The sequence below is a fragment of the Bacillus sp. ISL-77 genome, from assembly GCF_018613105.1.
In genome coordinates, this window is record NZ_JAGGQY010000073.1 from 23,503 (window position 1) to 81,173 (window position 57,671).

Annotated in this window: 56 protein-coding genes, 2 pseudogenes and 1 riboswitch (1 of these 59 running past the window's edge); of the genes and pseudogenes, 45 read left to right on the plus strand and 13 right to left on the minus strand. The window is 39.4% G+C overall.

Annotated features, from left to right (window positions below; all coding sequences use genetic code 11):
* Positions 1–720: 720 nt before the first annotated feature.
* Both J7E77_RS31520 and J7E77_RS25575 read right to left on the minus strand, forming a co-directional pair.
* Complete coding sequence (locus J7E77_RS31520; protein WP_214717762.1) at positions 721–1,644, minus strand: reverse transcriptase-like protein; 924 nt, start codon at positions 1,642–1,644, stop codon at positions 721–723.
* A 130-nt stretch (positions 1,645–1,774) separates the two neighbouring features.
* A complete protein-coding gene (locus tag J7E77_RS25575; RefSeq protein ID WP_214717763.1) occupies positions 1,775–2,065 on the minus strand; it encodes a c-type cytochrome in 291 nt (96 codons plus the stop codon).
* Positions 2,066–2,185: 120 nt separating this feature from the next.
* Between J7E77_RS25575 and J7E77_RS25580 the strand changes: the two are divergent.
* The 11 genes and pseudogenes from J7E77_RS25580 to J7E77_RS25630 all read left to right on the plus strand — a co-directional run.
* A pseudogene (locus J7E77_RS25580) lies at positions 2,186–2,353 on the plus strand (GNAT family N-acetyltransferase); the annotation flags it as partial.
* 123 nt (positions 2,354–2,476) lie between these two features.
* Positions 2,477–3,424 carry a magnesium/cobalt transporter CorA gene (corA, locus tag J7E77_RS25585; protein ID WP_214717765.1) on the plus strand — a complete coding sequence of 316 codons (948 nt, stop codon included), beginning with the start codon at positions 2,477–2,479 and terminating at the stop codon, positions 3,422–3,424.
* Positions 3,425–3,489: 65 nt separating this feature from the next.
* A riboswitch (purine riboswitch) is annotated at positions 3,490–3,589 on the plus strand.
* Positions 3,581–4,240 (plus strand): annotated as a pseudogene (locus tag J7E77_RS25590) (5'-methylthioadenosine/S-adenosylhomocysteine nucleosidase); the annotation flags it as partial. It overlaps the preceding riboswitch by 9 nt.
* A 272-nt stretch (positions 4,241–4,512) precedes the next feature.
* On the plus strand, positions 4,513–5,388 hold the full coding sequence (locus J7E77_RS25595) for a transketolase (RefSeq protein ID WP_214717766.1): 876 nt from the start codon (positions 4,513–4,515) through the stop codon (positions 5,386–5,388).
* On the plus strand, positions 5,388–6,335 hold the full coding sequence (locus J7E77_RS25600) for a transketolase family protein (RefSeq protein ID WP_214717767.1): 948 nt from the start codon (positions 5,388–5,390) through the stop codon (positions 6,333–6,335). Before J7E77_RS25595 ends, J7E77_RS25600 begins: the two co-directional genes overlap by 1 nt.
* A gap of 33 nt (positions 6,336–6,368) precedes the next feature.
* Positions 6,369–7,127, plus strand: coding sequence for an SDR family NAD(P)-dependent oxidoreductase (locus tag J7E77_RS25605; RefSeq protein WP_214717768.1), 759 nt, complete (start codon positions 6,369–6,371; stop codon positions 7,125–7,127).
* A 280-nt stretch (positions 7,128–7,407) separates the two neighbouring features.
* Positions 7,408–8,073, plus strand: coding sequence for a FadR/GntR family transcriptional regulator (locus J7E77_RS25610; protein ID WP_214717771.1), 666 nt, complete (start codon positions 7,408–7,410; stop codon positions 8,071–8,073).
* A 274-nt stretch (positions 8,074–8,347) separates the two neighbouring features.
* Positions 8,348–9,373, plus strand: coding sequence for a zinc-dependent alcohol dehydrogenase (locus tag J7E77_RS25615; RefSeq protein ID WP_214717773.1), 1,026 nt, complete (start codon positions 8,348–8,350; stop codon positions 9,371–9,373).
* Positions 9,374–9,679: 306 nt separating this feature from the next.
* Positions 9,680–11,008, plus strand: coding sequence for an MFS transporter (locus J7E77_RS25620; protein WP_214717775.1), 1,329 nt, complete (start codon positions 9,680–9,682; stop codon positions 11,006–11,008).
* A 157-nt stretch (positions 11,009–11,165) separates the two neighbouring features.
* A complete protein-coding gene (locus tag J7E77_RS25625; RefSeq protein ID WP_214730706.1) occupies positions 11,166–11,447 on the plus strand; it encodes a 6-phosphofructokinase in 282 nt (93 codons plus the stop codon).
* An 80-nt stretch (positions 11,448–11,527) separates the two neighbouring features.
* A complete protein-coding gene (locus J7E77_RS25630; RefSeq protein ID WP_214717777.1) occupies positions 11,528–11,671 on the plus strand; it encodes a GapA-binding peptide SR1P in 144 nt (47 codons plus the stop codon).
* Between the two features lie 219 nt (positions 11,672–11,890).
* Here the strand turns inward: J7E77_RS25630 and J7E77_RS25635 are convergent, their stop codons facing one another.
* On the minus strand, positions 11,891–12,148 hold the full coding sequence (locus tag J7E77_RS25635; protein ID WP_214717785.1) for an aspartyl-phosphate phosphatase Spo0E family protein: 258 nt from the start codon (positions 12,146–12,148) through the stop codon (positions 11,891–11,893).
* A gap of 376 nt (positions 12,149–12,524) precedes the next feature.
* Here J7E77_RS25635 and solA point away from each other — a divergent pair, with 376 nt between their 5' ends.
* From solA to J7E77_RS25655, 4 genes are all read left to right on the plus strand, one after another.
* Positions 12,525–13,673 (plus strand): N-methyl-L-tryptophan oxidase, encoded by a 1,149-nt coding sequence (solA, locus tag J7E77_RS25640; protein ID WP_214717924.1) that lies wholly within the window; start codon positions 12,525–12,527, stop codon positions 13,671–13,673.
* A 232-nt stretch (positions 13,674–13,905) separates the two neighbouring features.
* Positions 13,906–15,285, plus strand: a complete 1,380-nt coding sequence (locus J7E77_RS25645; protein ID WP_214717786.1) for an MFS transporter — start codon at positions 13,906–13,908, stop codon at positions 15,283–15,285.
* 30 nt (positions 15,286–15,315) lie between these two features.
* On the plus strand, positions 15,316–16,872 hold the full coding sequence (hutH, locus tag J7E77_RS25650; RefSeq protein ID WP_214717787.1) for a histidine ammonia-lyase: 1,557 nt from the start codon (positions 15,316–15,318) through the stop codon (positions 16,870–16,872).
* 80 nt (positions 16,873–16,952) lie between these two features.
* Positions 16,953–18,143 carry an AraC family transcriptional regulator gene (locus tag J7E77_RS25655; protein ID WP_214717789.1) on the plus strand — a complete coding sequence of 397 codons (1,191 nt, stop codon included), beginning with the start codon at positions 16,953–16,955 and terminating at the stop codon, positions 18,141–18,143.
* Positions 18,144–18,284: 141 nt separating this feature from the next.
* On the opposite strand, the gene J7E77_RS25660 is transcribed toward J7E77_RS25655, so the two are convergent.
* The gene (locus J7E77_RS25660) at positions 18,285–19,607 is read right to left on the minus strand and encodes a (Fe-S)-binding protein (RefSeq protein ID WP_214717790.1); all 1,323 of its coding nucleotides are present in this window, start codon (positions 19,605–19,607) and stop codon (positions 18,285–18,287) included.
* Positions 19,604–21,016, minus strand: a complete 1,413-nt coding sequence (gene glcD, locus J7E77_RS25665) for a glycolate oxidase subunit GlcD (RefSeq protein WP_214717791.1) — start codon at positions 21,014–21,016, stop codon at positions 19,604–19,606. Before glcD ends, J7E77_RS25660 begins: the two co-directional genes overlap by 4 nt.
* Before the next feature lie 190 nt (positions 21,017–21,206).
* Between glcD and J7E77_RS25670 the strand changes: the two genes are divergently transcribed.
* The 5 genes from J7E77_RS25670 to J7E77_RS25690 all read left to right on the plus strand — a co-directional run bounded on the left by J7E77_RS25670 (position 21,207) and on the right by J7E77_RS25690 (position 26,482).
* A complete protein-coding gene (locus tag J7E77_RS25670) occupies positions 21,207–22,070 on the plus strand; it encodes a Cof-type HAD-IIB family hydrolase (protein WP_214717793.1) in 864 nt (287 codons plus the stop codon).
* 150 nt (positions 22,071–22,220) lie between these two features.
* Complete coding sequence (murQ, locus tag J7E77_RS25675) at positions 22,221–23,129, plus strand: N-acetylmuramic acid 6-phosphate etherase (RefSeq protein ID WP_214717794.1); 909 nt, start codon at positions 22,221–22,223, stop codon at positions 23,127–23,129.
* A 23-nt stretch (positions 23,130–23,152) separates the two neighbouring features.
* Entirely contained in the window at positions 23,153–24,007 is an 855-nt protein-coding gene (locus J7E77_RS25680) for a MurR/RpiR family transcriptional regulator (RefSeq protein WP_088089843.1), read from the plus strand.
* 109 nt (positions 24,008–24,116) lie between these two features.
* Positions 24,117–25,478, plus strand: coding sequence for a PTS transporter subunit EIIC (locus J7E77_RS25685; protein ID WP_214717796.1), 1,362 nt, complete (start codon positions 24,117–24,119; stop codon positions 25,476–25,478).
* On the plus strand, positions 25,475–26,482 hold the full coding sequence (locus J7E77_RS25690) for a MupG family TIM beta-alpha barrel fold protein (protein ID WP_214717798.1): 1,008 nt from the start codon (positions 25,475–25,477) through the stop codon (positions 26,480–26,482). The genes J7E77_RS25685 and J7E77_RS25690 overlap by 4 nt, the downstream gene beginning before the upstream one ends.
* A 374-nt stretch (positions 26,483–26,856) precedes the next feature.
* Here J7E77_RS25690 and J7E77_RS25695 read toward each other — a convergent pair whose 3' ends face one another.
* The 3 genes from J7E77_RS25695 to pxpB all read right to left on the minus strand — a co-directional run bounded on the left by J7E77_RS25695 (position 26,857) and on the right by pxpB (position 29,978).
* Positions 26,857–27,825 carry an SMP-30/gluconolactonase/LRE family protein gene (locus tag J7E77_RS25695; protein WP_214717799.1) on the minus strand — a complete coding sequence of 323 codons (969 nt, stop codon included), beginning with the start codon at positions 27,823–27,825 and terminating at the stop codon, positions 26,857–26,859.
* Between the two features lie 426 nt (positions 27,826–28,251).
* Positions 28,252–29,247, minus strand: coding sequence for a 5-oxoprolinase subunit C family protein (locus tag J7E77_RS25700; RefSeq protein ID WP_214717800.1), 996 nt, complete (start codon positions 29,245–29,247; stop codon positions 28,252–28,254).
* The gene (gene pxpB, locus J7E77_RS25705) at positions 29,244–29,978 is read right to left on the minus strand and encodes a 5-oxoprolinase subunit PxpB (protein ID WP_214717801.1); all 735 of its coding nucleotides are present in this window, start codon (positions 29,976–29,978) and stop codon (positions 29,244–29,246) included. The genes J7E77_RS25700 and pxpB overlap by 4 nt, the downstream gene beginning before the upstream one ends.
* 272 nt (positions 29,979–30,250) lie before the next feature.
* Here pxpB and J7E77_RS25710 point away from each other — a divergent pair, with 272 nt between their 5' ends.
* Together J7E77_RS25710 and J7E77_RS25715 are read left to right on the plus strand one after the other, a co-directional pair.
* A complete protein-coding gene (locus tag J7E77_RS25710) occupies positions 30,251–31,033 on the plus strand; it encodes a LamB/YcsF family protein (protein WP_214717802.1) in 783 nt (260 codons plus the stop codon).
* A gap of 185 nt (positions 31,034–31,218) precedes the next feature.
* Entirely contained in the window at positions 31,219–32,115 is an 897-nt protein-coding gene (locus tag J7E77_RS25715) for a DMT family transporter (RefSeq protein WP_214717805.1), read from the plus strand.
* A 66-nt stretch (positions 32,116–32,181) separates the two neighbouring features.
* Here the strand turns inward: J7E77_RS25715 and J7E77_RS25720 are convergent, their stop codons facing one another.
* Positions 32,182–33,105: an AraC family transcriptional regulator gene (locus J7E77_RS25720; RefSeq protein ID WP_214717808.1), complete on the minus strand. Its 924-nt coding sequence runs from the start codon at positions 33,103–33,105 to the stop codon at positions 32,182–32,184.
* A gap of 89 nt (positions 33,106–33,194) precedes the next feature.
* Here J7E77_RS25720 and J7E77_RS25725 point away from each other — a divergent pair, with 89 nt between their 5' ends.
* The 7 genes from J7E77_RS25725 to J7E77_RS31530 all read left to right on the plus strand — a co-directional run bounded on the left by J7E77_RS25725 (position 33,195) and on the right by J7E77_RS31530 (position 38,955).
* A complete protein-coding gene (locus J7E77_RS25725) occupies positions 33,195–33,968 on the plus strand; it encodes a phytanoyl-CoA dioxygenase family protein (protein ID WP_214717811.1) in 774 nt (257 codons plus the stop codon).
* Between the two features lie 686 nt (positions 33,969–34,654).
* Positions 34,655–36,715: a sensor domain-containing protein gene (locus J7E77_RS25730; protein ID WP_214717813.1), complete on the plus strand. Its 2,061-nt coding sequence runs from the start codon at positions 34,655–34,657 to the stop codon at positions 36,713–36,715.
* A 292-nt stretch (positions 36,716–37,007) separates the two neighbouring features.
* Positions 37,008–37,355: an ArsR/SmtB family transcription factor gene (locus tag J7E77_RS25735; protein WP_214717927.1), complete on the plus strand. Its 348-nt coding sequence runs from the start codon at positions 37,008–37,010 to the stop codon at positions 37,353–37,355.
* Positions 37,356–37,385: 30 nt separating this feature from the next.
* Positions 37,386–38,027 (plus strand): aquaporin, encoded by a 642-nt coding sequence (locus tag J7E77_RS25740; RefSeq protein ID WP_214717814.1) that lies wholly within the window; start codon positions 37,386–37,388, stop codon positions 38,025–38,027.
* Between the two features lie 11 nt (positions 38,028–38,038).
* Complete coding sequence (gene arsC / locus J7E77_RS25745) at positions 38,039–38,458, plus strand: arsenate reductase (thioredoxin) (RefSeq protein WP_214717816.1); 420 nt, start codon at positions 38,039–38,041, stop codon at positions 38,456–38,458.
* Between the two features lie 75 nt (positions 38,459–38,533).
* Positions 38,534–38,749, plus strand: a complete 216-nt coding sequence (locus J7E77_RS31525) for a hypothetical protein (RefSeq protein WP_308160766.1) — start codon at positions 38,534–38,536, stop codon at positions 38,747–38,749.
* Positions 38,689–38,955, plus strand: coding sequence for a protein-tyrosine phosphatase family protein (locus J7E77_RS31530; RefSeq protein ID WP_308160774.1), 267 nt, complete (start codon positions 38,689–38,691; stop codon positions 38,953–38,955). The genes J7E77_RS31525 and J7E77_RS31530 overlap by 61 nt, the downstream gene beginning before the upstream one ends.
* Before the next feature lie 176 nt (positions 38,956–39,131).
* Here the strand turns inward: J7E77_RS31530 and J7E77_RS25755 are convergent, their stop codons facing one another.
* Positions 39,132–40,001, minus strand: coding sequence for a cation diffusion facilitator family transporter (locus J7E77_RS25755; RefSeq protein WP_214717817.1), 870 nt, complete (start codon positions 39,999–40,001; stop codon positions 39,132–39,134).
* A 233-nt stretch (positions 40,002–40,234) separates the two neighbouring features.
* Between J7E77_RS25755 and J7E77_RS25760 the strand changes: the two genes are divergently transcribed.
* From J7E77_RS25760 to J7E77_RS25775, 4 genes are all read left to right on the plus strand, one after another.
* Positions 40,235–40,651 (plus strand): BlaI/MecI/CopY family transcriptional regulator, encoded by a 417-nt coding sequence (locus J7E77_RS25760; protein ID WP_168240919.1) that lies wholly within the window; start codon positions 40,235–40,237, stop codon positions 40,649–40,651.
* Position 40,652: 1 nt separating this feature from the next.
* Positions 40,653–41,513: a M56 family metallopeptidase gene (locus J7E77_RS25765; protein WP_214717818.1), complete on the plus strand. Its 861-nt coding sequence runs from the start codon at positions 40,653–40,655 to the stop codon at positions 41,511–41,513.
* A gap of 216 nt (positions 41,514–41,729) precedes the next feature.
* Positions 41,730–42,134 (plus strand): DoxX family protein, encoded by a 405-nt coding sequence (locus J7E77_RS25770; protein ID WP_214717819.1) that lies wholly within the window; start codon positions 41,730–41,732, stop codon positions 42,132–42,134.
* A 48-nt stretch (positions 42,135–42,182) separates the two neighbouring features.
* A complete protein-coding gene (locus tag J7E77_RS25775) occupies positions 42,183–42,869 on the plus strand; it encodes a DsbA family protein (protein ID WP_214717821.1) in 687 nt (228 codons plus the stop codon).
* 70 nt (positions 42,870–42,939) lie between these two features.
* Here J7E77_RS25775 and J7E77_RS25780 read toward each other — a convergent pair whose 3' ends face one another.
* The 3 genes from J7E77_RS25780 to J7E77_RS25790 are packed head-to-tail and all read right to left on the minus strand — an operon-like array spanning position 42,940 to position 45,328.
* Positions 42,940–43,110, minus strand: coding sequence for a twin-arginine translocase TatA/TatE family subunit (locus tag J7E77_RS25780; protein ID WP_088089754.1), 171 nt, complete (start codon positions 43,108–43,110; stop codon positions 42,940–42,942).
* Between the two features lie 16 nt (positions 43,111–43,126).
* The gene (locus tag J7E77_RS25785; RefSeq protein ID WP_214717930.1) at positions 43,127–44,293 is read right to left on the minus strand and encodes a ZIP family metal transporter; all 1,167 of its coding nucleotides are present in this window, start codon (positions 44,291–44,293) and stop codon (positions 43,127–43,129) included.
* A gap of 21 nt (positions 44,294–44,314) precedes the next feature.
* On the minus strand, positions 44,315–45,328 hold the full coding sequence (locus J7E77_RS25790) for a multicopper oxidase domain-containing protein (RefSeq protein WP_214717823.1): 1,014 nt from the start codon (positions 45,326–45,328) through the stop codon (positions 44,315–44,317).
* Between the two features lie 336 nt (positions 45,329–45,664).
* Between J7E77_RS25790 and J7E77_RS25795 the strand changes: the two genes are divergently transcribed.
* The 12 genes from J7E77_RS25795 to nadX all read left to right on the plus strand — a co-directional run.
* Positions 45,665–46,468: a prohibitin family protein gene (locus J7E77_RS25795; RefSeq protein WP_214717826.1), complete on the plus strand. Its 804-nt coding sequence runs from the start codon at positions 45,665–45,667 to the stop codon at positions 46,466–46,468.
* Between the two features lie 247 nt (positions 46,469–46,715).
* Entirely contained in the window at positions 46,716–47,423 is a 708-nt protein-coding gene (locus J7E77_RS25800) for a DUF421 domain-containing protein (RefSeq protein ID WP_214717828.1), read from the plus strand.
* A gap of 144 nt (positions 47,424–47,567) precedes the next feature.
* Entirely contained in the window at positions 47,568–47,702 is a 135-nt protein-coding gene (locus tag J7E77_RS25805; protein WP_214717830.1) for a YjcZ family sporulation protein, read from the plus strand.
* 211 nt (positions 47,703–47,913) lie between these two features.
* Positions 47,914–48,714 (plus strand): alpha/beta fold hydrolase, encoded by an 801-nt coding sequence (locus J7E77_RS25810; RefSeq protein ID WP_214717832.1) that lies wholly within the window; start codon positions 47,914–47,916, stop codon positions 48,712–48,714.
* Between the two features lie 80 nt (positions 48,715–48,794).
* Positions 48,795–49,592, plus strand: a complete 798-nt coding sequence (locus tag J7E77_RS25815) for an IclR family transcriptional regulator (RefSeq protein ID WP_251028185.1) — start codon at positions 48,795–48,797, stop codon at positions 49,590–49,592.
* Between the two features lie 283 nt (positions 49,593–49,875).
* Positions 49,876–51,153, plus strand: coding sequence for an MFS transporter (locus J7E77_RS25820; RefSeq protein ID WP_214717840.1), 1,278 nt, complete (start codon positions 49,876–49,878; stop codon positions 51,151–51,153).
* A gap of 160 nt (positions 51,154–51,313) precedes the next feature.
* The gene (locus tag J7E77_RS25825; RefSeq protein WP_214717842.1) at positions 51,314–51,847 is read left to right on the plus strand and encodes a cupin domain-containing protein; all 534 of its coding nucleotides are present in this window, start codon (positions 51,314–51,316) and stop codon (positions 51,845–51,847) included.
* 134 nt (positions 51,848–51,981) lie between these two features.
* On the plus strand, positions 51,982–52,896 hold the full coding sequence (locus tag J7E77_RS25830; protein WP_214717844.1) for a VOC family protein: 915 nt from the start codon (positions 51,982–51,984) through the stop codon (positions 52,894–52,896).
* Between the two features lie 17 nt (positions 52,897–52,913).
* A complete protein-coding gene (locus J7E77_RS25835) occupies positions 52,914–53,705 on the plus strand; it encodes an SDR family oxidoreductase (RefSeq protein ID WP_214717846.1) in 792 nt (263 codons plus the stop codon).
* 25 nt (positions 53,706–53,730) lie between these two features.
* The gene (locus J7E77_RS25840) at positions 53,731–55,419 is read left to right on the plus strand and encodes a thiamine pyrophosphate-binding protein (protein ID WP_214717848.1); all 1,689 of its coding nucleotides are present in this window, start codon (positions 53,731–53,733) and stop codon (positions 55,417–55,419) included.
* A gap of 12 nt (positions 55,420–55,431) precedes the next feature.
* The gene (locus J7E77_RS25845; protein ID WP_214717850.1) at positions 55,432–56,877 is read left to right on the plus strand and encodes an aldehyde dehydrogenase family protein; all 1,446 of its coding nucleotides are present in this window, start codon (positions 55,432–55,434) and stop codon (positions 56,875–56,877) included.
* A gap of 15 nt (positions 56,878–56,892) precedes the next feature.
* Positions 56,893–57,671, plus strand: the 5' portion of a protein-coding gene (gene nadX / locus J7E77_RS25850; protein WP_214717852.1) for an aspartate dehydrogenase. It continues 4 nt past the right edge of the window; the window shows 779 of its 783 coding nt (coding positions 1–779); it begins with the start codon at positions 56,893–56,895; its stop codon lies off the right edge, out of view.

Genomic DNA, 57,671 nt, shown 5'->3' on the forward strand with positions numbered 1-57,671 from the left:
TTTCCAGGAATGGGAATGAGCGGATCACCAGGCATGGGGATGGGCGGTTCACCAGGAATGGGAATGGGTGGTCAACCCGGAATGGGAATGGGCGGTTTTCCCGGAATGGGAATGTAGCTGTTTCTCTAGAAAGGGTATACGGCTAATCTTTAACGAAAACCAAAGATCAATAACACCATTCAAGTATTCCAACGAGTAAAGAAACCAAGGCAATTATAAAGAATGATTCGTATAAGGTAATTATTACATCAATAGACAAGAAGGAAACTGTGATTACATCTAATTGATATGTGGGGGTCTGTCTCCGCTCAGTTAAAGCGGTAAAGTAGAAAAGCTTCTAGTTTGGACTAGAAGCTTTTTGCTGTGTTATATCAATTTTCTGAAAAATTAAGTTCAATTTCAGATCGATAATTTACATATATTGTCTAATGGCGCAAAACCAACCGAAAATGGCACAAAAGGTGTTTAAAATGGCACAAAACCAACTGAAAATGGCACAAACCCACCTAAAAAAACACAAATCAAAATTTCTTGATAAAAAGATCTATTTCAGACTTACATAGAGTCTTAAATACAACCCAAAAACCCCCCAACGGGAGGTTTAAGTTACTTTATTTCAATTTTAATGTTAAATAATTCCAAATAATACAAGTAGAATGGATACTTTCCTCAAAGTTTTTCTCTCACATTGCCCTTTTTAGTTCAAACTACCTAATTTTACTATAGATCCAAATGATCAATCGCAGCTTTTTTATATGCTCGGCTTAAGGTATGAGCTTTTTTATAAAGGACATTCTTTTTCCCATTGCTCAGTTCTCCAACAAACTTAACCACAGTTTTCCCCTGTAACTCATTCCATAATTGATTAAACTCTTTTATATAGGGTTTAACCGAACCTTCATAAGCATTTACATCAATAGCGATTCCTTTAGACCATGCTTCCTGGTCTGTCACGATAATGGCTTTGTAAATCTTTTGATTTTTAATCAGTCTTAATGCATCCAGTAGTGCTAGGAATTCACAAACAATAGATTTAGCTGTTTTGATATTTCTGACATTGGAGATACCAGTTGCTGTATCACGATTTTCAATCAGAACCAAACCTGTCCCCGCATTGTGATTATTAAAATTGTAAGAACCATCAACGATAATAAAGGGAACCTCTTTAGGAATATTTAGACACAACGGCATTAAATACTTTTTCTTTGAACTTCTAGCCGAAGATGTTCCTTTCAGTATGACCACAGGCCCCTTCCGATAATGGTCAAGGATATCCTGAATATGAAAAAAGTCCTTTTCTCCGACTCTTTCAAAAGGCATTCGGTTTTTACACAACCCCACCAATTTCTCTTTTGTGATCCGCAACGTTGCGAGGACGATATCTTCAGTTACGTATTCTTCAAGGGTCCGTCCTTTTTGATCAACAAAGTCACTCTCTAACCGTTCCTGCGATGGTTGATAGGACTCCAACCATTTCAATATCTCGCTTTCCAAAAACCTATATTCATTTCCAATCATATAGTGAGGCATTCCATCCTCTAGATAGACATTCATTTTAGCTTTTGATACTTTTAATTTCTGTATGATCTCTCCTTTTAAAAGTAAAGCTACTGGAGATTTTTGTTGTGTTTTACTAGTGATCACTCTCACCTGCGTTCTATATTTCTTCTGTTCTTTTTTTGTGATGATATATAAATTATACTATTTTAGTAATATTTATCCAAGTAACGAAAAAAGATTAAGATTCCTCCTAATCTACGCATCGATATAGTATTTATTGCTCCATTAGCCATTTCGTGACAATCTCTGATTTTTCTTTATCTAATAGATTGCCTGGCATTTTCTTCGTACCTTCGTTGATGATTTTCAGGACGTCAGCTTCTGAATACTTACTTTTCATATTTGCCACAGTCGGGCCGACAGCCCCTTGTAATTTTTCACCATGACAAGCAGCACAACTTTCGTTATAGATTGATTCTCCATCCGTGGCTGTACTAGATTTATCGGATGAACAGCCGGGTAAAACTAACAGCGTTAACGCCAAAGCAACCCATAGTCGATTCACGATGTCTCCTCCAAACACAATATAATAGTAGAAATGTTCCTTATATCTATCTTAATTGAGTTTAGAGGTGAAAAATCGGCTCAATTTTGAACAAATGAGAAATGTTTCATGATAAGGTTGTTGCAAGAGGAAGTAAAGAATCAAGGAGTGGAGAATTTCTGGGTTTTTCCGATCAATGAGAGAGTCGAAAAGGTTTACTTGAAATATGGATTCCAAACGATAGCCAAACTAACGACTGGTCATGCATTTTTATCTGGAAAGAGTATTAAGGAAATACAGGGAAGCTAATGGTTCGAAAGTTTCCCTCTGGATATACCAGTGCCTTTGGTCACCACCCGAAATTTATCGAAGAGTGATAAGTTTCTAGTGGTAAAATTGGAAAGGCTAAAATCAATAAAGTGAGGTTTATGAATGATTTTTACCTATGCTATTACACAAGATAATCAGTTGATAATTGATGTAAAGTTGGAGGATCTAAGGTCAGATCGGTTCAAATTTTATTGGGTGGATTTTGAGGAACCAACTAATGTGGAAACAAAGTTGTTAAGTGAATTTTTCCACTTTCATCCCTTGGCGATTGAGGATTGTCTGCATTTTATCCAGCGCCCCAATATGAATTATTATGATGGTGTCCTTTTCTTTGTTTTACATTCATTAAGTAAAACAATAAGGTGCGAGGAGATAGATGTTTTTGTAGGAGAAAACTATGTCGTGTCCTTTCATAAGGAGAAGGATGAGGCAATAGATATGGTTAAGCAAAAATTATTTGCAAGTAAGGAAATGGAAAAGGTTGGACCGTTATTTGTTCTCCATAGCATTATTGATGAATTAGTGGATTGCTATTTTCCAATTTTGCATCAAATTGAGGATAAACTAAATGAATATGAAGAGAAGGAAGCCAGCAGCAAAAAAATCATCGAAGAGGTTTATGAGATTCGCAGAGAACTGATTCGTTTGCGAAAAACGATCATTCCGATGAGAGATTTGTTATATCGGATGATAAACTCGAAGCGGATTCAGGAAACAAAGCAAATTCACCATTATTTTTCCGATATATATGATCACTTGATGAAGTTAACGGATATAGTTGCGTCTAATCAAGACGTTACTTCTGATATGAGGGAGAATTACATGTCCATTCAATCCAATCGCATGAACTCCATTATGATGACACTTACCGTTATAACAACCATTTTTATGCCACTTACATTTATTGTAGGCGTGTACGGAATGAATTTTGATCATATGCCAGAGTTACATTGGCAATACGGCTATTTTATCACTCTAGGAGTTATGGCGATCATTGTAATTGTAATGATTTTTTGGTTTTACAAAAAAGGCTGGTTATTTAAAAAGTAACAAACAACCAATATTAAGTAATTTCAGAAAGAGTAAAATTTTATATTTGCTATATTATCATAGTAATCATCTTAAATATCATTACTCGTATATACTCGGTAATATGGTCTGAGTGTTTCTACCTGGTTCCCTAAGTATTGGCCTCCCGGCACCCTCTACAAAGGAAAGCTGGACAATTATCCTGTAATCGTTGCTAAAACAGGTAAGGGAATGGAAAATACAGCAGCCGCTACAGCAGTGGCGATTGAAAAATATAACCCGATCGCTATCATCAACCAGGGTACATCTGGCGGACATGATCCGAAATTACATGTATTTGATATTGTTTTAGGAAAAAGAACGACAAATATCGGTTCCTTAAAAACAGAAAGTAAGAATGAAAACGAGGGAATGGATCCCACTCCATGGATCTCGATGGACTTAATGGCTTCTGAAGGAAGCGGGTCAGATCCTAATGCTGAAAAAATCCGTTACTACGAGGGAGATAAGGATTTACTTGCAGCTGCTAATGCAGTAAAAGATACCTACACTAAGGGTGAAGTTGTCGAGGGTACGATCGGTTCAGCAGACGTTTGGAATAATGAAGTTGATCGAATTAAATGGTTCCATACGAATTACGGTACATCTGTAGAAGAAATGGAAGGTGCCGCAGCAGCACAAATGGCCAAAGCTTATGATGTACCATTCTTGGGTATTCGAGTACTATCAAATAATAAAACAAATGGTGGTAACTACAACCCGGATACAGCAGCAGTCAATCAAGAATATGTTTATGAAGTAGTTAAAAAATACATTTCTACTATTCAAAGCAAATAATATCGTAAAACTTAACAAACACCCTTGTCCAAGTAAATGAGGGTGTTTGCTTTAAGTGGAATTTAGGTTATTTATTTTCCCATCAACCAATTTGAAGAAGAAGACTTATCTATATGATAACTTCTTCTTTTTTTTGCCGATAAAACGTTTCGAGGACATGTGATTATTATAAAAATGTGTATTGACAATTGGTTAAATAGAGATACACTAAAACCATAAGGCACCTTAGTAGACAAGTAGACAACGTAGATATACTGTGATGCTTTTAGTTAATGTCTAAAAAAAGTAAGTCAAAATTTAATGAGGTGGCTGGTATGAAAGATTGTAGTGTTGAAGAATTAAAGCAAAAAGCGATTGAGCTTAGAAAAACGGCTATTACGATGATTCATGAAGCAAAATCTGGGCATCCAGGTGGTTCCCTATCAGCAGCTGATGTAGTATCGGCACTTTATTTTAGGGAAATGAACATTGATCCGACTAATCCCCAATGGGAAGACCGTGACCGGTTTGTTTTATCAAAAGGGCATGTTTGTCCTATTCAATATTCAGCATTAGCTTTACGAGGGTATGTTCCGTATGAAACCATTTACACGTTAAGACAGTATGGCTCTCCATTTCAAGGTCATCCCGATATGAAAAAGTGCCCTGGCATTGATATTTCTACTGGGTCTCTAGGACAGGGACTTTCTTGTGCAGTTGGAATGGCACTAGGGGGAAAAAGAGATTCTAAGGATTATAGAGTTTTCGCTATTGTAGGAGATGGAGAGTGTCAAGAAGGACAAATATGGGAAGCGGCACAAAGTGCGGTTAAGTATCAATTAGATAATTTAGTTGTATTTGTTGATGATAATGGATTGCAAATTGATGGTACAACGGATGAAATTATGCCCAATCAAGATTTAGAAAAAAAGTTTCAAGCCTTTGGTTTTGAAACAAGAAGAATTGATGGACATTCAATGGAAGAGATCGTTCATACATTAGATGATATAAGAGAAGCGAAAAATGGAAAGCCGAAATGCATCGTATGCGACACGATAAAAGGTAAGGGCGTATCCTTTATGGAAGATGTTTGTGGTTGGCATGGTGTTGCTCCAAATGATGCTGAGTATCTTCATGCAATAGAAGAAATTGCTGGGGGGTTAAAATAATGAGTGTTATCGAAAAAGATGTTTTCCAGAAAAAAGCTACCAGAGAAGCCTTCGGTGATGAAATTGTAAAATTAGGAAAAAAGAATAAAAATATTTATGTTGTTGATATTGATATTGGCAAGTCATGTAAGACGACAGAATTCGCAAAGCAATTACCTAATCAACATGTTAATGTTGGGATTGCTGAGCAAAATGGTGCTGGATTAGCTGCAGGATTAGCGACAACTGGCAAAATTCCTTTTGTAAGCACTTACGCAGTATTTGGTTCATTAAGAATGGCTGAGCAGATTCGACAAGAAATTTGTTACCCCAACTTAAATGTAAAAATTGCTTGTTCTCATGGGGGACTTACGCCAGCTAATGATGGTGCAAGTCATCAAAGTATAGAGGACATGGGAGTGCTAAGAACGATTCCTAATATGACAGTCATTATGGGTGCTGACTATTATTCTACTAGAAAATTAGTAGAGCAAGCAGCGGAAATGTATGGACCAGTCTACCTTCGTTTTACGAGAGATACGGTTCCAATTCTATATGATGAAAATGAAGAATTTACCATTGGGAAAGCAAAAAAGATCAAGGACGGGAAAGATATCGCGATTATTGCGAATGGGGATACCGTGTGTCTCGGATTAGAAGCAGTAAAGCAATTAGAAAAAGAAGGGATTTCTGTCAAGCTATTAGATATGCATACGATTAAACCTCTTGATCGAGAAGCAGTCGTTGAATGTCTAAATATCGGCAAGATCATTACGGTAGAAGATCATAATATTTTAAATGGTCTTGGAAGTGCCGTATGTGAAGTAGTGGCAGAAGAAGGAAAGGGTATTGTGAGAAGAATCGGGGTACAAGATCAGTTCGGACAATCTGCCCCCTATGAAAAATTGTTAGAGCTTAATGGAATTACGATAGAAGATATTGTAAGAACAGCAAAGGAAATACTTTAGTAAGGAATAATAAATCAGGAAGAGGGAGAAACAATGTCTGAATTAAATAATAGAGTAGCAATCGTTACTGGCAGTGGTTCCAAAAAGGGGATAGGACGTACGATCGCTTTAACCCTTGCAAAACAGGGAGCATCCGTTGTTGTTGCTGATATAAATATGGACGGAATTCAGGATACAGTTCATGCGATTACAGAAGCTGGCGGAAAAGCGTTAGGGGTAGAATTGAATGTGACCAGCAAAGAATCGAATGATGCCATGGTGGAGAAGGTTCTTCAAACATTTGGCCGAATCGATATCCTTGTCAATAACGCAGGGATTTCACAAAAAGTAACCGTTCAAGATATGACACTTGAGGACATATCAAGAGTATTTAATGTTAACATGTTTGGATTATTCTTATGCACTCAATCCGTACTAGAAACGATGAAAAAACAAAAGTATGGTAGAATCATTAGTCTTTCTTCCGTTTCAGCGAAACGAGGGGGAGGAGTATTTGGAGGGCCGCACTATTCCGCTTCAAAGGCAGCCGTATTAGGATTCTCCAAGAACCTTGCCCGCGAGGTTGCGCTTGATGGAATCACAGTAAACTGTGTAGCACCAGGACTTGTTAATACGGACATATGGAAATCGCTTCCTGAAGATCAGGCAAAGGAAGTTGTAGCAGGAATCCCTATGGGAAGACCTGGTGAAACGAAGGAAATTGCAGCAACCATCGCATTCTTAGTTTCAGAAGAAGCATCCTATATTACTGGTGAAGAAGTAGATATAAACGGTGGTTCGCACATGGATTAGTCTACATAGTTATCCTTTACAGGCATTCCAAACTGGTATGCCTGTATTAGCGTTATATGGAAATAAGGAAATTTCAATGGAAAAAAATGAGTCTGTTCGGCTTTTGTTAAAAGCTTTTCCGTCAGCCCGTGCTGTTTCCATCATAAGAATTAAGCTTGTTGCCCTTTCAAATAGATATATATATAATTATTTATATCTAATTACCTAAAATATAATGAACAATATATAGAGAGAAGTGGTTATTATTAATTTTAATCCAGTATCTAGCAAAAAATTATATATGCAAATTTATAATCAAATTCTTTCAGAAATCCAATCGGGTTCATTTAAAATAGGTGATAAACTGCCAGCTGAAAGAGAGCTATGCGAACAGTTTGGTGTAAGCCGTGCCCCTATTAGACAGGCCCTTAGTGCATTGGAATTGAATGGTGTTATTTATTCCCGTCAAGGCGAAGGTGCTTTTGTTAAAAGTAATCATACTGCAGCTGAAAATTCTCAATCCGCCATCTTTTTTGAATCAATCACTCCAGAGGACATTGTTGAAGCAAGGATGAATATTGAGCCTTTGATTGTAAGATATGCAGCGCAAAGGGCTACTGATGAAGACATAGAGGAGCTTCGTTCGACCATCAAACAGATGGAGGACGAAACCAAGGCTGGCGTATATGTACCAGAAACAGATGAGAAATTACATAATGGTATTGCAAAGGCCTCACATAATGATTTATTTATTAACATCATGGCGGCTATTAGTAATGCTATGAAACAACAAGAAATGTGGAAATTTATTCGAGATCGAACCGTAACTCGCCCAGACTATCGAGACGTTAATTTTAAAGAGCATCAATTAATTATTAAAGCGATTGAGAATCATAACGAAATAGAAGCAGTAGAAATTATGACTAAACATATGCAAAACTTATATGATCGATATTGGAAAGATTAAACAAGAAAATTCCGTGCCGATAATAGTTTGATGGCATTAAACAGTATGTAAATAGAAACTTACACTTTAAATCCCCTACCTAAAAAAATGGTGGGGGATTTTTATTTTTCTTTGGAATTGGATTCATTTCAATAATCTTATTGACAAACAATTCAAGTAAAAGTATATTACTAATATAAGGTACCTTAATAGACAAGTGAACAAGATGACAAGAGACAGACAGGCAGGCAGGGTGAGTGTAAAGAATTTCATCGGTTAAAAAAGGGGGAAGATGATGAGAGCAGCAGTCATTGATAAACCATTCTCAGTAGAATTACAAGAGGTTGGCATCCCAGATATCAAGCAAGCGAATGAAGTCAAGATTCAAGTCAAGGTAACTGGAATATGCGGTTCGGAAATTCATGCTTACCACGGAACCCATCCTTTTCGAATTCCACCAGTCATCTCAGGACATGAGCTTGCTGGTATGGTAATCGAAATAGGTTCAGAAGTAAAAAGTGTCTCGGTGGGCAATCGCGTCACTGTTGAGCCCCATTATGGCTGTGGAGTTTGCAGACACTGTCAAGCCGGAAATTATCATATTTGTAAAGAAAAGAAGGTTTTAGGTACACAGGAATGGATCGGTTCCTTTGGCGAATTTATTGTAGTTCCTGAAAACACAATCGTAAAGTTGCCTGATAATGTATCCTTTGAACAGGGAGCCCTGATTGAGCCGCTTGCTGTTGGTGTCCATGCTGTCAGAAAGGCTAGAGTAGGTCTGGGCGATAAAGTGGCGATCCTTGGAGCAGGTCCAATTGGTTTGGGACTATTGCTAGCAGCAAAAAACTCAGGTGCAACCAAGATCTTTATAACAGATGCTGTTGATTTTAATTTAGATATTGCCAAAAAATTAGGAGCCACGTCTCCAATCCATACGATTCATGAGGATGCAGTTCAAAGAATTTTGGACGAGACCAATGGTGATGGTGTAGATACAGTATTCATTGCGGTTGGAATCCAATCCGTGCTAAATGATTCTTTCAAAATGGTTAGAAGGGGCGGAAAGATTTCTGAAGTTGCTCTTTTTGGAAAGAAACCAGAAATTGATATTTCCTACATTCAAAATAAGGAAATCCAATTAATTGGTTCCAATATGTATGTGAGAAATGATTTCGAGATTGCAGCAGAGGCAATAGCAGCCAATATGTTTGATACGTCTTTGCTCATTTCAAAGGTTGTACCCATTGAAGATATCAAGAATGCCATGAAAATTGTTGATGAAAAATTGGAAAATGTGGTAAAAGTATTGCTGAAGTTCTAATATATCCCACACTATATTGCTTTACATACATCAGGTCTTTACTTTATCGTATAGTAAGATAATTATTATGGGAAAACATTTGAGGAATCGATCTGACATACCCCATCTTTTGTTTCGCTAAACCGAGTGGAATAAAAGTATTTTTTGAAAGCGTTTTATGTAAGGGGTTGCGTTTTAAATTCTCGAAATTTTTAAACCTTTTCAGGGAGATTCGTAGCTTCATTGTCAAAAGGAATTTGATAGACTATCAAACTCTAAATGAAAGCTTGTAAAAAGGAAGGCATGAACACATAAGGGGGAATTATTTTGGATCTACTACAATTAGAGCGTTCAACTACTAAAAAAGTTACGTTAAGATTAATCCCATTTCTATTTCTATGTTTTACAATATCTATACTTGATAGGGTGAATATTGGATTTGCTGCCCTGCAAATGAACGAAGATTTAGGTTTCTCTAATGCTGTTTTTGGATTGGGAGCAGGGATCTTTTTCCTTGGTTATTTCCTTTTAGAAGTACCAGGCAGCGCCATGATGACGAAAATTGGAGCTAGAAAATGGATTAGTAGAATCATGGTTACATGGGCTATAATTGCCGTTTTAATGGCTTTCGTACAAACTCCCATGCAATTTTATACAGCACGGTTTCTTTTAGGGGTTGCTGAAGCTAGTTTTTATCCATGTATGGTTTTTTACTTAAGTGGTTTTTATCAAACAAAGCATCATGCTAAAGCGATTGCAGGATTTATGCTGGCGATACCAGGTGCGAATGCCTTAGGTGCTCCACTCTCTACTTTCTTACTAGGTGTCGACTGGTTAGGTTTAGCTGGATGGCAATGGCTGTTTGTTTTGGAAGCGATTCCAGCGGTCATCTTAGGTGTAGTATGTTTCTACTATCTTGATGATAAAATTGAAGGTGTAAAATGGTTGAACAAAGACGAGAAACAATGGTTAATTGACGTTACAACAAAAGAGAAACTGGAAAAACAGCAAGTAAAACACTACACTTTCTCGCAGGCTTTAAAGGATCGTGACGTTCTTATCTTATCGGTAGGGTATTTTTGCTGGATGATTGGTTATTATGGAATTGTCATGTTTTTACCAACCATTTCTCAAGGATTAACGGAGACAACATCACTAAGTACCCAATCTATGGGTTGGGTTTTAGGGCTAATGTATGTTTGTGCCATGGTGACGATGATTCTAGTTGGTAACCATTCCGACAAGAAGAACGAGAGACGTTGGCATGTTGCGGCATGTTTAACAACAAGTGCCGTTGCAATGGTTATTAGCAGCTTAGTTGCAAATACCAGTATTGTATTATCCTTTGTTTTCCTAACAATCGCCTTATGTGGAGCATTTGGTGCCTACTCTCCATTCTGGTCCATTCCGCCATCTTTCTTAACGGAGGCCGCTGCAGCAGGGGCAATTGCACTCATCAACAGTGTAGGAAATCTTGGTGGATTCTTTGGACCATACATTGTGGGATATATAAAGGATACAACAGGGTCCTTTAATACAGCGATGATTTTCTTAGGTGTCAGCATGATTATTAGCTCCTGTATTGTTGTTTTCTTGGTGAAACAGTCAGGAAGGGCTCTAAATAAGAATGACCTAAGTCTAAAAAAATCTAGTTAAAACAAAAATTTCATCATTCCATGATTCTACCTTAAATAAAATTCCGGCGGTTACGTTAATCTGGCTGCTGGAATTTCCTTCTAACCAATTAAAATTCTTATTGTGTAAGAGGGTGTATTAATAATGAAAAAACTAGGGGTCTTAACAAGTGGTGGAGATGCCCCAGGAATTACAACGCTACATTGAAGAGAAGTTAAACATTAGTGTAAGAACTACTGTATTGGGTTTCATACAAAGAGGCGGAAACCCATCAGCATTTGATCGGGTATTAGCAACCAAAATGGGAGTTACGGCCGTAGAACTGTTGGTGAATGGACACTCCGGTCATACAGTAGGAATGAAAGAAAATAAAATCATCCATAGAGAACTTGAACATGTCCATGCCGAACGGGCTGATAAGCAGGATAAATATAGATTACTAGAAACGCTGTTGCACTAGGAAATAGCCATTAAATCAGGATTATTTAAATGGTTACCAAAAATGTTTTTATCAAACAAAAGTTAAGGGGGCAAACAATTATGGTTGAGCAATTAATAGTAAAACAAGGTACCATCATATGTCAGGTATGTGGAGAAGTGATTGACATAGTTGATAACCCAGAAGGCGTTAAAACATGGTATGGAATGTGTACGGATTGTTCTGAAGGGAAGAAAGAAGATTGATTTTGCTCTAGGAACTTTTAGGTTTTATATATAGCTAAAGACGAGAGCAAGCTGCTCTTTGTCTTTTTTTATTGGGAGGGCACTTAAAAGCCCTTGATTAAAAAAAGACAAAAAAGAGAGAGAATGCCATGGGTGCATTCTCTCTAAATTATTAACGAATTCAAACACATTTAGAAACGGTTCTCAAAGGACTTAAGTTGAGGTATACGACTATTGCAATTAAATAAAAAAAGATCCGTAAGGAATAGATAAAATCCTATGTACGTGTGTTGTAAATATTGTGAAAAGGTCAAAATAAGGATTTAGGGGTTTAGAATGTTTATCGTCTAATAATAACCTATTATATTCGTTAAGCAGTTTGTCTAGTTCTTGGCTGCAATAGATGGTTTCTTCATTTTGAAGTCCTTTTGTCATTCCTAATTTAATCATTTCCTTTTTTTTCTCTTTAATAGCAGCTTCACATTGTTCTAGTCTCATTGCCGATTACTCCTTATAAAATTTCAGTAAAATTTCAGTAAACGTAGATTCTAGTAGAGTTGAATGAATTATAGCATTTATTAACTGATATGGATTAGATTCGATAAAAGAAGATAAAAGAAGATAAAAGGAGACAAAAATAGACGAGGCTTGTAGATTTTCGACAACATGGCCTGTTGAATTCACTCATTTTGTAGTCCCTTAAAGAGTTGAAGGACTTTAAGACTAAAATTTGCAGGAGTGTTCCAACAACTAATAGGTAGATAGTAAGCTCTTCTGGAGATTAATAAGACCGAGTTTCTTCTATTAAGAAAGAGATTTCTGATATTATTATTTTATACTTAAAAAAGTGTATGGAAGGATGCGTGATAGGTTGATGGACCACTATGATGTAATTATTGTAGGAGCAGGGGCTATGGGCATGGCTGCAGGGTATTATTTATCGAAGCTTGGAAAAAGGACATTATTACTAGATTCTAATGATCCCCCCCATAGCTTGGGCAGCCATCATGGGGATACTAGAATCATTCGCCATGCCTATGGAGAAGGAAGGGAATATGTTCCGCTTGCACTCCGAGCTCAAGCATTATGGCGAGAATTAGAACAAGAATCAGGAATGGATTTGTTTTCTCCTACAGGAGTATTATGTGTCGGTGCAGAGGGCTCTTTATTTATCGAGGAAGTTGTCAAAAGTGCAAAAGAATTTTCTTTACCTCTTGAAATACTACCAAGTGATGAGATAAATGTTCGGTGGCCAGGCTTCAAGATACCAGAAGGATCCGTAGGATGTTTAGAAAAAAATTCAGGAGTGTTATTTAGTGAAGAATGTATTCGAGCCTATCGCCGACTTGGCTTAGCGAATGGGATGACATTGGTGCCATTTACAAAAGTGGAGAAAATTGAAAAGTTTGGTGAAGGTGCCATTGTACAAACAAATAGCGAGCAATATGTTGCTGATTATGTGGTTGTCTGTTCGGGAGCTTGGACAGGAAAAATCCTTGAGGGAACAGGATTAGACATTCCTCTTCAGCCGACACGGAAAACAGTCTCATGGTTTGAATGTGATGATATTCTTTATGATTCCAGTCGTTTTCCGGCTTTCACGATTGATTTATTAGATGAACATTATTATGGCTTTCCAAATATCAATGGAAGTGGGTTAAAAATCGGAAGACATGATGGTGGCGAAAAGGTAGATCCGGATTTTTTCAATCGGGAATACGGTGTCAATTCATCAGATGAGTATGAGGCTCGGAACTTTATTAAAAAGTATCTACCAAAAGCCAATGGTCCCCTGATTAAAGGTAAAACCTGTCTTTATACACTTACTCCTGATGAGCATTTTATTATTGACCGTCACCCTATACTTTCAAATGTCATTATAGCGGCGGGTTTTTCAGGACATGGCTTTAAATTTGCAAGTATCATAGGAGAAATAATAGGTAATCTAGTTACTGAAGGTAAAACTAATTATGATATCTCCATGTTTTCACTTCATCGATTTTCAAATGAATTTAATAATTAATAAGGGGGGAACCTTAAATGCGGTTTCCTCCTTTTTTATGGCCAATAATCACTTTACAATAGCAACATTGTGCTAATAGTTCGAATGATTATCTAGAGCCTTCTGTATTTCAAAACATTATAATTTAGTTAGATAAAGTGTAAACGCTTAAATAACGATGAAAGGTAATTAAGTTATTTTTTTTTGAGAGTATTTATCTGAAAAATTAAAAAATAGTGAAAAGGAGTTTTTTATGAGTAATCAAAAATATTTAATGGATGATGCCCCGCTTAATAAATTTCATCTTCGTATTACTGCACTTACTTTCGGTTCTAATTTTTCAGATGGTTTTGCTTTAGGGATTATTGGAATGGCGCTTTCATTATTAGGACCAGAAATGAAATTAGGACCTATATGGGAAGGATTAATCGGAAGCTCGGCTTTAATTGGTCTCTTTTTTGGGAGCCTATTTCTAGGTGGATTATCTGATCGCATTGGCAGACAAAAAATCTACTTAGCTAACTTTCTGATTATTACGATTGCCTCTGCTTTACAGTTTTTTGTCAATGACCCATGGACGTTATTCATTTTACGCTTATTGATCGGGATTGCATTAGGAGGAGACTACGCTGTTGGATCGACTTTACTAGCTGAGTTTGCCCCTAGAAAGTATAGAGGATTATTGCTTTCTTCTTTAAATGTACTTTGGACAGTTGGTTATGTCGTTTCAAATATTGTAGGTTTTTATTTACAAAAATCAGGCCCGGATTCTTGGCGATGGATGCTTATGAGTGCTGCCATTCCCGCTTTCCTTTTATTAATTTTACGAATTGGAACTCCTGAATCGCCGCTCTGGTTAATTAAAATGGGACGTGTGGAAGAGGCTCGTGCTATTGTTAGAAAATATATTGGACCCAATGCCATCATGGATGAAACGATTAAAGAAAATACTAAAAAAGCTTTCCGTATGGTTGATCTTTTCAGTAAACATCTTTGGAAACGGACAACCTTTGGATCTTTATTTTATTTATGTCAGGTTGTTCCGTATTTCGCCATCTATACTTTTCTACCTACGATATTAAGTAAAATGGGATTTGAAGAAACGTTTAGTATTGATATGCAACTGAACATTTTCCTGCTAGTTGGATCCATCGTTGGTGTTTGGTGTACGGAAAAGCTTACGCGAAGAAGCTTCACGATTTCTACCTTTATCATTCTTACCATTTCTTTATTTTTGTTAAGTGTATTGCCTAAGGATTCGCAAACGTTAGCGATCATTATCTTTGCTACCTTTACTTTTGTTATGTCTGCGGCATCAAACCTTACATTAGTGTATCCTGCAGAACTTTTCCCTACAGAAATTCGTGGCACAGGTGTCGGCGTAACTACGGCTGTCAGCCGAATTGGTTCTGCTATTGGAACCTTTCTGTTACCAGTTAGTGTTAGTTCATGGGGGATGGGACCATCGATGATTGCGATGAGTGTTATACTGTTGATTGGAACAATTGTATCGATCGCATGGGCACCAGAAACAAAGTATCTATCGATAAGTGATGTTAATAAACCAGAACTTGAAACGGGGAACTCTCCAATCATAGATTCTGCGCATTCAAGCAAAAGAAATTTATCATAAGCTTTATTTTTGAATAATGAGGTGTTTTAGATGACCAAGAATGAATACTTACAGCCAAGAGATATTAAAGAGGTTATTCTTGGAGATCATGAGCTTTCGATTCATGAGGTGATCGCTGTTGCTAGATATTCTGCAAAAGTTTCCTTTACGGATACGTATTGTAACAGGGTAAAAACATCACGTGGATTAATCGAAAAGTTTTTACAAGAAGAGCGTGCGATTTATGGAGTGACAACCGGATTTGGCAGTAATGTAACAGAAGTGATTTCGAAGAACGATGCTGAAATACTACAACGAAATATTGTTCGATCACATGCTGTCTCGGTAGGTGAGCCACTGGAAAAAGAAGTGGTTAGAGCGATTCAGCTAATGATCCTAAACCATTTAGGGCATGGATTTTCAGGAGTCAGTTTAGAGGTTTTAGAACTTATGGCCGGATTATTAAATCATGACATATTACTGGTTGTACCCGGTGATGGTTCAGTGGCCTACCTTGCTCCTGAAGCACATATTGCTTTAGTATTAATGGGTGAAGGAAAAGCTTGGTATAACGGTGAACTCCTTTCAGGTTGTGATGCATTAGAGAAAGCAGGACTAAAACCGGTTATTTTAGGCTGTAAAGAAGGACTAGCACTAATAAGTGGTACGACTTCGGTTACAGCAATCGCCACGCTCGCCTTATACAATGCGATTCAAGCTGTGAAGACAGCAGATATTTCGGGGGCCATGTCGTTTGAGTCATTAAAAGGTACGATAAAAGCTTTTGATCCTCGACTCCATTCCGTAAAAAAACACGAGGAACAGGGGAAAACAGCCCGAAATTTAGTGACAATTCTGAGTGGAAGTGAAATTGTCGAAAGTTACAAAGATCATCGATTACAAGATGCTCTAAGTTTACGCTGTATTCCACAAGTCCATGGTGCAGTAAAGAAGGTATTAAAAAATACGCTAGAAAACCTGATGAATGAAATGCAGTCCACAAGTGATAACCCAATCATCTGGCCTGATGGGGAAGATGGGCTTGCCCTAATGGGAGGAAACTTCGATGGCTCATTCGTAGGAATGGATGCAGATACCATGTGTATCGCGATGGCTAACTTAGCCAAGATAACGGAACGCAGGATTGATCGATTAGTGAATTATCATGTAAGTGAACTACCAAACTTTTTAGTGGCCAATCCCGGTTTGAATAATGGCTATATGATTCCACAGTATACGGCTGCAGGCTTATTAAATGAAATCAGAGTTCTTTCTCATCCCGCTACAATTGATAATGTGTCCACTTGTGCGAATCAAGAAGATGTGGTGAGTTTTGCCTATTTTGCAGCTAAAAAGGCCTATCAAATATCAAAGAAACTTCAATATATTTTAGCGATTGAGCTGATGCTTGCCACGCAGGCTTTAGATTTCTATGAAACATTGAATCCATCAATCGTCACTGGAAAAGTTCATCAGTTTATTCGAGAGAAAATTCCAACTGTTCAAGAGGACAGATTTTTCCATCCTGATATTGAAATCATTTTCCACTATATTCAAGAAGGAGAAATCGTGACACTAGTCGAAGAGTTAATTGGAGAAATAGAATAGTAATTGTTTAAGGAGGAAGCCACAGGAAGCTTCTTCTTTTTCTTTAACTTAGAAAGACAGGATGAACGAGGGGAATGATTATGAAGCAAGATCCAATCAGAGCTGCTTTTTCGCATCTTCTACTCTCTGGAACACTTGTTCACGAAGGGACATTTGCAGAGTTACAACAAAAATTCGGGATTTCTATTCATCCACATTTAGTTATGATTATTTCAATCGATCGTTATCCAGATATAGCAAGCGCAAGCGGGAATTCTTTGGAGTGGAGAAAAAAAGTTGGCCAGCAGCTAGTGGAAAAAATTGAGGAAACCGTACGTATTCCTTTTCTTTGGAATTGGATTGAAGAGGGAGTTCTAGCTCTTCTTTTAGAATTAGAGGAACAGGATTCAGTAAATGAGTTTAATAGAAAAATGGTTCATATGGCAAAAGAAATCCAACTTGCTACTAATTCTATTGACCTGTCAGTATCCATAGGGATTGGTAGATATTATCAGGATCCATATGCGCTTTACCAATCGTTTTTAGAAGCAAGGAAATCCATGACAGGCCGCTTTTTTCAAGGTAATCAATTAATCTTTCATTGTGAAATGAAACGAAATAACGAGGAGCCAATAATCAATCCGTTTAATGAAGAAAAGGCAGAGCTGCTGGCACTTGTTAAAATTGGGGATGTAGAAGGGACCATTCAAAATTTGAAATGCCTCCTGGAAAAATTAGCTGTGGCTAGTCATTTTAATGAGGATATTTTCAAAACAGAAGTAGTGTCCATCGTCTTATTATTGTCTAAACGGGTGATAGATTCAGGTGCAAATGCAATAACCATCCATTCAAATAATACTAATTTTATTCAAAACTTGTATCATATTATTCGTTACGATAAATTTGTCAATCAGGTTTGTGAATATGCGGTTTGGCTTACCGAGCAATCAGTAAACACGAATTTAAATGAAGTAAGTCCTGTAATTCAACAAGCTATCGGTTATATTAAAGAACACCATCAGAAGAGTATTTCGCTGATTGAAATAGCACAATATTGCTGCTTAAGCCGGCATCATTTTAGTCATTTGTTTAAAAAAGAAGTAGGGATTAGTTTGATTGATTATTTAAATCGAATGAGAATTGACATGTCTTTGTCGTATTTAGAAATGACTGATTTACCAATAAGTGAGATTGCTGCCAAAATAGGTTTCCATGATGCCAATTATTTTAGCCGCATGTTTAAAAAGTATATGCAGTTTAGTCCTTCAGATTATCGATTAGCAAGAAATTGAATGGTACTATTATTTTTATCGCCAAACAGTATAAAGGCAGAACAGCTTCTCAAAAGCGGTTCTGCCTTTTCTATTTTATATCAAATCGAGGTATAAATTTGAAGTACAGTTACTTGAAAATACTTTTTTAATGGAGCAGTCTTATTTCATCGCTTCAACTAATAAGTCCACGATATGGACCGCCCGCATTGTAGAGGATAAGCCTTCTCGTTCAATGCCAAGCTGCATCTGTAATAAGCATCCTGGATTTGCGGTGACAATCGTCGTTGCGTGTGTCGCTTTGGCCTCAATCATTTTTGCGTCGAGCATTACCATCGACATCTCTGATTCGACAATATTATAGATTCCGGCCGAACCGCAGCAGCGATCGGCATCCTTCATTTCTTTATATTCTGCCCCTTGGATGGCTTGAAGGAGTCTTCTTGGTGCGGCGGCTGTTTTCATGCCATTTCTTAGGTGGCAAGAATCCTGGTAGGTGATCACCTGCGCAGGAAGTTCTAATGTTACCTTTTTATGAAAATCGACGGCTGCTAATATTTCGGAAATATCTTTTATCTTTTCCTTAAAGTCTCTAGCGCGGTCTTTCCAAGCAGGATCATCTTTCAGTAAATGATCATAATCGACTAAGAAGGCGCCGCATCCACCGGCGTTGGTAATGATGAAATCAACGTTAAGGTCTTCAAAGGCCCTAATATTCCGTTTGGCTAAGTCTTTTGCTGCTTCTTTTTCTCCACTATGACCGTGGAGCGCCCCGCAGCACGTTTGATTTTGCGGAATCACCACTTCACAGCCGGCTTTTTGCAGCAGCTTCATGGTGGCATCGTTTGACTTCAGGAACATCGTGTCCATTAAACAGCCGCTGAAAAAAGCAACTCTGTGTACCTTCTCAGCTATTGCTGGTAAATAGGTTGGCCGATTTTTCATCTCTTTCATCGTTGGCACATTTGGCAATATTTTTTCCATCGAGGCTAATTGGTCTGGTAACAGTCCTAAAAAGCCGATTTTTCGAGCAATCGTTTGAATGCCGGAGCGCTGATAAAATCCGATTAAGCCGACCACCCCGCGCATGCGGTTCTGGTGCGGGAACAGCTCTTGAAAAACAGTTTTTCTGACAACCCGCGCTGGCAGAGAGTGCTTTTTGTTTTGATGGATAATATCTCTAGCCTCTTCGAGTAAATGGCCATAATTCACGCCGGAAGGACAGACTGGTTCACAGGCGCGGCAGCCAAGACAGAGTTCAAGCGATCGCTCAAAATCCTCATCCGGCTCAATCAGCCCATCCACAACGGCCTTCATTAGTGCGATCCGGCCTCTTGGAGAATGAGATTCTTTGTATCCTGATTCAATATAGGTCGGACAGGTTGGCAGGCAAAAGCCGCAGCGCATACAGTTGAGCAGTTCATCTTCGTTCATCCGCGCTTTAAATTGTTCTTGAATCGTTTGTTTTTCTTTCACTGTTGTCATCTTGTAATCACCACGCGTTTCTTGCTGTCTTTGGCAAAAACCTTCCCAGGATTCATGATTTTATTTGGGTCAAACGCTAGTTTAATAGATTTCATTGCTGCAATTCCTTCTTCTTTCAATTTCCATTCAAGGTAGGGGGCTTTCATCGCGCCGACTCCATGTTCCCCGGTAATCGTTCCGCCCAAATCAATCGCTTTTTCAAAAATTTCCTCAAAGGCTTTTTCGACCCGTTCCATTTCTTCATGATTTCTTGCATCTGTTGCACAGGTTGGATGGAGGTTTCCATCTCCGGCGTGGCCAAACGTACAAATGGTCAGCTGGTATTTTTCAGTTATCTCATTGATCGCCTGCACCATATTTGCAATTTCTGATCTAGGAACCGTCGCGTCCTCGAGTATCGTCGTCGGTTTTAAGCGTGCAATCGCAGAAAGTGCGGCCCGTCGTGCTGTTCTAAGTGCGTCCGCTTCTGCCTCAGAAGCGGCGACTTGAATCGAAACCGCATTTTCTTGCTTACAAACTTCCGCCATTTTAATTAAATCACGCTCGACCACTTCGGGCGGGCCGTCCTGCTCGATTAAAAGAACGGCCTTGACATCGGTAGGCAGCCCGATTTGAGCAAATTCCTCGACCACCTTTAAGGTTGGCTGGTCAAGGAACTCCAGTGTTGTAGGAATAATTTTATTAGCAATGATTTTTGAAACCGAGTTTGCGGCAGCAGATAGGTCTTGGTAAAGGGCTAGCATCGTTTGTTTCGTCTCCGGCATCGGAATCAATTTGAGTGTGGCCTCGGTAATGACAACGAGCGTGCCTTCAGATCCCACAAACAGCCGGGTTAAATCATAGCCAGCAACATCCTTTGCCAGCTTTCCACCGGTCCTGATGATGTCGCCATTTGGCAGAACGACTTCAAGGGCGATGACATAATCGCGTGTCACCCCGTATTTAAGACCGCGCAACCCACCGGAGTTCTCATTGATATTTCCGCCAATCGTCGAAATCTTCATCGAGCTTGGATCGGGCGGATAGAACAGCCCTTTTTCTTCCACTTTATTAATCATATCAAGGGTAATGACACCGGGCTGGACGGTGACAGTTAAATTTTCCTCATCAATTTCAAGGATTTGGTTCATATGCTTAAAAAGCAGGACAATCCCGCCCTCGGTTGGGCATGTCCCAGCACAAAGGTTGGTCCCGGAACCGCGCGGAACAATCGGAACCTTATGCTCATTACATACCTTTAGGATTTGAGAAACTTCTGCCGTATTCCTCGGGCTGATTACCGCATCAGGCATCGACTGGAAGTTCGGTGTGGCATCATATGAGTAAACTAAGCGTTCGACTTGGGAATCGTCGAAGTTTTCCTTGGTTACAATGGAAATTAGTTCTTCTTTTACTGTATTCGAGAGCATTTGGTTTCCCCGTTTCATTTTTTTGTCTATTTTAATGTTTCTTACAGTATAGGTGATTCTTGTTTGAAAATCAGAATATTATATAAATTTTCGTCCTAAAAAAGGGGTGTCAGGCACCACTACAATTTGAAATTAAATTTCAGTAATATTATATTAAAAATAAAATAAAATTACAAAGGGGAAATAATAGGTGAAATATCGACTATTAGCGACGGACTTAGATGGCACGTTATTAAATGATGAAAAAGAGATTGATGTGGAAACAATCGAGGGGATTCACGAATACCGCCAACGAGGGGGGAAAGTCGTAATTTGCAGCGGGCGTTCCCCGCTTTCAACCCAATGGATTGCCCGTACGATTGGACTTGAGGGGGAGCCAATCATTGCATACAATGGGGCGATCCTAATCGATGAAAATGGAAAGGTCAGCGAGCAATCAGTTTTTCAATACGAGCCGCTGTTGAGCTTTTGGGAATTATGTGAGGCGGAGGGCATCTATGCCCATTTTTACGAGGGGGATACGCTCCTGGTCCCACAGGTGAATAAATGGAACGAGAAATGGATTGAAAATAATATCCCCACCCTTGAAAAATCAGGGGGAGAACGTCAACATTGTCAAAGTTTTCGAGAAAGATGCGAGGTGAAAGTCGTTGAAGACTTTAACCGATACTTGAAGGAACAGGAGCCGAACATTACAAAAATTGCTGTCTTTGACGATGGGAACAAGCTCGCTGATTTTACCAAACGGCTTAAAGAGCAGGCAGTGGATATGGAAATTAGCAGCAGTTTTAACTTTGTTAATTTAGAAATTACCCCCACTGGTGTGACAAAGGCGTCTGCCCTTATGAAACTGACCGAGGAGCTGAAGATTCCACTCTCTCAAACGTCTGCGATTGGTGATAATTACAATGACGCCCTCATGCTCTCGGTTGCCGGCCTTGGAATTGCGATGGGAAATGCGCCCGAAAAGGTGAGACAATTAGCGGATCAGGTGACTGGTACGAATAATGAAGTTGGTGTTGCTAAGGCGATCCGCCGCTATTTGCTTGAATAATGTCCAAATAAACATTTCAGTACAATAGTGTTTTAAAACAACATTTCACTATTTTAATAAAAATCTTGAAATGTTATTTTAAAGGTAATATAATAAATGTACGGGTAACCGTTTTCACCTCAGAAAAGACTTACAGGAGGATCCAAAAAAATGGCAGAAAATCTTGAATTATTAACGACAGAATCGCGAAATGAACAGTCGATGCAAATAGATACAGCAAATCCAATCGAAATATTACGAATCATGAATGAGCAAGATCAACTGGTCGCATTAGCGGTCAAGGATGTGTTACCAGATGTGGAGGCAGCGGTTCAATTTGTGTTTGAATCCTTTAAAAACGGCGGGCGCCTCATTTATTTAGGTGCAGGCACGAGCGGAAGATTAGGAGTTCTAGATGCAGTCGAATGTCCGCCTACCTTCAGCACGGACCCTGAAATGGTCCAAGGGATTATGGCAGGGGGAGAAGGCGCCTTTTTGAAAGCAGTCGAAGGAGCAGAGGATCAGCCTGATCTTGGTGTAGCCGATTTGAAGGAATTGGGTCTGACAAAAGATGATACCGTTATTGGAATTGCGGCCAGTGGGCGGACACCTTATGTCATTGGTGCCCTTCGATATGCACGAAGCATTGGGGCGAAAACGGTTGCTCTTTCGTGCAATAAAAATGCGGCGATTAGTAAGGAAGCCGACCAAAGCATCGAAGTGATTGTCGGTCCAGAGGTACTAACTGGTTCGACTCGCTTGAAATCAGGGACCGCCCATAAAATGATTTTGAACATGATTTCAACTTCTTCAATGATTCTTTTAGGAAAAGCCTATGAAAATTTAATGGTCGATGTTCATGTAAGCAACCAAAAATTGAAGGAACGAGCGATCGGCATCATCCGTAAAATTACCGGGGTATCCTATCAACAGGCTTTGGAGACATTAGAGGCATCAGATCTGCAAGTTAAAACGGCAATCGTCATGATAAAAACGAATAGAAATAAACAAGAAGCCGAACGATTATTAACAGAAGCGAATGGCTATGTAAAAAAAGCAATCCAAATCGTGGCAGAGTAATTTTAAAAAAGGTGGTCTTTGGTGTGGCAGCAGGCGGTTTAAAAATGATTCAAAATATGCTGGAACAGCTTCCAGCTTCCGAGCGGAAAATTGCTGAATTTATTCTTGATAATCCTCAAGCGATTTTAAACAGTACCGTTCATGACATCGGATTGCAGGCTAATACAAGTGGTGCTGCTGTGATTCGGCTGTGTAAGTCCTTGGGCTTAAATGGCTTTCAAGATTTAAAAGTAAGAATTGCTGGGGATCTTGTGAAACCAGTTGAACAAGGGTACCGTGATATCGAGCCTGGTGAATCTTTTTTCTCTATCGCTCAGAAGACAACGAGTAATAGCATTCAAAGCATCCGCGACTCGGAAGAGATGATCAATTACGATGAATTGGAACGTGCTGTTCACACCTTGTCGACTGCTCAAAATGTTCATTTTTTTGGGATCGGGGCTTCAAACATCATCGCTAGGGACGCGCAGCAAAAGCTCCTTAGGGTTCATAAAAATGCAACCGCCTTTTCGGATACACATCTTGTTGCCACATTGATTGCCAATGCCAATAAGGATGATCTGGTGTTTGGAATTTCCCACTCAGGAGAGACACCTGAGGTGATTAAAGTTATGGCACTCGCAAAAGAGCGCGGCGTTAAAACAATTAGTTTAACGAAATATGGGCAATCATCGGTCTCTGCTTTGGCAGATATTAAATTGTTTACCGCATATTCAGGTGAGGCTCCGTTTCGAAGTGCAGCCACTTCATCACGCCTTGCGCAGTTATATATCATGGATATTTTGTTTTTATCGATGGCAACCGTTCAATATGAGGATACGATTCATTCCATTGATAAAACAAGAGAAGCGATCCGGTTTATTAAAGAAGGGAAATAGTCCTTTCAGGAGGTGATGTGAACACCATTCCATCTCTTATTGTCCTGCAATACTGACTTGGAATAAGAAGTTCACTTTTGAAAAAACAACAGAGAGAAGGGGAATTAGTATGGCTGGAGAGAATAAAATTTTAGCAGAAAAAATTCTTGAACAATTAGGCGGCCCAGCGAATATTGAAAATTATACTCATTGTATGACAAGACTTCGTGTGACACCGAAGGATGATTCGATTGTCAACCAAGCTGCCATTAAGAAAATAGACGGAGTCATGGGAGTGGTAGAAGAAGAAACACTCCAAATTATCTTAGGCCCTGGAAAAGTAAACAGGGTGACAGAAGAGTTTGGTAGATTGATAGATGCTGCTGGCGGGATCGATTTGAAAGAAAAGGCAGCCAGCAAAAAGGCTGAAATTAACAAAAAGAATGCCACACCATTTAAGCTATTTTTACGAAAAATCTCAAGTATTTTCATTCCATTAATCCCAGCACTTGTCGCTTCCGGATTGATTACAGGGATCACCAAAGCAATCGTCCAAGCGGGATGGTTAGCAGCAGATTCCCAACTTGCGACCATCTTGTCCGTTATTGGAAGCGGTTTATTTGGTTACCTTGGTATTTTAGTTGGTACCAATGCAGCGAAAGAATTCGGTGGTTCACCCGCACTTGGGGCGATTGCCGGTATTTTAATCATTAACCCAGCTGTTGCAGGAATCAAATTGTTTGATACCGCTTTACTTCCTGGACGGGGCGGCTTAATTGGAGTTCTCTTTGCAGCCATCTTTATTGCCCTTGTTGAAAAACGAGTTCGTCGTTATGTTCCACAATCGCTTGACCTGTTTATCACGCCAACGGTTGCTTTATTGCTTACTGGTATTGTAACTTATCTTGTTTTTATGCCGCTTGGTGGTTTCGTTTCAGATGCGATTACAAAAGGATTAACTTCGCTGCTTGATGTGGGTGGTGTCGTGGCTGGCTTTGTGCTTGGTGCAACCTTCCTGCCGCTCGTTGTCACTGGTTTACATCAAGGCTTAACACCAATTCACTTGGAGTTAATTAATACGCTTGGAAATGACCCGCTTCTGCCAATCTTGGCTATGGGTGGTGCAGCACAAGTCGGCGCTGCGTTTGCAATTTACTTTAAGACGAGGAAAAAACGCTTAAAAAGAGCGATTGGCGGGGGGCTGCCTGCAGGAATTCTTGGAATTGGCGAACCACTTATTTTCGGTGTGACCTTACCATTAGGCCGTCCATTCTTAACTGCCTGCTTAGGTGCGGGTGTTGGCGGTGCGTTCCAGGCTGTCTTCCATGTAGCAACAATTGCTGTAGGGGTTTCTGGTTTACCGCTTGCCTTCCTAGTCGTTTCTGGCCAAGTCCTGCTTTACCTGCTTGGTGTGTTAATTTCTTATGCTGCTGGTTTCTTGTTCACCTATTTATTCGGCTTCAATGATGACATGGCCGGTGAGTTTGATTGATCGGTATTTCCTTCTATTTAAATGACCCTTTAGCAGAAGAACGGATTGTGCTCGCAGGAAAAATGGGTGTGAGGCGGGCGTTTACGTCGCTTCACATCCCTGAAGAGGCAGGCGATTTAGCGGGCCGGGCGAAATCGTTGCTTAAAGCAGCAAAAGAAGCTGGAATAGAGGTTTATGCGGATGTATCGGCACGAACACCTGCCCATTTACGATTAGAAAGCTTATCTGCGTTAAAATCCTTAGGAGTCATCGGTTTGCGTTTGGATGACTTTTTTGAAAATGATACGATTTTGACCCTGGCTAAGGAATTCAAACTTGCTCTCAATGCCAGTATTTTGTTTGAGAAAGATGTGCGTGCTCTCCTTGAGGGCGGGTTAGAGGCTGGTCAGCTGCTGGCTTGGCATAATTTCTATCCAAGGCGTGAAACGGGCTTATCTGAATCGTTCTTTGAATCACAGAATGAACTTTTTAGACGGTATGGTATTCCAGTAAGTGCGTATATTCCAGGAGACGGTGAGAAACGCGGCCCTCTGTTTGAAGGGCTGCCCACCTTGGAAGCGCATCGTGAAGTCGATCCGTATCTGGCGGCACTGGAGTTGTTCCGGGCGGGTGTCGATGATGTGTATATCGGCGATCCGGAGGTAAGTGAGGAGCTTCTTAGTAAATTAATGGAATTAGACCGTTTTGGTCGGGTTTCGCTCCGAGTGGAAGGGTCTCAAGAAGGGGAGTTCCGGCTTCGCCCTGATTTTTCCCGTGACGTTCTCAGGCTTATGGATACGAGAAGTTCAGGCTCGGTCGTCGCTGAGAATACGGTGGCACGACCGGTGGGGACGATTACGAGAGACAATGACCACTATGGACGATATCGTGGAGAGGTACAAATCATGCTTCATGACCTACCGTCCGATGAGCGAGTTAATGTGGTTGGAAGGGTAGTGGAGGCGGATGTGCCGCTGCTTTCCTTAGTGCAACCGGGTCAACTTGTAAAACTGATTAGGGTCTGATTCCCGTAGAGTAAATGAAAAACCAAAGGTAATGGGTTCATTAACAGAAAGAGCTGAATCAAAAGTTGTTTAGCCTAACAACTTCATGATTCAGCTTTTTTGAATGTTACTGAAAGATAAAGATAAAGATAAAGATAAAGATAAACCGTCTAAGCGACCAAACTCATCAAGAAAGGTATAGCTTCTTTTCTATCAATTATTCAAACTTCATATTGTTATAAGTAAGTTTTTTGTATTTTTACTTAACGTATCTGCTTTAATGTAAAGTACATTCTTTTTACGGAAAGGGGGAAAAAAGGAGCTGTTTAAGCAACAGCCCTAGAAAAACCGAGAGATATATAGCATGGGAAGACTACAAAATTGCTATGAATAGTCTATTGTAATCCGTATGGCTCCAAACCATTCTTTTTCACATTAATACGCCAAACCTCATTTTTCAATGATTCTGTTACATAGAGGTATCCATCGTGAAAAGTCAGGTTCGTGGAAAATGTCCCCGCACTTTCAGGAAGACGAATCGTCCCATATTTAAATCCACTAGGGTCAAGTACTACAATTTCCCCTGCTTGGAAATGTGCTACGTAAAGATTTCCCTCTGTATCAACAGCTAAACCATCTGGACCTATCCCGCCTTCAAACTGACCGAAAACAAATGCAACTTCACGTTGATCCTTAGCATTTTTTGATGGGACAGAGATAATTCGATTTGTGCCAAATTCAGAGATATAAACACGTTGTCCATCTGCTGAGATGGCTATTCCATTAGGATAAGCAATATTTTCTTGAAAAAGCTGCAATCCGGAACCGTCAGGCGGGAGATAGAAGACACGGCCTGTTGGCTTCGTTGCACTAGATCCTGTGGGCTCGGTAAAATAAAGTCCACCGGAAGTATCAAAAACCAAATCATTAAGTCCTTTTAATGACGTACCATTGTACGAATTAACAATGGTAGTACGCTGACCAGTAGTAGTGTTATAAGCATAAAGTTCTCCTGTACCATCAGCGATAAAGAGTCGTCCATCTTTGTGAAATTTTGCTCCAACAGGAACCTTATATTTTTCACCAACAATTGAAACCTTTGAACCTTCAACCTTCATTATTTCTCCAGTGGCCGGACTGACCATCCATATTTCTCCGTTACGGTCAAAATTAATACCTTCCATGAACCCACTACCAGTAACGACCTTTTCCCATAGGCTTTTAGGATAAACAATTTCTGAAATAGAATGTCTATCCTTCGATGGGACCGGTTTTGTTACATATAGTGCTCTTGCTCCAACGGCACTTACGGTTACTAGAGAGATTAATATTAATACTGTTACTGTTAATACCCTTTTTCTCATTTAATAGACGCCTCCTTTTTATCTAAAAGAATCTCTCGGAATTCTAATAAATTAAAACGCTTTCTATTTAATTAATTTGTATACTACCCGATCTCTCAAATAACTGACTGAAGAATTCATTAAGTAACGTACGCAACAACAATTTATCATAATCTTTTGAATATTTACAACATAAAAAAGTACTCGTTTTTATCATGAACTCAGTGTAATTTTACTACTATTTAATTCATGTTTATTCTGTTAAACTAATAGTTTAGTTTGTAATCTACGCGTAATCGATCGTTTGTATCTATTTTCTTTGTCATCAAATCAAAGAAAGATAGTGTTATTAAATGAAAAAAGATTAGGATTTCTCCTAATCTTTGCTTATGCATTTTTATAAACGCCATCAACTTGAAAGCCACATTTTCATCTGCACCTGTACTCTCATTCATAAAGTGCTTTAAAGCGAATGCCTAACGCTAATTTAAGGAGCTTCTGCTCTTGCATGATTAGTTCTATTTCTGCTTGTTCAAGCGAAACTTCCTTGAACTCAATTTCACAATTGGGCTGCATCTGGGCCAAACAAGGCAGATCGATGGAAATGACTTGACCGATTTTGGGATATCCTCCTGTCGTTTGTCGGTCAACCATTAAAATTATCGGCTGTCCGTTTGAAGGTACTTGAATGGTCCCGTACGTAACTCCTTCTGATAGCAGCTCAAACTTCTCTGATAAGTGGAGGGATTCACCTTCCAACCGATAGCCCATCCGATCCGCCTGAGTGGTTAACATGTACCGATCCGAAAAAAATGTTTGCTGACTAGCCGTATCGAAACGCTCGAACTCTGCCCCTCGTAAGACCCTAATTGTTTGTGTTTTATTGAATCTAATAAATTCTGAATAGTTGACTGACCATGGAAAATGAGTAGTCATTTGTTCGAGCTGATGAACGAATGACCGACTGATTCTATTGAAGGTTCCGCTCTCAAACACATCCCCTTTTTGTAATGCTCTGCCGTGAAACCCTCCAATTGCCGCACGAAGATAAGTGCTTTTACTTCCCATCACTTCAGGAACATCGATTCCGCCTGCGAATGCCACGTAGGCCCTACAGCCATTAATGGCGGATTTAAACTTTAAAATAGAGCCTTTGCGAATCAGGATCGGCCGCCACATCGGTGCAACATTTCCATCAATCGCAGGCTGCAGGTCACCACCTGTAATCGCAATTAACTCATCCGTTTCAAATTCGAGAGTTGTCCCAAACAGGGTAATTTCAAGTGCGCCTTCTCCTTCGTTATTTCCGACGAGTAAATTTGCAATTTTAAGAGAAATAGGATCCATTGCTCCACTTACGAGTACCCCAAATTTTTGTGAACCGAATCTCCCCAAATCTTGGATTGTTGTCAATAATCCAGGCTGATGCACTTTAATGCTCATTGTTTCATCTCCCTATAGGAAGCGTACTCTTCATGAGAAATTGGTACATAGCGGATTCTATCTCCAGACTGTAACATCGTTGGCGGTGAAAGTTCGGGAAGAAACAAATCAAGCGGGGTGCGGCCGATAATTTGCCATCCACCTGGTGTTTCCAGCGGGTAGATGCCTGTTTGTTTACCAGCAATTCCAACAGATCCCGGCGCGATGGCTAGGCGTGGTGAATCCTTACGTGGTGTGGCAATTCTTTCGTCCATTCCCCCCATGAACGGAAACCCCGGCGCAAAGCCAATCATATAGACTAAGTAATCAGCTGACGAATGAATTTGAATTACTTTTTCAACAGAAAGTCCATGATACATTGCTACGTACTCTAAATCTGGACCAAATTCTCCTCCGTACAAGACTGGGATGGTTATTAGCCGTTGTTCGGGTTTTTCACTCGTTCCTAATTGATCTAGTAACTCCAAAATTAAGGTGCTTACTTTTTTATAAGGACTTGTTGCTTCATTATCAGGGTTGGACAAATAGACGGCAACAGGATTGTAATAAATGGTCAAGCTATTATAAGACGGTACAGGTTCAATTAATCCTGTAAACGGCTTTTTTTCTAATAAGTTGGATAGATTTTTCACCTTTTCATGGATGGCGGGGCTCATTCCATCGCCTAACTGAATCACAAGAGCAGAGTCCCCTAAAGACCTTATGTTAACATTATTTTTCTGATGGGCCATTATAAACAGCTCCTCGGAGTTTCGAATTTCGGTAACCAAGTTCTGTTAAACGGATACTACAAACATTATAGTTTATATTTAAAAACAAGACTAGGAATATAGAATATTATGATATTTATAATTTTTGGGCAATTTCGTAAACAATATTTAATTGAAAATATTTATGCTAGAATGGGTTTAAGTTTCAAAACTAGAGTTCCGAATTTCGAAACTACATAATCATGAAAGCGCTTTTGTTTGGTGGACGAGTGATCAAGATGGAGGGGAGAAACATGTTTCAAGTGGATTTGAATTGTGATTTAGGGGAGAGTTTTGGCCGGTACAAGCTTGGGGAGCAGGAAGAAATTTTGAAATACGTTACATCTGCAAATATTGCTTGCGGTTTTCATAGCGGAGATCCAAGTGTGATGAGAGAAACGGTGAAGATGGCCATTGCCAATGGGGTCAAAATTGGAGCACATCCTAGTTTGCCAGATTTAAACGGATTCGGGCGAAGGGAAATGGCTATTACACCTCAAGAAGGATATGACATGGTCGTCTACCAAATTGGGGCATTGCAAGGATTTTTAATGACGTTCAATGAAAAAATGCAGCATGTAAAACCCCATGGTGCTTTGTACAATATGGCTGCCAAGGATCGAAAACTTGCCGAAGCCATTGCACAAGCGGTTTATGACGTATCCCCGTCCTTAATATTATTCGGCCTTGCCGGCAGTGAATTGACAAAAGCCGGAGAGAAGATCGGTTTACGCACGGCACATGAGGTATTTGCAGATCGTACGTATCAAGCGGACGGGTCTTTGACTTCTCGCTCACAAATGGATGCGCTGATTACAGATCAAGAACAATCTGTCGCACAAATTGTGAAAATAGTGACAGAAGGAAAAGTAGTATCTCAGCAAAAAACAGAAGTTTCGCTGCGTGCAGATACCATTTGTATTCACGGTGATGGTGCACATGCCCTTGCCTTTGCCAAATATATTAACGAAACATTAGACAAGAACAATATTACGGTAGATGCAATCAGTAACTTGGAGGTTTACTATGGAAGATGAAGCATTCAGTGTGCATAAAACGTATCTATTGAAAATAGGCTAAACATTTCGTAGTCTTATAGAAGATACTGCGATAAACAGAGTCTGCAAAGTACTATACTATCGTGAGGCGATGCATCAGTGCGTCGTCTCTTTGAACTTTACGGTGACGAGTTCGACCTGCTTGTTTGTCGTTGAAAAAGGGGATGGAGAATATGTCTACAAAATCGAAGGCTGCGCTTTTCGTGCTCATTTTGATCTGGGGTGCAAGCTGGCCAATCAATAAATTAGCAGTACCCTATTCACCGCCATTGCTTTATGCAGGACTGCGTTCACTGTTAGGCGGAATCTTGTTGACACTAATTATTTGGAAGACGCGGAAGGCGATCAATTGGCGGAATAACTGGCAGAAGTACTTTATTGCGGCTTTCTTTAACTCCATCCTTTTTTTCGGGCTTCAGACATTAGGATTGCTCTATTTACCGGGTGGATTGTTTTCCGTACTTGTCTATTTCCAGCCGATTTTACTTGGCCTTTTCGCTTGGCTCTTCCTTGGAGAATATTTATCGCCAATCCAAATCATGGGGTTGTTGCTTGGATTTGTTGGGATCGCAGTTGTTAGTGTCGATGGTTTGACCGTTTATATCTCAGCAATCGGAGTGACACTCGGGTTACTAACAGCGGTAAGTTGGGCGTCAGGTGTTATCTACGTAAAGAAAGTAAGCAAAGAAGTGGATGCATTTTGGATGGTGGCGATTCAATCTGTGATTGGAGGCATTTTCCTCCTAGGGACCGGCACAGTGTTTGAAAGCTGGTCTGCAATCGAATGGAATCGATATTACATAGTAGGGCTCTGCTTTGGTGCGACCATTGGCATCCCATATGCCTACATCCTTTACTACAAGCTTGTTAATGCGGGTGAGGCAAGCAAAGTTGGTTCCTATACGTTTCTCATTCCTATTGTTGCTGTTCTCCTCGGCGTGCTTTTTTTGGGAGAAACGGTGACCTATACACTGATTGTCGGGATGCTATTAGTTGCCACAAGCATTCATTTTGTGAATTTCCGGTATAAGCCTAAATACAAAAGGATGAGTAATAAATAAAATCATCGACTTAATTAAATATTCCTTAATAAGCCCACTTGATTTGGTGGGCTTATTTTTATTAGACTATATTTTCTTTTTCACATAATCATTGCGATACTTAGCAGGTGAAACATTCATCATTGTAGTAAATACGCGTGTAAAGGAATGCACTGATCCAAAGCCGGTCACATCAGCTATCTCTTTAATAGGAATGCTTGTCATTTCAAGCAGGCGAGCCGCCTCTCTTACTCTTTCCTTGCGAATATAATTGGAGAAACTTTCACACAGTTCAGTGGAGAAGAGTCTTGATAAATGACGACTAGAAATGTGAAGATAGTTGGCGACATGTTCTAGCTTCAATGGTTCTGATAAATTATCACGAATAAACAGCTTTGCTTGATATAAATGGGTGGGAGAACGATTCGAAAACATTTTTTCTTGATTTCGACTTCTCTGATTTGTTTCGGAAAACATAGTGCTAAAGGACAGGATGAGCGTGTGTGCCATATTAGTAATGAAGTTAAAATCGTTGGCACCGCCGTTTGACGTATAATCTACCAATGCCCTCCATAGTAAGGCCGTTGGGGAATCATCAGCAACACTGGTACAAATTCTATTTGTTTTCGCCAGTAGATTATACATGCGAATGGCATCAACCTTTGATTGTTCATGTAAAATCTCGAAAGCAACAAATACAAGAAAAAGTCCGGTTTCGCTTAAAATTTGGTGATGAATGTTCGGACGGGATAAAAATACTGTACCTTTCTTTAAAGGATATTGTACATCCAGGTCTTTATACTGTCCTTCTCCATTTAGAACATAACAAACTTCAAAAAATGAATGCCTATGTACCGGATTGTTAAAATGCTCCGGGTTCACTCCCCAATAATGCACCTTAAAGGAAATTTCTTCTCCAATCGGACGCATTGCATATTGATTCAACATTCCTTCACTGAGTTTACATGATTGGACGACCAAAAATATCCCTCCGATGTCTTCAAAAGACAAAAAAACAGCCTCTTTTGATAAAGACTGGAATCCATTATTTTCTTAAAATTATAACAATTATACTATTAATCTTAAAGGAGGAAATTATCATGATTACTTCAAAGGATGCTGATTTTTACAAAGAAAATGGATACTTGCTTGTTAAAGGGGTTTTTTCTAAAAAGGAAGTAGAGCAAATGAAAACGGCGGTTGAACGCATTATTCAACGTGCAGCAAATACTAAACATGATCGAAATCATGCCTGGCAAGGGGAGTACATCCCCGCAAAAGAGTTAAAGAAACTTGTGTTAAAAGGATTTCATGACGTTCATTATCATGATGCGTCTTTCTCAAGAGCGGTTATTCATCCTAATATGGTGTCTATTTTGCAAAAGCTGATCGGACCGAATGTGCAATTACATCACTCCAAAATGCTGGTTAAACCACCTGAAAAGGGAGCAGCTTTTCCAATGCATCAGGATCATCCGTATTTCCCACATGAAAGTCATACCATGCTGGCAGCTAGTGTTCACCTTGATGATGCAGACTTGGAAAACGGATGCCTAAGGGTGATACCAAAATCTCATCAAGAAGGACCACTTTCTCATGTAGGCAGTCACTACTTAAATCATAAGGAATATCCGATTTCCATAGGGACTCCCTGCCCTGCTGAAGCAGGGGATGTACTGTTTTTTAATTATTTAACGGTACACGGTTCGGATAGTAATCGCAGTAACCGTCCGCGCAGAAACGTATTATTCCAGTATCGTGATCCTGCCGATAAACCGTCCGCCGATGTACATGTGAACTGGGGGCAAGGTTTGATGGTCTGTGGAGAAAATCCAACGTTCCGTGATTATCATGCTAATTTTGCCTTAAAATAGTGAATTGAGAGGAAACAGTTACAAATAGGGTAGGTCTACGTGACCGAAAAGAGTCAGGAGAAGAGAAGCGGGTAACGTAGAAGGGCTCTACGTGACCGAAAAGAGTCAGGAACGGAGAAGCGGGTAACGTAGAAGGGCTCTACGTGACCGAAAAGAGTCAGGAGCAGAGAAGTGGGTAACGTAGAAGGGCTCTACGTGACCGAAAGGAGTCAGGAGCAGAGAAGTGGGTAACGTAGAAGGGTTCTACGTGACCGAAAAGAGTCAGGAGCAGAGAAGCGGGTCACGTAGAAGGGTTCTACGTGACCGAAAGGAGTCAGGAGCAGAGAAGTGGGTAACGTAGAAGGGCTCTACGTGACCGAAAAGAGTCAGGAACGGAGAAGCGGGAAACGTAGAAGGGCTCTACGTGACCGAAAGGAGTCAGGAGCAGAGAAGCGGGTTACGTAGAAGGGTTACATTGGGGAGTGATTTAGTTGGGTCTGACCCCACCCCCCTTAAAATAATAAAGTAAGGCAGGGAGACTGGTGTCACTCTGCTTTTTTTGCATTGGGGAACACCGAATTTGTCGAAAATCTGCCTCAAACGAGTGACATTTCAAACAGTATAAATCTAACATTTCATTTATGATAAATAGTATCTGGACAACAAAAAACGAGTATTTATGCAAAATGCAATGAGAGGAGACCTTTATGAGAAATCAAGGAAAAAGCACCGATTTAGGTTTGTTTATTCAAACCTTTAAATCCGTTCTGCTACATCTACCTGTGCCCTGCTATATTCTTGATCTAGAAGGTACGATTGTCTTTTCAAATGATGAAACGATCCAGCTGACAGGGTATCAACGAGAAACAGATTTCAAAAGGAGTTTTCTCTCTCAATTGGATGATGAATATATCGATAAAACGATCGAGCATTTTAAGACCGTTCTAACGGGTGAAAGGCTTCAGTTTCAGATAGAGATTAGGCATCAAAATGGGGAAAGTATCCCGTTAAATATCATCTCGATCCCGCTTGAAATCCGTGGATTGGTTCAAGGGATTTGTGGCTTTATTTTGGAAGAGTCTGAAAAAGGTGCTTTCATCCATCAACCTTTTGATCCGAACAATTGGGATAAAATTTTTAAAGAAATAGATATTTGTTTATGGTCTGTCGATGCAAAAACGATGGAGACCCTGCAAATATCCTCAGCCTGCCAGCGTATTTTGGGTTATTCCGAGGCGGAGTTTGTTGAGAATCCCTATTTGTGGATGGATCTCCTCCATCCCCTTGATAAAACTGTCGTGCTGGAGCAGTTGGAGTTATTGGACAAAGGACAGTCAGTTAGGCTTGAATACCGGATTCGAACTCAAAATGGGGTGGGTAAGTGGGTTTTCGATTATATCGTTCCCATTTTTGATGATCAAACGATTGGTCCAGTGAGATTTGATCGGGTTGTGATGGATATTGATCATCGAAAAAGAACCGAATCCGAATTAACCTATCTAGCTTTTCACGACCCGTTAACAGGATTACCGAACCGCAGGGAATTTGATGAACAGCTTCGAACAGCCATCCTGGAAGCGAAGAGAAAAAAGCAGTTCGTTGGGATCTTATTCATCGATATTGATCGGTTCAAGGATATCAATGATTCACTCGGTCACAAAATGGGTGATCGATTGATTAAAATCATCGCTAATCGGTTAAAAAATCATATCCGTCCTGAGGATGTGGTCTCACGTCAGGGCGGGGATGAATTTGTCATTTTATTAAAAAATCTGCCGAATAGTCATGTGATTGAGGAAATGGCCGCAAAAATTAGCCAGGTGGTTGCAGAGCGGATCACGCTGCTTGAACATGAGTATAGAGTGAGTGTAAGTATTGGAACAAGCATTTTCCCTGAACATGGGCGAGATGGGGAAGTGCTCATGATGAGGGCTGATCATGCGATGTACCTGGCGAAGGAGAATAAATCGGGTATTCAGCAATATCAACTCGGCATGTCAAAAAGCCTGTCACGGAAAATGCTGCTTGAACAATATCTTCATCGAGCGATTGAACAAAACGAGTTGTATTTAGAATATCAGCCCATTTTTGATGTTTATGCCAAGAAAGCAATCGGTCTTGAAGCACTCCTCCGTTGGAAGCATCCTGTCTTGGGGAGTATTCCACCGGTAGAATTTATTCAAATTGCCGAGGAATCTGACCTGATTATTAAACTTAGCAATTGGGTTTTATCGTCTGTCTGCCACCAGCGGCGGATATGGTTGGATAAGGATTTACCCGATTTTTATATTTCTATCAATGTGCCGGCTAGACAAATCCATCAAGCTGATTTCATTGATTCTATCAAACGAACGTTACATCAGTATAATTTACTACCGGAACTATTAAAAATAGAAATTACCGAAAGAACAGCGATGACGGATGTCCAGAAAACATTGAAGACGATGCGTGAACTGAAAGAATATGGGGTTGATATCATTCTTGATGATTTTGGGATCGGTTATTCATCGATTAGTTACCTGGTTCAGTACCCGTTTAATACCATCAAAATTGATAAATCCTTTATCCAGGGTCTAGATAATAAAAATCAAAAGTCGGTTTGTCGGGCATTGGTTGCAATGGGCAGAAATCTTGGAATGAATGTGGTAGCTGAAGGTGTCGAGGAAATGGAGCAATATCAATATTTATGCAGCATTGGCTGCCATAAAATACAAGGCTACTATCTTAGCAGACCCACTTCAGTCGATTTGGTTGAGAAGTTTTTCTAAGCAGCGGTCTGCCCCCCGACATGAAGGAATGGCATTGGATTGATAGCCACGGTTATCAACCTTTTTTCTTTACTTTAACTTTACATTAGAATACTTGAAATTCATTATTTGTTGTTCTAATATATAAGCAAATAATTATATATAAATTTGATATAACATAAAAAGAATGTGTTTAGAAAACTGTGAGGATATGTATAATTTCTTGGATTCAACGGAATATTAAAACACCATAATTTACATGGATTTTAAATAAGTATATTATTATTTGCCTATATGAAGGGAGGTGTCCAAACTGTTGAAATCAATAGTTGAAATAGAACGAGCGGCCAACGTTTTAAAATTATTAGGGGATAAAACACGCTTGACCATTGTGACGATTTTAAAACAAAGAGAATGCTGTGTATGTGAATTTCTTGAAGTGTTTGATATGAGTCAGCCGTCTATTAGTCAGCATCTTCGAAAACTGAAGGATTTAGGGTTAGTTAAAGAGGATCGCAGAGGTCAGTGGATCTATTATTCCTTGAATTCACAAAGTGATTTATATGGACTTATAGAAGAAATTTTAGAGCATGTGCCAGTTCAGACAGAGAAAATCAAACAGATTGAAAAGAGCAATCCTACGCTTCGTTGTGGATGCTAAGCAAATGATCAACAAGGGGATTAAAACAAAATGAAAAAAAAGTTAATCAGCGAATTTTTAGGAACTTATTTTCTTGTTTTTGCTGGAACGGGTGCAGTTGTAATAGATTCGATTACTAAAAGTTTAACTCATGTAGGCGTAGCCCTTACATTTGGGCTAGTTGTAATGGCACTAATTTTCTCGTTTGGTCACCTATCTGGTGCACACTTTAATCCAGCTGTTACCATTGGATTTTTAATTCATGGGGATATAAAGAAGAGAGAAGCACTTTATTATATTATTATTCAAATCATTGCCGGGATTGCAGCAAGTGCAACGTTGTGTTGTTTATTTGGAAACGTTGCAACGCTCGGTACCACCTTACCAAGAGGATCATGGTCACAATCGTTTATTTTGGAATTTATCCTTACTTTTTTCCTGATGATGGTTATATTCGGTTCTGCTGTCCATGGTAAAGCGGTAAAATCCTTCGCAGGAATTGCCATTGGTGCAACGGTAGGATTGGAAGCTATGTTCGCTGGTCCAATTAGTGGTGCTTCAATGAATCCTGCAAGATCTATTGGTCCAGCCATCGTATCAGGTACAACACAACATCTATGGGTGTATATTGTCGCTACTATTTTAGGAGCAGGTTGTGCGGCAATGATTTATAAACTACTACACGAAAATTAAAGGAGCACATCATGTCTAAAAAGAAACTTTACTTCTTATGTACAGGAAATTCTTGCAGAAGCCAAATGGCTGAAGGATGGGCTAAGAATCACTTAGGTGATGAGTGGGAAGTACGCAGTGCTGGGATCGAAGCACATGGACTTAACCCCAATGCTGTAAAAGCGATGAAAGAGGCTGGAATTGATATTTCAAGTCATACCTCTGACATTATCGACCCTGAATATTTAAACAATGCCGATCTAGTTGTTACATTATGTGGTGATGCGGCTGACAAATGCCCTGTTACTCCACCAAAAGTAAAGCGAGTTCATTGGGGATTTGATGACCCAGCTAAAGCACAAGGTACAGAAGAAGAAAAATGGGCTTTCTTCCAACGTGTCCGTGATGAAATCGGAGGACGTATTAAGCGTTTTGGTGAAACTGGCGAGTAAGAATTAAAAGCCAAGAGTAACAACTAAAAACTTTTATCAATGCTACTAAGTAAACATTAAAGGTGGAGTAAAACCATGGCTGCAAAAAACTATAACGAATTAATTAAAGATCATATTTATTTTGGCGGAGCAGATGATGTGAAGGACATGATGGAAAATGAAAAAGCCGATATTATTTACGATCGGAGTCGCATGAGAACAAGTCAGGGTACGATCGTATCCATAGTCCAATCGTTGATGATGCAGAGCATCAAGACGAGTCAATCAAAAAGTCAATTGAGCATGTTGTAAGTGCCTATAACGAAGGCAAAAAAGTTTATTTCCATTGTGGTGGTGGAAGCACCCGAGCGGGAACAGTTGCAGTTGGAACCTTATTGTCATTAGGTAAAGCGAAGACAATTGATGAGGCAGAAAAAATTGCTAAGGCAGCTCGTCCAAAAATTAACGTAAAACCTCAGATGAAAGAAGCATTGCAACGCATCTTTCCTAATTCTTAGTAATAAAACACTAACATTTATGGGATAAGACTTTCTGATTTCCAAATTGATAAAAAATAAGTAGGATAAGTAAATGAATATAGAAATAAAAACTTCATCTTGTTGCTGATAGATTTTATTTCAATAACGAGTTTGGAGATAGGCTCCAAACTCATTATTACTTTTCTGCATTTAATTTAATTAGGTTCAACGTGGACATGAACATCATAGACATTATGTTCTTTTATTAATTCATTTTCAACCTTGGTTGCAATATCATGGGCTCCGCGAATATCTAAATCGGAATTGACCAGAATCACAATGTCCACAACTACGTTATTCCCGTAATTCCGAGCTTTGATGTCTTTAACCCCTTTTACACCATAACAATTAATGATTGTTTCTTTATATGTTTCTATTTGTTTTTCGTCAAATCCATCGGTCAAATAATGGGAAGCATCTCTAAAAATCTCCCAACCTGTCTTACAGATGAGTAATCCAACAATTATAGCAGTAATTGGATCGAGCCAAGGAAGATTGAACTGGGCACCAACGATACCAATAAATGTACCTACACTGACCCATGCATCTGAAAGGTTATCCTTTGCTGCGGCCATAACAGATTGGCTATTAATCTCCCTTGATAATTTTTTATTATAACGATAAACAAAATACATAACTAAAGCACAAAAGAGTCCTGTCCATGCCGATACCAAATCTGGAGATTCATTTCTTCCATTAAATATACTAGTAATCGCTTCATATGTTACTTGTATTCCAACAACCATCATAATAAATGAAGCGACCATTGAGGCAACTGTTTCAGATTTCCAGTGCCCATATGGATGGTCATCATCAGCTGGACGTTGTGATAATTTAAGACCAATCAGTACAGCAATTGATGCAATTATATCTGTTGCATTATTTAGACCGTCCGCTTTTAGTGCTTCAGAGTTAGCTATTAAACCTACTGCTAATTTTAATGAAGATAAGCATATGTAAGCAATAATGCTTATTATCGCTCCTCGCTCTCCTCTTTTTAGATCCAAATATCCTTGTTCATTCATACTTCTATCCCCCACTATTTCATCCTTTACTATTATGGAATAAAAGTTTCTAGTGGGTCTAGAGAAACCTTTTGTCTTCCTTCAAACTAAGTAATGGCAGTGAAAAATAGTTTCACTGGGGCAACTATTCGGAGTATTGTTTTAGGAAGGAGGGGTAGTTTTTTAATTAGCCATTAATAATTGAAAAAGATAAGATATTACACTACAATATGTAATGGATGGGAGGATGTTATATGACAATCAATAATTTTCGTTTTGACCAAGAAGGACTTAATCGTTTTTTCGGTCCGCTTGAGTCTAAAATAATGGACATTCTTTGGGACGGCAATGAAAAGAGTATAAAGGACGTTCAACAAAAATTAGAAAATGAAAAACCGATAAACTTTAATACGGTTATGACGGTTATGAACCGTCTTGTCGATAAAAACATACTTACCAAAAGATTGGAAGGAAGAACATCTCTCTTTAAACCTGTAAAGAGCAAAGAGGATTTTATTAGCGACCAATCTAAAAAACTAACAGATAACCTTTTAGACGAATTTGGGGGATTAGTTGTAAATCATATGCTGGATTCATTAAATGAAGTTGATGATCGATTACTTCAGAAACTGGAACAAAAAATTGAACAATTAAAAAAGGGCAGAAAGTAAAATGGTCTGGAAACATAAATCAATTGCCGTTTTAGGTTTAGCCCTTTTCTTTGCGATCATTTTGTTTGTTCAAATATCTATGTACCTATTAAATATTCTATTTGGCCCATTAGAGCTATTTAATATCTTTAATTTTTGCGTTAGCCTATTTGAAAAAGGCACATTTGCCTATTATGCAATCTTATTAATTGTGAATGCTTATATTTTTTATACCGTTTTCATCATTTGTAAAAAAATCGTTCAGCAAATCTTGCTATTAAGTTCATTTCAAAATAAAATTCAACTACTTATTAATAACGATAAATCCAAACAATTGAATCAAACCTATAATAGAAATAATGATGATATAGTTGTTATCGATTATAAAGAGCCTTTGGCATTTACATTTGGGTTTTTGAAACCTGTAATTGTCCTTTCTACCACATTAACTGAAATGTTAGATTCAAAGGAATTAGAAGCAGTCATCTACCACGAGACTTCCCACCAAAGGTATTATGATGGAGTTAAGGTTTTTATTTTACAATTGATTTCAGAATCTATTTGGTATATCCCTTTGACGAGATGGTCCTATCAGAATTACCGGATTATGATTGAATTGGTTGCTGATGAATATGCTATTAATCGGATGGGTTCAGAACTTGGATTAGGAAGTGCTTTATTAAAGCTAATTAAGAAGAAGCAACTAAAAGTTAATTCAAATCTTACTCCAGCAATTGTGCATTTTGCGGATACTACAGTCGATTACAGGCTTCAACAATTGATTAATCCGCAACAATCCATTCCCGTTAAAGTTCAGACACGATCAATCGTTATCTCTTTAAATGTATTTATTTTAATATTATTCCTATTAGTTATTGCCTAACAAGGATTGGAGGTAAAGTCCAATCCTTTATTTATTGATTGGTTAATAGATTAATATGTAGAAAAATATAATCTCTTGACCAATTACAACAATTAACACTACAATAGGTAGTGTTAATTAAGTTATTTCATGTAAAAGGGAGAATATGGTACCTTTTAACACTACGATTTGTAGTGTGAAATTAAAAACATTTAGATTTTGAAAGGAGAAAGTAAATTGAAAAAATCAGAAGTCGGGACACTAATTCTAAGGTTATTTTTAGGGGTATCATTCTTTATTCATGGTGTTTCAAAGTTTCAAAATGGGATTGAAAATACTATAGGTTGGTTTGATAGTTTAGGAATTCCAGGTTTTATGGGGTACATAGTCGCCATTATTGAATTAGTAGGGGGACTGTTGTTAACAATTGGATTTGGAACACGATATATCGCAGCTCTCTTTGTATTCATCATGATTGGAGCCATTTGGAAAGTAAAATTGGCAGCAGGTTTCATGGGAAATGGACAAGGTGCTGGGTTTGAATTGGATCTTGCCTTTGCGGTCATGGCAGTATATATATTCCTAAATTCAAATTCTGCTCTTTCTCTTGATTCAAAATTGTTCTCTAAAAATCCACAATAAAGATGTAAATTCATAGAGAGATTAAAAGCTTAAATAGAGGGTGAAAAGATGTCTTCAGGAAACAAAAAAACAAAAAAATCGAAAAGTCAATCATCTAAATTTATATTTTGGGTGATTGGTTTAATAGCTGTTTGTCTAGTCGGTATAATTTTTTTATCAAATACGGCTAAAAAAGAAGCAATAGACTATGAGGGGCAGCCATTTTTAGGAGAGAAGTCTGCCCCAGTAAAAATAGTTGAATTTGGTGATTATAAATGTCCTTATTGTAAAAATTTTAATGACACACTTCTCCCGAATATCGAAAAGGATTTTATCGATACAGGAAAAGCTTCGTTTTATTTCATGAATTATTCGTTCATCAATGTAGATTCTACTCGTTCTGCAAAATTTGCGGAAACCGTCTTTAAGGAACTGGGAAATGAAAAGTTTTGGAAGTTTCATGAACTATTATATGAAAAACAGCCTGATGATACTGAGGCAGAACAAATGGATATATATTCAGAGTCTTTTCTTAAGGACACTTTAAGCGAAATTGTCTCTGAAGCAGAGGTGAAAAGAGTGGTTAATGCCTTTAAAAATGACCAATCAAAAGAGGCATGGGAAAAAGATATGAGTGCTGCTAATAAGTTAAGTATTACAAGTACCCCTTCGATTTTTATTAATGGTGTGAAATTTGAAGGGAACACCTATGACGATTTCAAGAAGCGAGTAAACGAAGCAGCAAAGGAAGAGTAATTTCTAGAATAAAAAGTAATACATCAAAAAAGGTGGTACATCGTCTTAATCGATGAGCCACCTCGTAAATTTATTTCTTTTCTTTATCGTGGTCATCATCCATTATGCCCTTTGTTGACTGTTTAAATTCTCTAAGTGTAGATCCTACGGCACGACCGAGCTCTGGGAGTTTTTTCGGCCCAAAAACAATTAATGCAATCACAAATATCAATAATGCACCACCAATTCCTATATTAGCCATTTCAAATTCCTCCTGATTATTTTACGAAAAAAGCCGTAAAATACATGATTAATATTCCAAGCGTAAATCCAGAAAAATTCATCCATGATACAACTGGTTCATTATTCTTTTTCTGTTCTTCCATCAGCATTTTGGAGATAACAAATATTACCTGTAAAATGGCACCCGCACCAATTCCTAAAAATACTGCACCCCAGATTGGTGAGAAGATAAAACCACCGAACCAAGTTCCCAAAATGGCGGGAGCACCCGCAATCGTACCTAATAAAACAAATGAACTAAATTTGGGCTTGCTTTTTAATAGTGGAGCAGCAATCCCAATCCCTTCAGTTATATTATGCAAAGTAAAACCGATTACTAAAAAAGTGCCCAATGCAGCTTCTCCGAGAGCAAAAGAAGATCCAATAGCCAAGCCTTCACCAAAATTATGAAGGCCAATCCCTGTGGCCATCAATAATGAAATGCCAAATGGTGAATAACCAGTTCGTTTTTGTCTTTGATGTTGGTATTGATCAAATCCAACCAGTAAAAGAAATGAAAGAACTGTACATATAATCACAACCATGTTTCCTTGGAATACTGACGGTGCTTCTGCTCCTATTTCAAATCCATCAAATAACGTACCAAAAAATAAGAATAGTAGGAGGCCAACTGTGAGAGCAAGAATGGCATTAATCCAGCTTTTTTTCAAACGTTTCATAAATGGAAACCATAGTAATCCTAATGTAATAGGAACAATTCCTACATAGAAGCCAATAAATCCGTAGTTCAACACATTATCCCATGAAAATTCGGGAGTTAAGGTGGCTGCATCAATAACAGCTTCTGTTATTATCCCATTTTCAGATATTAATAGAATTGTATGAGGATCACCTTCTACCCATGGATACTTAATCGTCACCTTTCCATCTTCAAATCGTTTAAGTGTTGAATCAGGAGTTATTGAAAAATTCCATACAGAATCATCCACAATCACTTGAGATATGGTCAATGTCTCTGGGCCAGTATTACTGACATCTAGCTCAAATCCTGAAGGTACAATTTTAATCTGTTCAACATTTAGAACCTCTATTGGAGCAGCAGGATCTCGTTCCACTCCAGCCCCATTTTTAAATACCCACCCCAATACAAGCAGTAACAGAACAAGTGGAATAAGACCTGTAATTAACCACTTTGATTTCATAAACATGATGATCACTCCTTTCTATTCAACCTCAAAGAATCCCATCCAGCCAAGTTCTGCAAACTCACTAACATGAGCGTGAAACATATATTTTCCCTTGTACGGAAAGCGAACTTCAATGATTCCACGTTCCCCTTGGCATTGCATGATGGTATCAGTAAATTGAGTCGGATTGTCGTTTCTACCAGTTGGAATATAGGTAAAATAATTTGCGTGTAAATGGAAGGAGTTTAGTAAGTCAAACTCGGTTAAATTGCTTAAATAGATGCGGACAAGTTCATCCTTCTTGATTTTAATTGGATGATTCATAAAGGCAAAAGCGTACCCATTCACCGTATAAAGTTCGTTTGCACCGTCTAAATCTAAATCAAAAGCATTCATGACCATATTTAATTCTAGTGCAGGTTCCCTTGGGGTTTTTGGATCTATAATAAAATTACCGTATAACCCTTTATGAATATGTCGTCGTAGCGGTAGAACATGGCAATGATAAAGTTGTAAGCCATATGGCTTTGCTTCAAATTCATAGGTAAATGATTTACCAGGAGCGATAGGGTCTAATCCATCCATTTCTGGTGGGTGAATCCCATGAAAATGAATAGAGTGTGGATGACTCCCTCCATTTATAAAATGAAAGCGTAAAAGATCCCCTTCGGTACAACGGAATGTGGGACCTGGAATCGTCCCATTATAGGTCCACCCTGGAAACTTAATTCCTTTTGCAATTTCAATTTCCTTGTCAATCGCTACAACTTCATATTCACGTAAAGTCCGACCGTCTGAAAGTTTTGTTGCTTTTCCATAATCAAATTCGGTTAAAAGACGTTCAGCCATCTTATAACCCTCTGTTTTTGAAGAATCATACTTATTGGTGTGATTTGCAGAATGACTATTGTGATTGGAAGCATGATTCTCTGCATGAACTACACCTGTAAAGGGTGCCACTTTATTTATATAAATACTGCCTGCTATCCCTAGTGCTCCAGTAGTTCCCATTTTTAAAATATCTCGCCTAGAAATTTTATTTCCCGCCATTCTTTGACCTCCTCTTAAAAAGTTTCCTTCGTGCAAATTTATTTGTGTTAACCAATATTCTATGACAAAGACAAACTTATTGTCAATAACCAAATATAAGTATTTATTAAAAACATTCAAATAATTGTTTGACCATTGGAATAACTTTTCATATACTAATAATCAGTTCTTAATGCCTATTTTCAGTTAAATGAAAGGAGGCATTTTTTTGTTGGATAGAAAATTATAAAATAATTAGTCGCGGCTAACATTGCAATAGTTCTTTGCTTGCTCCTGTTTGTTCCCTGTATAAATATGGAACTATTTTCATAAGGTTATCTTAAAGGGGGGATCAAAATGTACTATACGAAATCTATAGTAAGCGGAATTATTGCGCTGGTTATTATCGTGGTTGGCTTTTTTTCTAGTACATCCGTTGATTCTGGATATAGAGGAGTTCTGCTACAATTAGGGGCTGTTAAACCGACGATTTTAACGGAAGGATTTCATTTTAAGATTCCGTTTATTCAAACCGTTCAACCCATTGAAGTCCGGGTCCAAAAAGAAGAAAGTTCGCAAACAGCTGCCTCAAAGGACCTGCAAATGGTCACCGCCATGGTGGCAGTAAATTATTCTGCTGATCCAGAAGCGGTGAATAAGCTCTATCAAGAAATCGGCTTGGATTATCGTACCCGAATCGTTGACCCAGCGATTGCCGAATCACTAAAGGCAATTACCGCCCAGTACACAGCGGAAGAATTAATTTCCAAACGACCGGAAGTATCAGCAAAAGTGAAAGATATGCTCGCAAGTAAATTAACAAAATATTATATGATTCTTGAAGATATCAATATCAAAGAATTTGCTTTTAGTGAAGAATTCAATAAAGCAATTGAATCGAAACAAACCGCGGAGCAAAATGCGTTACGTGCAAAAAGAGATCTCGAAAGAATCAAAATCGAAGCCGAGCAGAAAATTGCTCAAGCTGGTGCAGAGGCTGAAGCCTTACGATTGAAAAAACAAGAGGTAACGGCGGAATTAATCCAATTAAAGCAAATTGAAGTCCAAGAAAAAGCTTTGGAAAAATGGGATGGCCGCTTGCCAAGTGTAACAGGCGGAGCTACTCCATTTGTTGATGTGGAGGGACTTTCGAAAAAATAAGCTGGGATATGTCTCTCGAAAACCATGCTGATGATACTCAACAATATACGGTGATAAAGGAGAGGCAATGGGCCTCTCTTTTTCTATGGTGAATTGCCGTTTCCAAAGTGTTCGAGGCGAAATCGGAGATCGCAATATGTATTGCAACCATTCTTAAGAGGTTTAGACAGGAATGAAACTTCTAATACTATAGATAACTTTAGTTCCGTTACGGCGCTTGTTAGGATTTATAAGGAGAGATGCAAATTTGGAAACAATTTACCATGCATTTTTGGTTTTTGTGGTAGGATATTTGTTTTTAAGGTTGACGGGAAAAAAAGCTGTAGCTCAAATGCACAGTTTCGATTTATTGTATATTCTTGTCCTAACCAATATCATCAGTTCCCCTATAGAGGTTAAAAATATGGGAATGGCAATTACCTATGCTGGAATCACAGTCATTCTATATAAAATCTTTATACGTTTATCCTTACATAATAAATTAAGATGGATTCTTTATGAAAGTCCAACGGTATTAATTCATAACGGGGATATCGATCGAAAAGGGCTGAAAAAGGTGCGTATGACAATAATTGAGTTATTGTCATATTTAAGAGTACAAGGGTACACTGATACACAAAACATTGCCATTGCAGTGATGGAGGAAACAGGAAGTATTAGTGTTATCCCCAAGTCGGAATACCGACCAGTTCAACCTAATGATTTAAAGTTACAGGTAAAGAGAGAATATCTTCCTATCCCACTGATCATGGACGGTCAAATTGTTTACCATAATTTAAAATATCTGGAATTAGACCGTGCTTGGCTAATTGACGAGCTCGAAAAATCAGGTGAAAAAATAGAGAATATTTTATTAGCAACTTTTTTAGAAGATGGAAAATTATTTATAGACAATAATGAAATGAAGGAACATAAAGGCGATCTATATTACTACAAACCAGGGAGAGATAATTAAATTAAGTATAGTTGGCTGGGGAGCCTACATATTCTATATGAAATAGAAATTTGTTTGTCCTTATCAAAATCCTAGGGAAAGAGCCCTTCCGATTCTTATTTCTTAACATAAATTGTAGGGAATAAGTCTAAGGAGGGGTATAAAATGTTTGGATATGGTGGATTTGGTGGTTCTTGTGGTGGCTATGGCTACGGCGGTGTCGGCTTCGGGGGCGGTTTTGCTTTAATCGTTGTATTGTTTATCTTGTTAATAATCGTTGGAGCCTCAATCTGTTTCTAAGAAAATACGATTAGTCTTAACTAAAAAAAGCCCTATAAGGGCTTTTTTGGTTGAAACTATACTTCATTAATATCGTCCATGGGATTTTGAAGACTTTATAAAGATTTCAGGAACTTCTGAAAATTCCGTTGACTTATCCTGCAGTTGTTTTATTATAGAAAATATAAAACAATGTTTTACTTATAAAACAATTGGATTTAGGAGGGAGAATATGCCTTTTTTACAAGTAGAAGATTTAATGATTCATTATGAAACCGAAGGAGAGGGAGCCCCGTTAATTATCTTACATGGAATGGGGAACAACTCTCAATCATGGAAAAAGCAATTAAATGGCTTATCTAAGCAATTCACGGTGATTGCATGGGATGCACCTGGGTATGGAAAAAGTTCTGATCCAAAAGTGGAATTTAAGGAATTTAAGCAATTTGCTGACGTTTTAAAAGGATTTATCGAAAAATTAAACTATGAATCTGTCACGCTGCTAGGACATTCAATGGGGTCGGCAATTGCACTCGATTTTAGTTACCGCTTTCCCGAAATGGTTGATGCGTTAATTATTTCAGATGCAACAAGAGGGGCAGCGGCCCTGAGTAAAGAAGAGAATGAACGGAAATTAAAAAATCGTCTACATAACATTGAAACAGTAGAGCCGGCAGAACTGGCGAAGCTTCGTGTAAAGGAACTTCTTTCACCGCAGCCAGGTCCGGAAATAAAGAAAGAGGCAGAAAGAATCTATTCGCAAATCAGACCGATGGGATTCCGCTCTGTCGCCTATTCACTTTTTTCTTTAAATCAAATGGATATTCTATCTTCGATCACTACACCTACCCTTGTTATTTGCGGAGAATTAGATAGAGTAACACCGGTTAGTGAATCGCAGATTTTTCATGATGCTATTAAGGATTCAACATTTGTTACCATCCCTGGGACTGGTCATTTGTGTTATCAAGAAGATCCCAATAACTTTAATGCAATCGTTCTAGACTTTCTGACCTCCTTGGTGAAAGTATAAATCAAGACGAGATTACCCTTCTTTGCATGAACTTTGATATGATTGTAGTATAAGAAAATTAATAACAATGAGATGGTGAAATGCTGATGGCAAAAGATGAGAAGGAACGCTATAATGCCAATGCCTTAGTACGAGGATTGGAAATTTTAAAGCTATTTAGTGAAGAGCGCCCCACATTATCCTTGGTTGAAATCGCGAAAGAACTGGATGTAAGTCGAACGGTTCCGTTCCGGTTATTGTATACACTCCAAACACTTGGATATCTCTATCAAGATGAACATACGAAGCGCTACAGTTTAACCCCAAAGGTGTTGGAATTAGGCTTTGCCTATTTAAGTACCTTAAAACTCCCTGAAATTGCACAGCCATACTTAGAAAAATTAAGGGATGAAACTGGGGCATCTTGTCATTTATCGATATTGGATGGTCAAGAAGTTGTCTATGTTGGCAGTGCACCAGTCCGAGGAGTCTCAGCAGTTAATGTGAATATTGGGTTGAGACTGCCCGCCCATGCGATCGCCAATGGAAAAGTACAGCTGGCCTATCAACCCCAAGACAAATTAAACCAAATATTATTTGGCTCCAATTTAAAACCATATACGGAAAGAACGCAAACAGATTACATGGATTTTCAACAAGAATTAGCTACGATTCGGCAAAAGGGATATGCGATTACAAAGGGTGAATTCCATCATGGAATTCAATCGGTTGCTGCTCCTATCTTTGAGCGCTCGGGTCAAGTCAGGGCAGCGATCAATGTGGTCGCAACAGAAGCTACCTTCAATCAAGAATTTATTGAAAAAATAGCCTTACCTAAAGTGCTGGAAGCTTCCGAAATACTATCCGGCTTTATGGGCTACCACTCAAAAATTGATTAGAAAGCTTGCGAAATTCGCAAGCTTTTTTTGTTGATTTGTTTTATATATAAAACGTGTTTTATTTTGCGAAACAAAATGGATGATTTTTGTTGACGTAATATTATAAAAACTTTAAAATAAACTTAGTAATAAACTATGTTTTGTATATAAAACACAATCTTTACTGCAAAAAATAGAAAAGGAGGGATAAGGAGTCCGTTTGGGCCATTGAAGTATTATATAAAAAATAATAAAATTTTATGGAAGCGTATTCATCTGATTTAAAACAAAAGGGGGCTCTTTAATGCTGAGAACGAATAAACGTTGGATTTATATTGCCATGCCTATTTTCTTCTTTTGGTTTTTTGGACAAATAGATAAATTAGGTATTTCAATTATTCAAACGGATCAAGGTTTCTTAAACGATCTTGGATTAACTGGTGCAGATAAGAATGCGAAAATTGGGATGATCACATTTATTTTTACCATTGCCTATGCCTTATCTAATATCTTTTGGGGATTTATCATTGACAAGCTTGGTGCAAGAAAGACAGGAATCATCGGTCTTGTTGTATGGGCAATTACCATGGTTATTGGCGGTTTATCCACTTCCTACGAAATGTTTATCTTGAGCCGTGTCATCCTTGGTATTGGTGAGGGGATGATGATTCCGATTTGCGGAAAGTTTATCTCCAACTGGTTTCATCAGCGTGAACTTGGCCGGGCACAATCCTCATGGCTGGCAGGAAACTATTTAGGACCTGCATGTGGAGCCATAATCTTAACTCTTGTGATTGCGACCTTCCATTGGCAAGCCGCCTTTTTCATTTTAGCAGGGTTTAATCTATTAATCGTTCTTCCAATGTTTATCTTCCTTACTCGTGATACTCCTGAAGAACATCCACGATTAGATCCAAAGGAATTGGCGTATATTCGCCAGTCAGATTCCAAAGTATCAACAAAAAAACAAAACTTTGTTCAAGACTACCGTTATTGGATTGTTTGGTTCGGAATGTTAGTATCATCGTTCTTATTTTTTGGTATTAGTATTTGGCTTCCTACTTATTTAGTCGGAGCGAAGGGTTTCACAAGGGAGGCAATGACAGGAATTACCTCATTATCTTGGCTGTTTGCTTTAGGATTCGTATTAATTTGCGGATTTTTAGCGGATAAAACCAAGCGTCCTGGTTTACTGGCGACGATTCTATTTCTATTGACGGCATCATTTTTAACTGCGGCCATTCTTTCTCCGCAGCCAGTTATGGCCGGTGTATGCATGGGCTTAGCGATGGGTACACAAGGGGGGGTATTCCATTTAAGTAATTTATTCATGGTTAAATTCTCGACGCCTGAAACAGCCGGACGTGCGGCGGGATTGATGGGATTTACTAACATTCTTGGCGGGTTTTCAAGCTATATTATGGGCTGGATGGTTGATATTGCCGGTGGGGACTTTGGACCTTCCATTGTGATGTTGATTATCGCAGCTACGCTTGGGTTCATTGCGTATCTATTTACATTGAAAAGGGAAGCAGCAGAGCTAAAGATTGAGAATCTACCTCCCAATCAGGTGACTGTATAATATGTTAATTCATTCAATTGTTACGTATATAAAACATAGTTTCAAATATTAAATATTCTCAATATTTATAATTGACAATTATAGTATTGGGATTTAATATTAGTCTATAAAGGAAACATTGTTTTATATATAAAACATAATCAAAAAAGGAGTGTTGTAAATGTCTGAAAAATTTTCAGTAGAAGCGTTTGAGAAAAAATATGTGGCGAGGTTAAATGATCGCTCTTTAGACTGGAACGTGTTGAAATTTCAAGAGGAAGTTGACCCAGCTTATCGTAGAGCACAGATGAGATATATCGGCCGCGGCGCAACAGCGAATAATGATGCCAATGTCATTCAAGCAGAACACTTTACATTAAGTACAATGGTTTTACCTGCTGGCTGTAAGGGACCGCTTCATTTACATGATGATGTGGAAGAAGTTTTCTTTGTCATTAAAGGCAGTGTGACCGCACTGATCCAAGAAGAGGGTGAAAGTGAAGTCCATGAAATCGTCTTAAATGAAAGAGATTGCATCAGTTCTCCTCCTGGAGTCTATCGCGGACTGCGCAATGATAGTGATGAAGAGGCATTAATGCTTGTTATGCTGGGTGCTGTTAAGCCGAATTTACCGACCTATCCAAAAGGAAGCGCATTAGAGGAACTTCGTCTTAAGCGGGCTAAAGAGAGAGAAGCAATTATTAACGGAAAATAATTTTTCAATAGGCAGATGTTTCTCAGCAAACATACTCCCTGAAACTTAAGAATTTGTTCTTTGACAGGGATGGTCCTCTTATTTTCATGCGGGATCATCCTTGTTGACTTTAAACGAAAAAATGAGGTGGCAGGATGTTAGGAATCACACATTTAAGGCATATAAGCTTAATTACCCCCGTTCTCAAGGAACAAGCTGAATTTTATGAGAAAATTTGGGGCTTGGATAAAGTTTCTCAAGATGAACAGTCTGTTTACTTTCGCGGGGCCGGCCCTGAAAACCATATATTAAGCTTGCATGCAGGAGAAAAAAGAGGGCTGCACCATATTGCATTCGGTATGGTGGATAAAAACGCAGTCGACAGAGCAGCAGAAATCCTTGCTTCAAAAGGTGTGAAGATTGTTTCCCCGCCTGGTTATTTGGATGAGGAAGGAAAAGGCTATGGCTTGCGTTTTGTCGATCCAGAAAATCGCTGTATCGAATTATCCGCCTGGGTGGAAATTCATACCTCGATTTGGAACAAGAAAAATGTCGATCCAGTCAAACTGAACCATGTCGTCATGAATACGAAAGACCTTGATATGATTACTGACTTTTATACGAATGTCTTAGGGTTTAAGGTGACCGACTGGAGCGAGCACCAAATGTCCTTTTTACGCTGTAACAGGAAACACCACTCGATTGCCTTCAATCAGGATGCTCACGCCTCCGTTAATCATATTGCCTACGAAGTGGATACGGTGGATGAAGTGATGCGAGGAATCAGTAATGTCAGAAAAGCAGGCTATCAAGAGATTTGGGGCCCAGGGCGCCACGGTCCTGGAAATAATATTTTTTGTTACTTCCAAGATCCAGGGAAGTTTGTGATGGAGTATACCTGTTATTTGGAAACGATTGAAGATGAGTCAGAATGGAGAGCGCGTGTTTGGAAGCGAGTGCCTCATTTAATGGACCAATGGGGAATCGCCGGACCTCCAAAACCGGAAACACGGGCAGCGATGGGCGGGGAGCCAGACCCAGGCTGGGTAGATGTTAAAGCATTGGTTTGACGAAAAGGGGTGTCAGGATGGATTTAGGATTAAAGGATAAAGTAGCGGTCATCATGGGAGGAACCTCTGGAGTTGGCTTAAAGACGGCAGAAATGTTTCTTCAGGAAGGTGCTCGCGTCGCGGTTTGCGGCAGAAATATCGAGCGGAAAGAAAAAGCCTATGATCACCTGCTGAAATTTGGAACAGCCGATTCGATTTTCGCTGCAACCTGTGACGTGACTAATAAGGATGATGTCAACGCGTTTATCAACGGAACAGCCACACACTTTGGCGGGATTGATATCCTTGTGAATGCTGCTGGACAAAGTGTCATGGGCTATTTCTTCGATGTCACGGACGAACAATGGCAGCAGCAAATCCAGTTGAAATACTTTGCAATTATTTATGCAGTGAAGGCGGTTCATCCTTATTTGGTTAAGAATGGCGGCGGCCGCATCATTAATATCAATGCTACATTAGCGAAAGAGCCGGAAAGACATATGATTGCAACGGCGGCAACGAGAGCAGGATTATTGAATTTAAGTAAGACTCTATCGCAAGAGCTTGCTTCCGATAATATTTTAGTCAACTCAGTGAGCTTAGGGTTGATTCGTACCGATCAATGGGAGCGAAGAAGATTGGAAAATGCCCCAGATATGAACGCAGAAGACTATTATTCTGACTTAGCCAAAAAGCGAAATATCCCTTTAGGGAGAGTTGGCGAAGCAGAAGAAGTGGCCAGTGTGATTTTATTTTTAGCATCAAGCAAAGCGAGTTATGTATCGGGTTCAACAATTGAAACAGCGGGAGCGCTCGGGAAAGCGCTTTAAATATAAATAAAGGCAGGAATGAATGATGAGTGAACTAAAGCAAATGGAATTTACAACAGCTGACGCAGTGGTCCAAGAACTTGTTCGTGCTGGAGTAGAAACAGCGTTTGGAATTGTCAGTATACACAATATGCCGATTTATGATGCGATTCTTAGGGAAGGAAGCATTCATTTAGTCTGTTCCCGCGGTGAGAGCGGAGCGGCGAATATGGCGGATGGCTATGCTAGAGCAACTGGTAAATTAGGGGTTGTGATTACAAGTACAGGTACGGGCTCCGGAAATGCGGCAGGTTCGTTAATCGAGGCATGGGCAGCAGGTGTACCTGTTCTTCATCTTACTGGTGAGGTTGCTTCACCTTATTTAGGAACGGGCAGAGGCTATATCCATGAATGTAAAGACCAGTTGTCGATGATGGAAGGCTCTTGTAAAAAAGCCGTTCGCTTAAGAAGACCAGAGCAGGCATCTGGAGTCGTCAGACAAGCCATCAAAGAGGCGTTTGCCTATCCGGCAGGACCAGTAACACTTGAAATCCCCATTGATTTTCAATCTGCCATTATTCCTAATCATTCGATTGAAGAGATTAGAATATCAGCTCCAACCAATCAATCCATTCCAACCTTTCCTGAAGAGGCATTAACCAAAATTAGTGATGCTCGTCGGCCGGTTATTTGGGCAGGAGGAGGAGTGATTACCTCTGGTGCGTCAAAACAGGTTCAAGAGTTAGCAGAAAAGATTGGAGCGGCCGTGATCACAAGCCAATCTGGAAAAGGAAGTATACCTGAAAATCATCCACAATGTATCGGTCACTTTGCAGCAAATGAATTAACGAAAAACCTGTTGAATGATGCTGACCTATTGATCAGTATTGGGGTCAGGTTTAGAGGGAATGAAACAGCCAACTGGAAAGTCTCCGTTCCAAAAGAACATATCTCGATTGATGCAGACTGGCAAGCGATTAATCGCAACTATGAAGCCACCTATGGAATTGTAGGGGACGCGAAACAAGTTTTACAAGGATTAAACCAGGCACTAGCGCAAAAATCAATCGTTCCGGATCCTTCCTATCTTGATGAAGTGCAGTCTGTTCGTGAAGAATTGCGCACCCAGTTACGAGCGACACTTGGCCCATATGAACAAATTCTCGATGGCATGCGAAAAGTGTTACCAGATAACACGATTTTAGTCCGGGATGTAACCGTTCAGGCGAATGTGTGGGGAAGCCGCTTATTTGAAATCTATGAACCTAGAACATCGATTCACGCGTCGGGCGGGGGGATCGGTCAGGGGCTGCCAACAGCAATCGGTGCGCAAATGGGCTTTAAGGATCGTCCGGTTGTGCTAATGGCTGGAGATGGCGGATTTATGGTCAATGTCGGCGAAATGGCTACCGCTGCTCAAGAGAAACTGCCGTTGATTGTGGTCCTGTTTGATGATGCTGGTTATGGGGTGCTCCGAAATATTCAAGATGCGGCCTATGGTCGACAGGTTGCTGTTGATTTATTGAGTCCTGACTTTGTTTTATTAGCTCAATCGATGGGATTTGATGCCTCACGGATCGGTTCAGCCACAGAATTTGTCACTGAGCTGGAGAAGGCAGTTGCGAACCAAAAACCAACCATGATTGTTGTCGATATGGAAGCGGTCGGACCAATGGCAAAACCATTTGGAGGTCCTCCAGGTGCAGCAGATGCGTTCAAACCGAAAAAGTTGTAGGGAGGAATTAACGTGATATCAACATATCCATATGTTTCAGGAAAATATCTGATTGGCGGGCAGTGGATTCAAGCGGAAAAAACAGCAAATGTTATCAATCCAGCACATACGAGTGAAGTAGTCGGTGAAGTTGCCTTATGTTCAAAAGCGGATGTAGAACAAGCGGTGGGAACAGCGGTTAAAGCATATGAAAGCTGGTCTCAAAGTGAAATTGAAGATCGGGCAAACCGGATGAAGCTCGCAGCTGATGAGATTAAATCAATCGTGGAAGAGAATGTAAGTTTACTAGTTCGTGAGAATGGCAAGGTCCTGGTTGAAGCGAAAAAGGATTTGCTCCGAGTAGTCGATATTATGAAACAAGGGGCAGAAGAATTACTAGACTGGTGGAAACCTGAAAGCTTACCAGGCAAACAAAAAGTGCAAATCCGCAAGCGTCCGCGCGGGGTTGCAGCGATCATCTCGCCGTGGAATTCACCGCTAATTCTTACCTTTAAGCGAGTCATTCCCGCTGTGTTGTCAGGAAATACAGTCGTCGTTAAGCCAGCAACCAGCTGTCCATTAACGATTATGACTTTCTTAAAAGTAGTAGCTTCCTATTTTCCAGATGGGGTTATCAATGTGGTGACTGGTTCTGGCGGTGTGATTGGGGATGCACTTTGTTCTGACCCACGGGTTCGCACGATTGCGTTCGTTGGCAGTACCGAAACGGGCAAGGAAATCATGCGTGCCGCTTCCGGTACGGTGAAGAAACTATACATGGAACTGGGCGGAAATGATCCAGCGATTGTTCTTGCTGATGCGAAATTGGATGACGAAGCAATCAAGCGCCTCAGGTTCGGTGTCCTTCGCGCCGCAGGGCAGGTGTGCTCCGCGATCAAAAGAATCTATGTTCATGAATCTCGATATGAAGAAGTCGTTGAAAAATTAACCAAGGAATTCAGTCGCATTCGGGTAGGGAATGGGATTCAACCGGATGTTGAGATGGGTCCTTTAAATAACAAATCCCAATATGACTATGTAAACGGACTGATCAATCGTGCCGTTGAAGCAGGGGCAAATGTCATTACGGGAGGAATTCAGTTGGATCCGGAATCGTGGGAACAAGGATATTTTATTATGCCGACGATCATTACCGGTGTAGACCAACAGAGTGAAATCGTTCGTGCCGAACAATTCGGCCCGGTTATTCCAATCTTGCCATTTTCAGATGTAGATGAAGTTGTGCGGCTTGCTAATGACAGTGAATTCGGGTTAAGAGCGTCTGTTTGGACGGAGGATGAATTACTCGCCGTGAAATTAGCTGATCGATTAGAAGCAGGCGCCGTCTTTCATAATAATCATACGGTTTTCCAGGATCTCCATCTTGATTTTCCTGGACTAAAAGAAAGCGGCTTGTCCCGTGAAACGAGACATTGCGGACTCGAATATTTTGCTGATTCATACGGTTTGGCCAATTAACAGGGAGGGCGTCAGATGAGAATAGGATTAATTGGCGGAGGAAATATTGGAAAGTTCCTCCTTCAAAGCATCAATACAGATGGTCTTCTTTCAGATGGTAAAATTGTAGGTATTTATACACGGAATCAGCAAGCAGCCGGGGAGCTTGCTGCTGAGTTTGCAGTAGAAAACTATTCGGATATTCAATCACTTATCCAGTCTAATATTGACCTTGTTGTTGAAGCGGCGACCATTCAAGTGGTGAAAGATTATGCAGCGGCGATCTTAGCAAGTGGTAAAGATTTAGTGTTAACCAGTGTTGGCGCCTTAGCCGATGTAGATTTTTTTCAAAATCTAGAAAGAATATGTCAAGAAAGCAGTACAAAAATTTATTTACCATCGGGTGCCATTGGCGGATTAGATATTCTAAAAGCGGCGAAATCGATCGGTGAACTAGAATCCGTTTCCATTATTACTAGGAAACCGCCACAAGCATTGCCTGGTGCTCCTGCCGACCAAGAACAAGTGATGTTCGAGGGCTCTGCATCTGAAGCGATTGAATTATTCCCAAAGAATATTAATGTGTCGATCATCTTGTCTTTGGCTGGCCTGGGACCAGAGCAAACAGGTGTGAAAATTATTTCTGATCCGACTGCGAGGAAAAATAGTCATTCGATTGAGGCAACAGGGTCTTTCGGAACATTATCACTAAAAGTGGAAAATGATCCGATGCCTAATAATCCCAAAACAAGTTACTTGGCTGCATTAAGTGTGCTGTCCGCATTGAAAAATAAAGATGCGGTCATTAAAGTGGG

Coding starts and splice junctions, on each gene's coding strand:
- corA (WP_214717765.1), top strand. CDS start 2,477: ATGATTTTTACCTATGCTATTACACAAGATAATCAGTTGATAATTGAT.
- J7E77_RS25595 (WP_214717766.1), top strand. CDS start 4,513: ATGTCTAAAAAAAGTAAGTCAAAATTTAATGAGGTGGCTGGTATGAAA.
- J7E77_RS25600 (WP_214717767.1), top strand. CDS start 5,388: ATGAGTGTTATCGAAAAAGATGTTTTCCAGAAAAAAGCTACCAGAGAA.
- J7E77_RS25605 (WP_214717768.1), top strand. CDS start 6,369: ATGTCTGAATTAAATAATAGAGTAGCAATCGTTACTGGCAGTGGTTCC.
- J7E77_RS25610 (WP_214717771.1), top strand. CDS start 7,408: ATGCAAATTTATAATCAAATTCTTTCAGAAATCCAATCGGGTTCATTT.
- J7E77_RS25615 (WP_214717773.1), top strand. CDS start 8,348: ATGAGAGCAGCAGTCATTGATAAACCATTCTCAGTAGAATTACAAGAG.
- J7E77_RS25625 (WP_214730706.1), top strand. CDS start 11,166: ATGCCCCAGGAATTACAACGCTACATTGAAGAGAAGTTAAACATTAGT.
- J7E77_RS25630 (WP_214717777.1), top strand. CDS start 11,528: ATGGTTGAGCAATTAATAGTAAAACAAGGTACCATCATATGTCAGGTA.
- J7E77_RS25635 (WP_214717785.1), bottom strand. CDS start 12,148: ATGAGACTAGAACAATGTGAAGCTGCTATTAAAGAGAAAAAAAAGGAA.
- solA (WP_214717924.1), top strand. CDS start 12,525: ATGGACCACTATGATGTAATTATTGTAGGAGCAGGGGCTATGGGCATG.
- J7E77_RS25645 (WP_214717786.1), top strand. CDS start 13,906: ATGAGTAATCAAAAATATTTAATGGATGATGCCCCGCTTAATAAATTT.
- hutH (WP_214717787.1), top strand. CDS start 15,316: ATGACCAAGAATGAATACTTACAGCCAAGAGATATTAAAGAGGTTATT.
- J7E77_RS25655 (WP_214717789.1), top strand. CDS start 16,953: ATGAAGCAAGATCCAATCAGAGCTGCTTTTTCGCATCTTCTACTCTCT.
- J7E77_RS25660 (WP_214717790.1), bottom strand. CDS start 19,607: ATGACAACAGTGAAAGAAAAACAAACGATTCAAGAACAATTTAAAGCG.
- glcD (WP_214717791.1), bottom strand. CDS start 21,016: ATGCTCTCGAATACAGTAAAAGAAGAACTAATTTCCATTGTAACCAAG.
- murQ (WP_214717794.1), top strand. CDS start 22,221: ATGGCAGAAAATCTTGAATTATTAACGACAGAATCGCGAAATGAACAG.
- J7E77_RS25685 (WP_214717796.1), top strand. CDS start 24,117: ATGGCTGGAGAGAATAAAATTTTAGCAGAAAAAATTCTTGAACAATTA.
- J7E77_RS25695 (WP_214717799.1), bottom strand. CDS start 27,825: ATGAGAAAAAGGGTATTAACAGTAACAGTATTAATATTAATCTCTCTA.
- J7E77_RS25700 (WP_214717800.1), bottom strand. CDS start 29,247: ATGAGCATTAAAGTGCATCAGCCTGGATTATTGACAACAATCCAAGAT.
- pxpB (WP_214717801.1), bottom strand. CDS start 29,978: ATGGCCCATCAGAAAAATAATGTTAACATAAGGTCTTTAGGGGACTCT.
- J7E77_RS25710 (WP_214717802.1), top strand. CDS start 30,251: ATGTTTCAAGTGGATTTGAATTGTGATTTAGGGGAGAGTTTTGGCCGG.
- J7E77_RS25715 (WP_214717805.1), top strand. CDS start 31,219: ATGGAGAATATGTCTACAAAATCGAAGGCTGCGCTTTTCGTGCTCATT.
- J7E77_RS25725 (WP_214717811.1), top strand. CDS start 33,195: ATGATTACTTCAAAGGATGCTGATTTTTACAAAGAAAATGGATACTTG.
- J7E77_RS25730 (WP_214717813.1), top strand. CDS start 34,655: ATGAGAAATCAAGGAAAAAGCACCGATTTAGGTTTGTTTATTCAAACC.
- J7E77_RS25740 (WP_214717814.1), top strand. CDS start 37,386: ATGAAAAAAAAGTTAATCAGCGAATTTTTAGGAACTTATTTTCTTGTT.
- arsC (WP_214717816.1), top strand. CDS start 38,039: ATGTCTAAAAAGAAACTTTACTTCTTATGTACAGGAAATTCTTGCAGA.
- J7E77_RS31525 (WP_308160766.1), top strand. CDS start 38,534: ATGGCTGCAAAAAACTATAACGAATTAATTAAAGATCATATTTATTTT.
- J7E77_RS25755 (WP_214717817.1), bottom strand. CDS start 40,001: ATGAATGAACAAGGATATTTGGATCTAAAAAGAGGAGAGCGAGGAGCG.
- J7E77_RS25760 (WP_168240919.1), top strand. CDS start 40,235: ATGACAATCAATAATTTTCGTTTTGACCAAGAAGGACTTAATCGTTTT.
- J7E77_RS25765 (WP_214717818.1), top strand. CDS start 40,653: ATGGTCTGGAAACATAAATCAATTGCCGTTTTAGGTTTAGCCCTTTTC.
- J7E77_RS25775 (WP_214717821.1), top strand. CDS start 42,183: ATGTCTTCAGGAAACAAAAAAACAAAAAAATCGAAAAGTCAATCATCT.
- J7E77_RS25780 (WP_088089754.1), bottom strand. CDS start 43,110: ATGGCTAATATAGGAATTGGTGGTGCATTATTGATATTTGTGATTGCA.
- J7E77_RS25785 (WP_214717930.1), bottom strand. CDS start 44,293: ATGAAATCAAAGTGGTTAATTACAGGTCTTATTCCACTTGTTCTGTTA.
- J7E77_RS25790 (WP_214717823.1), bottom strand. CDS start 45,328: ATGGCGGGAAATAAAATTTCTAGGCGAGATATTTTAAAAATGGGAACT.
- J7E77_RS25795 (WP_214717826.1), top strand. CDS start 45,665: ATGTACTATACGAAATCTATAGTAAGCGGAATTATTGCGCTGGTTATT.
- J7E77_RS25805 (WP_214717830.1), top strand. CDS start 47,568: ATGTTTGGATATGGTGGATTTGGTGGTTCTTGTGGTGGCTATGGCTAC.
- J7E77_RS25810 (WP_214717832.1), top strand. CDS start 47,914: ATGCCTTTTTTACAAGTAGAAGATTTAATGATTCATTATGAAACCGAA.
- J7E77_RS25815 (WP_251028185.1), top strand. CDS start 48,795: ATGCTGATGGCAAAAGATGAGAAGGAACGCTATAATGCCAATGCCTTA.
- J7E77_RS25820 (WP_214717840.1), top strand. CDS start 49,876: ATGCTGAGAACGAATAAACGTTGGATTTATATTGCCATGCCTATTTTC.
- J7E77_RS25825 (WP_214717842.1), top strand. CDS start 51,314: ATGTCTGAAAAATTTTCAGTAGAAGCGTTTGAGAAAAAATATGTGGCG.
- J7E77_RS25830 (WP_214717844.1), top strand. CDS start 51,982: ATGTTAGGAATCACACATTTAAGGCATATAAGCTTAATTACCCCCGTT.
- J7E77_RS25835 (WP_214717846.1), top strand. CDS start 52,914: ATGGATTTAGGATTAAAGGATAAAGTAGCGGTCATCATGGGAGGAACC.
- J7E77_RS25840 (WP_214717848.1), top strand. CDS start 53,731: ATGAGTGAACTAAAGCAAATGGAATTTACAACAGCTGACGCAGTGGTC.